Source organism: Gallintestinimicrobium propionicum, from assembly GCF_025567525.1.
In the GTDB taxonomy this organism is placed as follows: Bacteria; Bacillota; Clostridia; order Lachnospirales; family Lachnospiraceae; genus Gallintestinimicrobium; species Gallintestinimicrobium propionicum.
This window is the reverse complement of sequence record NZ_JAOQJY010000004.1, coordinates 115,290-172,960: the sequence shown is the minus strand read 5'-3', so window position 1 is coordinate 172,960 and position 57,671 is coordinate 115,290. Positions and strand designations below refer to the sequence as shown.

The following is a 57,671-nucleotide window of genomic DNA, read 5'->3' as shown; positions in this document are numbered from 1 at the left end:
AAAAAGAGTTCCGACGCTGGTTGTTTTGCAGAAATATGCCTCCGCGTTGGGAAAACATATCGAGTTAAAGCTTTGCGACGGGGCGGAGGAATAAAATGGGGGAAGAGACTCAACCAATCGCCGGTCTGCATAGGGATATTGAGGAACTTCCGCACGCGGAGCTATTGACTGTCCTCCACGAAAACCACGACGAGCAGCATCTCTGGGACTGCATTGTTGCATTTGAGGGATATCCGTTTCAGACGATTTCCGGACTGCCGTTTTCCTATCAACTGAAAACCGGACGAAACGGCGAGCTGACGAAGGAGCTCTGGATTGACCGGCGGGAAAACAGCAAAAGCCTGGCGTGGAGCTCGGTGCGGCTGGCATTTGAAAAGACGGAAGGAAAGCCGGTTGTGACACGGCCGAAAGCACTGGGAGATATCCGCGGCATATCTTATATTTACGGGATTTTTCTGAAATTTGGGCTGATCGAGGCAGCGCAGAAAGATACGAAAAAAAAGGAGTATTGAGAGCCGACAGGAAATTTTTTAAAATCCGCAAAAAGTCTTGCATTGCGCACACTCCTATGATATTATGAATAAGCTGTCCGTAGAATATTACAGGCAGTGGCCGAAAGGCCTCGCGGATGAGAACAAGTACAGATAACCAATCAATATAAGACGAGGTGAAAGGAAATGAAAGCAGGAATCCATCCTAACTACTACCAGGCAACTGTAACCTGTAACTGTGGCAACACATTCGTAACCGGCTCTACCAAGCCCGAACTTCACGTTGAAGTTTGCTCTAAGTGCCATTCTTTCTACACTGGCCAGCAGAAGGCAGCACAGGCTCGCGGACGTATCGATAAGTTCAACCGCAAGTATGGTGTGGCAAGCAAATAAGAAATTGGGTAAGGTTGAGGTTTTTATAAATCTCAACCTTAATTTAATTGTGACAATAGAATGCGCGCTTTGCGAGCATTCTATTCCTTTTTATCGTATAGGAAACTTCGTTTCTATACGATAAAAACGCTCCGCGAGGATCGCACTGCGGCGGAATGGTAGAATGTCGCTTACGCGACCCGCCGCAGTGCGCGAGAATGTGCCAAGGCACATTCTTATTCATGACAATAGAATGCTCGCAGAGCGTGCATTCTATTGTTTAGTGTGCAGAATTCTTTTTAATAAGGACTACAATTATGGGAAAAAAGAGAAAAAAAAGATGCTATTGCGGAATCGGCGGGCAGGCGGTTCTGGAAGGTGTCATGATGAAAAATCAGGACAGCTATGCGGTTGCAGTGCGCAGACCGGATGGCAAAATTGAGCTGAAAAAAGAAGATTATAAAGGAATCTGGGGCGATAAGAAGATCACGAAGATTCCTTTTTTACGCGGTGTATTTAATTTTATAGACTCGCTGGTGCTTGGCATGAGCACACTGACCTGGTCGGCGCAGTTTTTTGAAGAAGACGAGCCGGAGAAGAATATAGCCGACCAGAAGAAAAAGGCCAAAAAGCCGGAGCAGAAGGAAACGGTTTCGGATGCAGTCACAGAAAACGTGGATGGGAAAGCGGATGCGACGGATACGAAAGAGAAAAAATCCGGCGCGGCAGAAAGCATTGCAGTCGGCGGAACGGTTGCGCTGTCGATTCTGATGGCAGTTGCAATTTTTATCGTGCTGCCGTATTTTCTGAGCATGCTGTTTTCCCACTATGTGCTGAATGAGTCGCTGCTGGCGATTGTGGAAGGCGTGCTGCGTATCGTGATTTTCGTTGCATATATAGCAGGAATTTCTGCGATGAAGGATATCCGGCGCGTATATATGTATCACGGCGCGGAGCATAAATGTATCAACTGCATCGAGCGCGGCAGAGAGCTGACGGTGAAAAATGTCCGCAAAAGCTCCAGACTGCACAAGCGCTGCGGAACGAGCTTTTTGTTGTTTGTCATGCTGGTGAGCATCGTGCTGTTTTTGTTTATCCGGGTACAGAACCCGCTGTTGAGACTTGGATTGCGGATTCTTTTGATTCCTGTGATCGCCGGAATTTCCTATGAGCTGATTCGTCTGGCTGGACGCAGCGACAATTTCCTCGTTCGGATCATTTCTGCGCCTGGCATGTGGCTGCAGAGGCTGACAACCAAAGAGCCGGACGATTCGATGATCGAGGTTGCGATCGCCTCTGTGGAAGCGGTATTTGACTGGAAGGCGTATCTGAAAGAGACGTTCGGATACGACGTGGAGGACTGGGAAAAGCAGGATGCGGCGGCAAAAGCGCAGGAAGCAGAGGACGCAGAAGCGGCTGAAGGTATGGAGGCAGGTAAAGCAGCTGCGGAAGAAAGTAGGGAGCAGTGATGGAGTACCGTAGCCTTTATGTTCTTGGAAAAGAAAAGCTGGCGGCAGCAGGCATCCCGGAAGCCGATCTCGATGCGCGGCTGTTGCTGGAATATGTCTGCCATACGAGCCGTAATGATCTGCTGGTGCACGGCGACCGCGAGGTTGCAGAGACAGAGCAGCAGGCGTATGAGCAGCTGCTTGCAAAACGCGCAGAGCATATCCCGCTGCAGCAGCTGACCGGAGAGCAGGAGTTTATGGGACTGACTTTTTCAGTCAATGAACATGTATTGATTCCTCGTCAGGATACGGAAGTTCTGGTGGAAGAAGTGATGAAAAACCTTCATGACGGATTTCGGATTCTGGATCTTTGTACGGGTTCCGGCTGTATTTTACTGAGCCTTTTACACTATTCCAACGATTGCAGCGGCGTCGGCGCCGACCTGTCGGAGGAAGCGTTGGAAGTGGCGCGAAAAAATGCAGAGCAGCTGGGAGAAAACAGTGCGTTGTTTGTGCAGGGCGATCTGTTTGCGCCGGTCGAGGGAAAGTTTGAGATTATTGTATCCAATCCGCCTTATATCTGCTCCGATGTGATTCCGACGCTGATGGAAGAGGTGCGGGAGCATGAGCCGATGCAGGCGCTGGATGGCGGTGCAGACGGACTGGATTTTTACCGGAAAATCATACAGGGCGCAAAGGAGCATCTCTGCGGCGGCGGGCAGCTGTTTTTTGAGATCGGTTATGATCAGGGAGAAGCTGTGCAGCGACTGATGGAGCAGGCAGGCTACCGGGAAGTGGAGTGCGTGCAGGATTTTGCCGGACTGGACAGAGTCGTATTTGGAACGTTGTGGTAAGTTACAGTTCACTCGTGGCTTCGCGTTCACAGATTCCATGCTCGCATGAGAATCTGTGAACACGAAGCTGCGAATGATGCAGTGAACTGTAACTGTTTTGACAGATAGAATGGAGAAAATCAGATGTTTGATAAACTGGAGGATTTGCTGATTCGGTTTGAAGAGATTATGGGCGAATTAAATGAGCCTGATGTCACAGCCAATCAGGAACGCTTCCGTGCCCTGATGAAGGAGCAGAGTGATCTGACTCCGATCGTCGAGGCGTATCGGGAATATAAGAAGTGCAATCAGGATATCGAAGACAGCCTGATGATGCTGGACGAGGAAAATGATCCGGATATGCGCGAAATGTTAAAAGAGGAGTTAAACAGCGCAAAGACCCGTGTTTCGGAGCTGGAGGAGGAGCTGAAAATCCTGCTGCTTCCCAAGGACCCCAACGATGAGAAAAACGTTATCGTGGAAATCCGTGCGGGTGCGGGCGGCGACGAGGCGGCGCTGTTTGCAGCGGAAATTTATCGGATGTATGTGCGCTATGCAGAGCGTCAGCGTTGGCGGGTGGAGACGATGGACGTGGAAGAAATCGGCATCGGAGGCATGAAATATGTCAGCTTCATGATTTCCGGTCAGGGTGCGTATTCGAGGCTCAAATATGAGAGCGGTGTGCATCGCGTGCAGCGTGTGCCGGAGACGGAGAGCGGCGGCAGAATCCACACCTCGACGATCACGGTTGCGATTATGCCGGAGGTAGAGGATTTCGACGTGCAGATCGATATGAACGACTGTAAATTCGATGTATTCCGTGCATCCGGAAACGGTGGTCAGTGCGTCAACACGACGGACTCTGCAGTACGTCTGACCCACATCCCGACCGGAATCGTAATTTCCTGCCAGGATGAAAAGAGCCAGCTGAAAAATAAAGACAAGGCGTTGAAGGTGCTGCGTGCAAAGCTGTATGATTTGGAACAGCAGAAGCGCCACGACGAGGAAGCCGAGCTGCGCCGCAGCCAGGTAGGAACCGGCGACCGTTCTGAGAAAATCCGTACCTACAACTTCCCTCAGGGACGTGTGACGGATCACAGAATCAAGCTGACACTGTACAAAATCGATGCGATCATGGACGGCGACATCCAGGAGCTGATCGATAACCTGACTGCAGCCGATCAGGCAGCAAAACTTGCAAAGATGAATCAAAATGCGATTGCCTGATCGGCATGCGATCCAGGCAGCAAAACTTGCAAAGATGAATCAGAACGTGATTGCCTGATCAGCAGGGTATTTAAATAGAGAATAAAAAAACCGCTCCCGCACCCGGGATTTATTGTCCAAAGGTGCAGAAGCGGGTTTTTTATTCATGACAATAGAATGCTCGCAGAGCGTGCATTCTATTGTTTTATACAGTTTTAACAGTCTTTAACAGCTCGCGGATTTGTTCTACGGACAGCCATTCCGTATTATTGTCGGAGCTGTAGGAGAAGCCTTCGGCTACCTTGTGACCGCTCATGTCAGGCTGCTGTTTGTTGTTCCAGGTCATCTGGGGATATACGATGAAGTGCTTTTCGTATTCGTAGGTCGTAAAAGAATCCTCAGTTGTTACCATGATTTCATGCAGCTTTTCGCCGGGGCGGATACCGATTTCCTTGATTCCGCAGCCGGGAAGCATCGCTTCTGCGAGGTCGGTAATTTTAAAGGAAGGGATTTTGCTGATAAAGGTTTCGCCGCCTTTTGCTTCTTCGAGGGCTTTAATCACCAGTTGCACGCCCTGCTCCAGGCTGATCCAGAAACGGGTCATGCGCAGGTCGGTGATCGGAAGCTCTGTCTGCCCGTCTGCGATGAGCTTGCGGAAAAACGGGATAATCGAACCGCGGCTTCCTGCAACGTTGCCGTAGCGAACGATCGAGAAGTTGATGTCCTTATTGCCGACATAGGCATTCGCTGCGATAAACAGCTTGTCGCTGACGAGCTTTGTGCCGCCGTAAAGGTTGACCGGGTTTACCGCTTTGTCGGTGGAAAGTGCAACGACCTTTTTTACATTGGTGTCCAGGGCTGCCTCGATGATGTTCATCGCGCCGTGAATGTTGGTCTTGATCGCTTCGTTCGGGTTATATTCACAGGCGGGAACCTGCTTTAAGGCTGCTGCATGGATGACATAATCAACACCTTCAAATGCGCGGCGCAGACGCTCCTGATCTCTGACGTCGCCGATGAAGAAGCGAAGCTTGTCTGCATATTCCTTGAATTCATTTTCCATCATCCACTGTTTAAATTCGTCTCTGGAATAAATGATCACCTTTTTGGGGTTGGAGTGCTCCATGACATAACGGGTAAAGCATTTGCCGAAAGAGCCGGTACCACCTGTGATCAGAATTGTTTTACCATCTAATAACATATATACATTCCTCCGCTGAATTGGCAGGATAAGCCAATCATTCAATCCTTATTATCATAACATAAAGTGAGCGCAATTGCATCATCTTTTTTATTACAGCGTCTGCAAAAATCCCATGAGCCGCAGTGCGATCCGCAGTGCACCTGCATCGGAGGGATGCAGTCCGTCGGGCATATAGGTTTCCTTGATGATATCGACCTTGGGCTGTAAACCGCTTGTGGAGAAAAGATCGAGAACCGGAAGTCCGTAAAATTCAGCAACTTCGCGGATGATGGAAACATATCCGGCGAGGTTTGTTTCCTCCGGCAGACCGTTTTCTTTTGACACCTCATCTTCGCTGCAGCGGTGCAGTGGCGTCATGAACAGGATGTCTGCATTTGGAAAGCGGTTGATGAGCTTTTCACACAAAACGTGCATTGCGCCGTAAAAGGTGTAAGGATCGCGGGATTCAAACGTGCCGAGCTTTGCGTCCCCGTGTCCGAAATCGTTGGTTCCGCCGAAAACAACGACAACGTCCGCATCGGAATCCATCGAATCAACGCGGTTGACAAAGGAAAGATCAGGCTCCTTTGTCGTCAGGTTTTCGGTCTGGCAGGCGATTCTGGTTGCGCTGATGCCATAATTTTTTACAATAGCGCCGGAAAGCTTCCCGAATACGGAAATATAACAGTGCTCTGCATCAGAAGCGCCGACCCCCTCTGTGATGCTGTCCCCTAAAAAATAAATCTTTTTACCTTTTAATTCCATGATAAATTGTCTCCCCTTTTTTATGCAGTTTTGTATAGCTACGTTTTTGGAACGCTGTAATCTGTAGCTGACTGCAGCTTCGAAAAATCAGCAGACCGCAGTCGATCTTCCCTGTTATCATAGTCTTTTCTGGGAAGTTCTGCAAGGCATTCGCAAACCGCCGGAAAGTATGATATACTTGACTACAGTTCACTCGTGGCTTTGTGAGCAGCGGAAAGTATCGAAGATGCGCTTTTGCGAATGGCGCGTGTGAACTGTAACTACTTGACTACAACAATCCCAGTCTAATGATGAGAGGAAAAAACGATGTCTCTGCAGTTTATCACCGGTGCGTCCGGCTCCGGAAAAAGCACCTATATCGATCAGCAGATTATCGCCCGTTCCGAAAGAGAACCGGAGGGGCGTTTTTTTATCCTTGTGCCCGACCAGTTTACGATGCAGACGCAGAAGGATCTGGTCAGTCTGCATGACCGGAAAGGAATTATGAATATCGACGTCCTGAGCTTCGGACGTCTGACGCACCGCATTTTTGAGGAGATGGGCGCAAATCGGCTTCCGATGCTGGACGATACGGGAAAAAGCCTGATTATCCGGCGTGTGGCGGCGGGACAGAGGGGGGAGCTTCCGGTGTTGGGCGGCAGGCTTGGACAGACGGGATATATCCATGAGGTGAAGTCTGCGATTTCGGAGTTTATGCAGTACGGAATCGGTCTGCAGGAGCTGGATCAGCTGACAGAATTTTCAAAAAAACGAGGACAATTATACTATAAATTAAAAGATCTGCGGACAATTTACGAGGGCTTTCAGCAGTTCATCCGGGAAAAATATCTGACGACGGAGGAATCGCTGGAGGTGCTGGCGTCGTATGTGCCGCAGTCGAAGCTGTTGAAGGACAGCGTGATTGTATTCGACGGGTTTACGGGCTTTACGCCGGTACAGAACCGGGTCATCGCAGAGCTGATGAAGCAGGCAAAAGAAGTGATCGTCACAGTTACCCTCGGAAGTGGGGAAAATCCATGGGAGGAAATCCGGGAGCAGGAGCTTTTTTCCATGAGCAAAAAGACGATACAGACGCTTGCAAAGCTTGCACGGGATGTAGAAATTCCCATCGCGGACGTCGTTGAAATTGCACCGAAATGTTCGCCGCGGTTTTCGGAAAAAGGAATGCTGCAGCATCTGGAAAAATACCTGTTCCGCTATCCGGTGTGCGTGTGGAAGCCTGCGCCTGCAGAAGTGAGTACGCAGAGCGTTTCTGCCGGAATGGTGGTGCAGGAGTGTGCAGAGACTGGCGGGCAGGAACGGTCCGCGGCGCAGAGCACTGCGATTGGCCTGCCGCCCGTGCAGCTTCGTCTTCTGGAAGCCTCCACACTGCGGGAGGAGGTGCGTCAGATCTGTATCGCAATCCGACGGCTCGTGACGCAGCAGAATTACTGTTATCGGGATATCGCGGTCATCTGCGGGGATTACACCTCATATGCAAGCTGCATCGAGCAGGAGTTTGCGGCATTCGGCATTCCGGTCTATCTGGATCAGACGCGGGGCGTCACCCTGAATCCGTTTATTGAGTATATAAAAAGCGCACTGCAGGTACGGGTAAAGAACTATAGTTATGAATCAGTTTTCCACTATCTGCGCAGCGGTCTGGCGGATTTTGCGCCGGAGGAAACGGATCGGCTGGAGGTTTATGTACGGGCGTTGGGTATCCGTGGGCGGAAAAAATGGGAGACGCTGTTTGTGTATCCGACGGAAAATATGCTGGACGCAAAGGCTGAGCTGGCGCGGCTGAATGCGCTGCGGGAGCGGCTGGTTTTGGGGCTTGCGCCGTTGTATGGAAAATACAAAACGACGAAGGAGTACGCACAGGGGTTGTATGAGTTTATCGCACAGAGTAAAATCCAGCAGAAGCTAAAAAGCTTCGAGCAGCGCTTTGCAGAGGCGGGCGATCCGGTGCGGGAGCGGGAGTATGCGCAGATTTACCGACTGGTGATGGATTTGCTCGATCAGATCGTGAGTCTGGTCGGGGAAGAGGAGACGACGGCAGAGGAATTTGCAAAGCTTCTGGAAGCCGGATTTGAAGAGCTGCAGGTTGGCACGATTCCCCAGAATGTGGACCGCGTGGTGGCGGGGGATATGGAGCGGACGCGTTTAAAACAGGTGAAGGCGCTTTTTTTTGCAGGCGTAAATGACGGCAATATTCCGGGCAACGCGGGAAACGGAGGGATTATTTCCGACCTCGATCGGGAATTTTTAACCGGCTCCGGGCAGGAGCTTGCGCCGTCGCCGCGGCAGCAGATGTACATTCAGCGGTTTTATTTGTATTTGAATATGACAAAGCCATCCGAGCTTTTGGTGCTTTCCTGGGCGCGGATGAATCTGGAAGGAAGGGCGCTGCGAAAGAGCTTTCTGGTGGGTCAGGTGCAGCGGCTGTTTCCGACGATTCCGACAGAAAAGCCGGAGCTGGAGCCCATGCTTTTACAGGTGCAGTCTTTTTCGGATGGACGGGAATATCTTGCGAATGGACTTAGAAGCTATGCGGATGGGCTGTTGGATGAGGCAGCGGAGCGTGAGTTTCTGACGCTGTACCGGGTTTACCAGCGGCAGGATGTGTACCGGCTGTGGAGCGGACAGCTGACGGATACGGCATTTTTTTCCTATCAGGAGCCGTCCCTTGGAAAGGCGGTGGCAGCAGCGCTTTACGGGCAGACGATTTCCGGAAGCGTCAGCCGTCTGGAGCAGTTTGCAGCGTGCGCTTATGCCCATTTTCTGCGCTATGGCATGAAGTTAAAGGAGCAGGAAGAGTTCGCGTTTGAAGCGGTGGACATGGGAAATCTCTACCACGGCGTGCTGGAAATTTTTGCGGAAAAACTAAAGGAGATCGGCAAAAACTGGTTTGATTTTACTGAGGAAGAGGGCGAGCGGCTGGTGGACGAGGCGGTGGACGCGTATGCGGTGACGTATCATCACACGGTGCTGTTTGACAGCGCGAGAAACGCCTATATCGTGCAGCGGATCAAACGGATTTTAAAACGGACGGTAAGCGCCATGCAGTATCAGCTCAAAAAAGGCAGCTTTGTGCCGGAGAAGTTCGAGGTTTCGTTTTCGGTGCTGGAGGAGTTGGATGCGGTCAATATCGCGCTTTCTGAGCAGGAAAAAATGCGGCTGCGCGGCAGGATCGACCGTGTGGATATGAAAGAAGACCGGGAGCATGTTTATGTCAAGGTCGTGGATTATAAGTCCGGCAGCAGGGAGTTTTCGCTGGCAGCGCTGTATTACGGACTGCAGCTGCAGCTTGTTGTATACATGAATGCTGCGATGGAAATTGCCGGAAAAAAGCATCCGGAGAAAGAAATCGTCCCGGCGGCGATGCTGTATTATCGGGTGCAGGATCCGATGATCGAGATGCCGGAGGGCGAGCCTTCGGCGGAGGAGGTCAATGCGCAGGTGCTGCGCGCCCTGCGGACAACCGGCATTGTGAATGCCAGGGAGGACGTTGTCGAGGGGCTGGATCAGGGCTTTTTAGGGCGTTCGGATGTGGTGCCGCTGGAACGGAAAAAGGACGGCAGCTTTTCGGCGCGTTCGAGTGTTTTGGAAGAGACGGATTTTCAGGCGGTATCGGCATTTGTGGAGCAGAAAATCCGGCAGGCGGGACGACAGATTTTGGATGGAAAAATCGCATTGGACCCGTATGAGCAGGGCAACAGAAACGCCTGCGAATACTGCGCGTACCAGAAAGTGTGCGGATTTGACAAAAAGATCGACGGGTTTGTAATGCGCGAGCTGGAAAACCTGAAAGAAGACGAAGCGATGGAGCTTATCAGAAAGGAGGTCGCCGATGGGAATGAAGTTCACGGAGGATCAGCAGCGGGTCATTGATCTGAGAAACTGTAATATTTTGGTGTCGGCGGCGGCAGGCTCCGGCAAAACGGCGGTGCTGGTCGAGCGGATTGTAGAGCTGGTCTCCGGTTCAGGATGCGATTCGGCGCGGGCAGTGGATATTGACCGGTTACTGATCGTAACGTTTACGAATGCGGCGGCAGCACAGATGCGGGAGCGAATTACGAAGGCACTGTCCGACCGCGTAGAGGCAGAGCCGGACAACGAGCATATAAAAAAGCAGCTGATGCTGATCCACAATGCGAAGATCATGACCATCCACAGCTTTTGTTTATATCTGATCAAAAATCATTTCAACGATATCGGTCTCGACCCGGATTTTCGGACGGCGGACGAGGGCGAAATACGCCTGTTGAAGCAGGAGGTTTTGTCAGAGCTCCTGGAAGAGCAGTTCGCGCTGGGACGCCAGGAATTTACCGACTGCGTGGAATATTTTGCCTACGATGGTCGGGAAAAACGGCTGGAAGAGCTGATCGAACGATTATATACCTTTTCCGGAAGCTATCCTTTCCCGGAAAAATGGCTGCGGCAGCACCGCATGGATTATCATGTGGAGACGTTTGAGGAGCTTGTAAAAACAGAGTGGTTTGCAGGCATGATGCAGGAAATTTCAGCCCTGCTTCAGGAATGCAAAGAGCAGGAAAAAGCTGCGCTGAAGGTGTGCGAGGAGCCGGATGGGCCGTATTTTTACGCTGTAGCGCTGGAAAAGGATCAGGAGCTGATCGCAGGGCTGGAACAGGAGCTGGCGAGCGTGGTGCAGACAGCATCAGAACCAGAGCAGTCTGTGGCACCTGCAGAAGTGGAATCGTCCGTTGCGAAGGATGCTTTCGAAGCCCTTGCAGCGCGGGTGCAGGGCATTTCCTACGCCCGCATGGCAGCAAAAAAGGATGACAGCGTGTCGGCAGAAAAGCGGGAGCTGGTCAAGGCGATGCGGGAGCGTGTGAAAAGCCTTTTGGGGACGCTTTCCGAAAAATATTTCGCATCCGGTCCGAAGCAGTGGCTTGCAGAATGCAGACAGGCGGACGCAGCGCTGTGCGAGCTGGTGGATCTGGCGCTTTTGTTCGGAGAAAGACTGACGGAGAAAAAGCGGGAAAAGAACCTGCTGGACTTTGAGGACATGGAGCATCTGGCACTGCAGATTCTGTTAAAGGAAGAGGAAAACGGACAGATGGTGCCGTCGGATACGGCGCTGGAATACCGGGAACAGTTCGTAGAGATTCTGATCGACGAGTATCAGGACAGCAACCTCGTGCAGGAATTTCTCTTACAGAGTATTTCCGGCGAGGACGACGGGCGATTTAACCGGTTTATGGTAGGTGACGTCAAGCAGAGCATTTACAAATTCCGTCTTGCACGGCCGGAGTTGTTTTTGGAAAAATTTGCGACCTATCAAAAAGAAGATGGAAGCTGCGTCCGTGTGGACTTAAAGCAGAACTTTCGAAGCCGCCATGAGGTGACGGACTGCGTCAACGACCTGTTTTTACAGCTGATGCACAGAGAGCTTGGCGGAGTGGAATACGACGCGGATGCGGCGCTGTACCCGGCGGCGCAGTTCCCGGAGGCAGATGGCGAAGCAGCGGACGCGCGGGAAAAGGACGTAGCGCTCGGCGGAGAAGAAAAGCAGGGGAGTGCTGTGCCGGTGAGTACGGCTTGCGAAGCCTCGATCGCCCGCTCCCCTTACGAGCCGGAGCTTTGCATTGCTGCAATATCCGGCGAAAAGGGCGAAGACCCGAAGGAGCTGGAAGCGAAAATGATCGCCGGAAAAATCCGCGAAATCGTTGGAAAGCTCCCGGTGCGGGACAGCGAAAGCGGACAGCTGCGCCCGGCGCGGTATCAGGATATCGTGATTTTACTGCGGACGACATCCGGCTGGGACGAGACGTTTAAAAAGATACTGGAAGAAAACGCCATTCCGGTCTTTGTGACGTCCAAGACGGGGTATTTTGCGGCGACGGAGGTGCAGACGGTTTTGAATTTCCTGCGTGTGCTGAACAATCCGCTGCAGGAAATTCCACTGTTCGGCGTACTCAAATCGGTGCTGTTTGGATTCAGCGATGCGCAGCTGGCGACGCTGCGCGCACTGGATGAGACGGGAAAACGCTGCCTGTACGATTGCGTGAAGCTGGCGGCGGGAGAAGGAGAAAGTGTTGAAGGCAGCGTAGGATATGGCAGCGGAAGCAATGGTGCCGATGCCTCCCTTCGCGAAAAATGCTGCAGCTTTCTTTCCTTTTTAAACCGCTACCGCGAGTACGCGGTCTATCTGCCGATTCACAAGCTGATGGAGCAGTTTTTGGAGGAAACGGGCTATCTGTATACGGTCAGCGCGCTGCCGGGAGGTGTGCAGCGCAGAATCAACGTTGAAATGCTGCTGACGCGGGCAGAAAGCTTTGAAAAGACGAGTTATTCCGGTTTGTTTCATTTTATCCGGTACATGGAACAGCTGGAAAAATATGACATAGATTACGGCGAAACGGGCGCGTCGGACGAAAACGCGGATGTCGTGCGGATCATGAGCATTCACAAGAGCAAGGGGTTGGAATTTCCGGTATGCTTTGTGTCGGGACTGTCGAAACGCTTTAACCGGCAGGACAGCGCAGCTCCGGTGCTGATGGATATGGATTTGGGACTGGCGATCGACTGGGTGGATCCGACAGCACGGATCCGACATACGACGCTGAAAAAAAATGTGCTGGCGCGCAAATTAAATGCCGACAGCATGGGAGAAGAACTGAGAGTTTTATATGTTGCGCTGACGCGTGCGGAGGAAAAGCTGATTCTGACCGGAACCTGTAAAGAAGACAAGCTGCCCCAGGAGGATGCTGCACAGGGTGCGTATGGCTATTCGGCGCTACGGCTGCAGGAAGCGTCTTCCTATTATGATCTGGTGCTTCCGGCATGGCAGTCCGTCGGACGTCGGCTTCAGATCTGTACGCAGGAAGAACTGCTGCAGGCAGAGCTTGTGCGTGCGTCCTTGGGATACAACAGCAGGCAGAAGCTTTTTGAGGAAGCCGGAAAAGAGCCGGAGGCGGCAGAGCTTGCGCTGTGCGAGCGCCTGCAGAAGCCCTATGCACATGAAAACCTGGCGGGACTTTTTGTCAAAACAACCGTTTCCGAACTGAAAAAAGAAGGCATGCAGGAGGAAGCTGCGGAAGGGCTTACGCTGTTCCCGGAGGAAGAGGTCGTGCCGTATCTGCCGCAGTTTGTCAGGGAACAGGAAGAAACCGTGAGCGGGACGACACGGGGAAGTGCGTACCACAGACTGCTGGAGATTTTCCCCTTTGAACGGCAGGAGACCTGGACGGCGGCGAAAATCCGTACGGTCATCGAAGAATGCAAAGCAGACCGAAGGCTGTCGGAGGAATATGCTGCTGCGATCAATGTATACAAGATCCGGGCATTTTTACAGACGCCTCTTGCAGCGCGCATGGCAAAGGCTGCCAAAAGCAACAGACTGCACCGGGAGCAGCCCTTTGTGCTGGGGCTTTCGGCAAACCGTTTAAATACAGACTTTCCGGAGGATGAAACCGTGCTGATCCAGGGAATTATCGATGTTTATCTGGAGGAAGAGGACGGCATCGTGCTGGCAGATTATAAGACCGATCTGGTAAAAGACCCGAAGGAGCTGATTTTGCGCTACCGGGTTCAGCTGGACTATTATGAGGAAGCACTTGTGCGGCTGACCGGAAAATGCGTGAAGGAAAAGCTGATCTATTCGTTCGGGCTGGAACAGGAGATTACACTGTAAGATGGAAGAATTTTATTATCAGAAAATGGACAGGCAGAAGCAGGCAGTGTATCACGGCATGCTGCAGGGCGTCCGGCAGCTGGCGGATCAGATTCAGCTGCCGCGTGTGGATGGAAAAGAGCTGTATGACATTTTTTTCCAGATGCGGCTGGATCACCCGGAAATATTCTGGGTGGTCGGGTTTTCATGGAAATATTACCCAGACTCCCCGAACCTGATTTTCGTGCCGGAATATCTGTTTGAAAAAGGAAAAATCAAAGAGCATCAGATAGCGCTGACATCGCGGGTGGAAAAGCTTGCACGGCAGGCGCAGGGACTTTCGGAGTGGGAAAAAGAAAAATATGTACACGATTTTATATGTGAAAATGTACGATATGACAAGTTAAAGAAGCCGTATTCTCATGAAATCATCGGACCGCTGGGGCAGGGCGTAGGCGTCTGCGAGGGAATTGCAAAGGCGGTCAAGGTGCTCTGCGACGCGCTCGGGCTATGGTGTATGATTGCGATTTGCGGCAACAATCCGGAAAAAGGCATCAAATACCGCCACACCTGGAATATCGTGCGCATTGGCGGGCAGTATTATCATCTGGATGCGACATTTGACAATAGTCTGACCAGAGGGGCGCGGGAGGATGCCGAGTGCCGTTACGATTATTTTAACCTCGACGATAAGGCGATGTTCCGCGACCATGAGCCGCTGATCGCACCGGCGCCGGCGTGCACGGACAATGGACATTTTTATTATAAGGAAAAGAAGCTTTCCTTTACGAAAATGGAGGAGGTCAAAAAGCGCGCGCAGCAGGCGGTAAAAAAAGGAAAAGTCCTGACGTTTCACTGGCGCGGATCGTATCTGACGAGGGACGTGCTGCGGGAAATCCTGAATGTGCTGGAAGACGCCGGAAAAGAGAAATCGAAACTGCCCCATATTTACGCGAATGCAGCGCAGGCGGTATTTCGGGTGTGGTATTCCGATATCGACACTCTTGCGTCGGAAATTGTACTGGAAGACGCAAACGAGGGAGAAAAGACAGAAAAGGGATTGAAAAATCCGGAGTGATTCGTTATAGTAAGAACGTGGTTTTCCACAAATAAATACTTATGAGGAGGATTTACTCATGGATAAGAAGTTTGGCATCAAGCATGTCGTAGCGATGGGTATCGGAACCGCGCTGTTCGTTGTTTTAACCAACGTGCAGATCCCGGTTGGTTTCATCCCGAACACAGCTCTGCAGACCCGCGCAGCGGTACTTGCATTTTTCTCCGCTATTTTTGGTCCTGTTGTAGGCGGTGCCATCGGTCTGATCGGTCATGCACTGGGTGATGCAGTATTTTACGGAAGCGTATGGTGGAGCTGGGTATTCCCGGACGCTGTATTCGGCATCATCGTTGGTCTGTTTGCTGCGAAGTATAAAGTAAAAGAAGGCAGCTTCGGCGGCAAGGAAATCGGCCTGTTCAATATCGTACAGGTTGTTGCAAACGCACTGGCATGGATTCTGGTTGCTCCGGTTTTGGACATCGTAATTTATGCAGAGCCTGTAAATAAGGTATTCACACAGGGCGTGACCGCTTTTGTTGCAAATGTAATTATCATCGGCATTCTGGGAACTCTGCTGTTAATTGCCTACTCCAAGGTCGGCGCAAAGTCCGGAAGCCTTTCCAAAGAGGACTGATACATGACTCCGATCATCGAGTTTAAAAACTATACTTTTAAATATCGATCACAGTCAGAGCCTACACTCCGGGAGATTGACCTGACGGTCAATCCCGGAGAGAAGGTTTTAATCGTGGGACCGTCCGGGTCGGGAAAATCGACTCTGGTGCACTGCATCAACGGGATGGTTCCTTTTTCATACCCTGGCGAAAGCAGCGGAACTTTGACTGTGGGCGGTAAAGATCCTGCGAAAACCGGTATTTTTGGAATGTCCAAAATCGTCGGTACGGTGCTGCAGGATACAGACGGCCAGTTTATCGGCCTGACGGTTGCAGAAGATGTTGCTTTTGCACTGGAAAACGACTGCGTAGAGCAGGAAGAGATGTTCCGCGCAGTAGACGAAGTGGCAGAGGTTGTTGATATCAAAGCCCTTCTCGGCAATGCACCGACGGAGCTTTCCGGCGGACAGAAACAGAGAGTTTCCATGGCAGGCGTGCTGGTAGATGATGTGGATATCCTGCTGTTTGATGAGCCGCTGGCAAACCTTGACCCGGCGACCGGCAAGCGGGCTATCGACCTGATCGACCGGATCTGCCGGGAGCGCGACAAGACGGTTATCATTATCGAACACCGGTTAGAGGATGCCCTTTACCGGGATGTAGACAGAATTGTGGTGATCGGGGACGGAAGGGTTGTAGCGGATATGACGCCGGACGAGCTGCTTGCCTCCGATATTCTGATTCAGGAGGGCATCCGTGAGCCGCTGTATGTGACGGCACTCAAACATGCGGGATGTCAGGTTGCGGCAAAGGATCATCCTCAACATATCGAGACGATGAATCTGGAGCCTTATCAGGAAAAGGTAAGGGACTGGTTCGAGAAGGTTTCCCTGCCGGAGATTCAAGGAGAGGAAAAGCCGGCCCTCGAAGTGTTGGATCTGGACTTTTCCTATATTACAGGCAAACCGATCCTGTCGGATATTCATTTCCGTATTAACAAAGGGGAAATGCTCGCAATTGTCGGAAAAAACGGCGCGGGAAAGAGTACGTTGTCAAATCTGATCTGCGGCTTTATCCATCCGGATCACGGTAAGATCCTGTTAAATGGCAGTGATATTGCGGACAAATCCATCAAGGAGCGTGGCGAGGCCATCGGGCTTGTCATGCAGAACCCGAATCAGATGATTTCCAAGCCGATGATTTTTGATGAAGTGGCGCTGGGACTGCGGGTCCGTGGCGTGCCGGAGGAAGAGGTAAAGGAACGGGTTTACGATAAGTTAAAGATCTGCGGTTTGTATCCCTTCCGGAACTGGCCGGTTTCTGCTCTGAGCTTTGGTCAGAAAAAGCGTGTGACTATCGCTTCGATCCTCGTCATGAATCCGGAGATCCTGATTCTGGATGAGCCGACGGCAGGACAGGATTACCGTCATTATACGGAAATTATGGAATTTTTAAAGCACTTAAATGAGACCCTTGGCATTACGATCATCATGATCACACATGATATGCATCTGATGCTGGAATATACCGACCGTGCGATCGTTATCGCGGACGGCGAGCTGATTGCGGACGACAAGCCGGCAAAGGTGCTGACGGATGAAGCGGTTGCAGACCGTGCTTATCTGAAAAAGACGTCGCTGTACGATCTGGCGGTGCGCTGCGGCATCGGGGATGCGTCCGGCTTTGCAGAGCGGTTTATTTATTATGAAAGGCAGGTGAGAGCGGATGGCGGGCAGAATTCTGACGTACAGTGAAAAAGATACCTGGATCCATCGGCTTTCCGGCGTTTCGAAAATGATCTTTTTCCTGCTCTGGTCGCTGACCGGTATGCTGACCTATGACACGAGAGTGCTGCTGGTCATGCTGGTCTGCAGTCTGGTGATCTTTAAGGTTTCCCATACGGAATGGAAACAGGTCGGGACGGTATTTCAGTTTATTTTGCTGTTTTTGTGTATTAACATGCTTGCGGTGTGGCTGTTTTCCCCGAATCAGGGAACTGTGATCTACGGCACAAAAACAGAGCTTTTACACCTGTTTGGCAATCATAATATCACAAAGGAACAGCTGTTTTACCAGTTTAATATTATGCTGAAGTATCTGACAGTAACGCCGGTGGTATTGATGTTTATCGTGACGACCAACCCGAGCGAGTTTGCGGCAAGCTTAAATCGCATGGGTGTCAGCTACAACGTGGGCTACGCCATTGCCATCGCGCTGCGCTACATCCCGGACGTACAGTCTGATTTTACCAAGATCAAGCATGCGCAGGAGGCGCGGGGCATCGAGATGAGCAGCAAGACATCCCTCTGGACGAGAATCAAGCGGATGAGCACGATTATTTTCCCGCTGCTGTTTTCCAGCATGGATCGTATCGATGTGGTCAGCAATGCCATGGAGCTTAGGGGCTTCGGTAAAAATAAAAAACGTACCTGGTACATGGGAAAGAAGCTGGTACGAAACGACTATCTGACGATTGGATTTGCGGTAGTATTTATGGCGGTCGCTCTGACCATTACGTTTGCAGACGGCAGCCGTTTCTGGAATCCATTCCAGTAAAAAAACGCGGGGCTGTGGGACACGGGTATCGCGTTTTAAAAAAAAATCCGGGGTGCGGGCAAATTGGATGCTGCGCTCCGGGAAAATGGAATCAGGGGATGCAGCGGATTTTTTCATCGGCTGCGGAAAGGGGAATGTATGATTTACACACTGGAAAATGACAGCCTGAAAGTTCAGGTAAACTCCCACGGCGGCGAGCTGTGGTCGATTCAGACAAAGGACGGGGCAGAATATCTCTGGCAGGGCGATGAGACTTACTGGAAAGACCGCGCATTGAATCTGTTTCCGTATATCGCACGTCTGACTGAGGGCAAATATATGCTGGATGGCAAGACCTACGAAATGCCGATCCACGGCTTTGTCAATTCTTCCGATCTGGAAGCGGAAGAGCATACGGCACAGAGACTGGTGCTGAAGCTGACAGACAGCGAGAATACGAGAGAAATGTATCCCTTTGCGTTTGTTTACTGGCTGACCTATGAGCTTGTCGGCAACAAATTAAATGTTACTTTTGCGGTAGAAAATAACGACAAAAAGGTGATGTATTTCGGCGTCGGCGGTCATCCGGGCTTTGCCGTTCCGCTGGAAAAAGGTCTTGCATTTGAGGATTACTGCTTACAGTTTGAAGCTCCCGGGAATCCGATCCGCGTTGGCTTTTCTGAGGACTGCTTCGTAAATGGCGAGGACAGCGAGTTTATTTTATCTGACGGCGGTAAGCTGCCCCTTGCACACAACCTGTTCGATCAGGATGCGATCGTGCTGACTGATATGGCGAAAGCAGTGACCCTGTGCAGTGAAAAAGGAACAAGAAGCGTGCGCGTATCCTATCCGCAGATGAATTTCCTGGGGATCTGGCATATGCCGTTTACCGATGCGCCCTATGTCTGCATCGAGCCCTGGTCTGCGCTTCCTTCCCGCAAGGGCAGGATCGAAGACCTTTCCGAGCAGCCCAACCTGGTTCATCTGCCTGCAGGCAAGCGGTATGAAAATACCTGGAGTATTGAGATTTTCTGAATTTTGCAGAACTGTGAAAAGGAATGTGCCTTGGCACATTCTTGCGCCGAGTGCGCATCCTCGCGGAGTGTTTCTTATCGCATGGAAACGAAGTTTTCCATACGATAAAAAAGAATCCGGCGTCAGACAGCGATAGGACTGTGCGCCGGATTCTTTTTTTATAAATCTGAAATGCTCGCAGAGCGTACGTTTTATCTCTGTGTCGCCATGGTTTTTAACTGTCCCATGACCTTTTTGACCGGAGGCAGGTAGAGGATGATCAGCGTCAGCACCGCTTCCACGGACAGATAGATGCCGTTGTAAACCAGGGAATAGACCGGTGCGGACATGCCGTAGTCTGCAGCGTAAGCGCCGAAGAAGATCATACCGGATAAAAATGCGAAGAAATAACGACCGAGTACACCTGCGATATAGCCCTTCACCAGACCGTTTTTCGATTTGGAAAACAGGCCGGATAAGCCGAGCGCACCGAATGCGAAGATGTAATCAACGAGCATCTGCGGTATGCTGATGATATACGGATCGCTGACCAGCTGTAAAAAGCCGTAGGCGATGGCAGTCATCAGTCCGGCACGCAGACCGTACCAATAGCCGATCAGGACTAAGAACAGCATGGAAAATAAAGTGATGGAGCCGCCGAAGGGCAGATGGAACAGCTTGATTTCGGAAGTGACAAAGGCAGCAGCTATCGCCATTGCGGAAAATGCCAGCTGACGTGCGGAAAATTTAGGCTGCTTCACAGAATTGCCGATAAAGCAGGCCAGCAGCAAAAGCGCCAGCATGAGGACAACCAGTGCGGTATAACCGGCAGTGGTCAGCTGATAAGTCGTTCCCCATTCATCCGTGATGGGGATTGCAAAAAAATTGGACATAAAAAAACCTCCTTGTGTGCACAGGAGGGGACGAAAAACAGGACAGATAAAAATCTGTCGCATGTGCCTCCCTACGCCGGTATTATCCGGTTCAGGTGATGAGGGTCAGAAATCCGGGCGGATATTCAGTCTCAGCAATCGCTCCCCTGGCAATGATATAAAATTTTGGTTACAGTTCACAGCTTATGATAGTCAGGTTGAGGGAGCGTGTCAAGCCTTTTTCGAAGCTGCGGCAGTAAGGGGCAAGGGAACTGGGAATAAAATTAGGGCTTGTAACCGCTTCGGATTGGGAATATACTAATATACTGAATTGACAAAAAAGATAAAACGATAAAAGGACTGCGAATAAATTGAATAACGATAATTATAAAAAATGGTTCATTGGACTGGCAGGCGGCTTTGTAGTCATTGCAGGAGTGCTGACCAGTTCGTTTTATGTGTCTTATGAAAAGGTAAAAGGAGAACTGGCGCAGACCAGCGGCGAGCTGTTAAACGCACAGAGTCAGGTGGAGGATCTGACAAAGGAGCTGGAAGAAAGCAGCAATGCAGTGGAAGAAACGCGGGAAGGCTATGTGACCGTCATGCTGCAGGACGGCGAGAAAGAGGATCTGCCGGAAATTCCATTTTCTGTAGATCTGGAGGACTGGAACTATGTGCTGGTCAATGAAAAAAATCCGCTGCAGCAGGATTTTGAGGTAGATCTGGCCAAGACGGACAATGGGAAGTATGTGGACAGGCGGATTCAGAAAGCCCTTGAGATGATGCTGGCGGACGGCAAAAAAGAAGGGCTGCCCCTGATGGTTTGTTCCGCTTACCGCGATTATCAAAAGCAGGATCAGCTGATGGACAACTCCATCGCAAAATTCGTAAGGGGCGGCATGAGCTATAAGGACGCTTTTTTCAAGACGAAGGAAGAAATCGCCCTCACCGGTGCGAGCGAGCATCACACCGGTCTCGCCGTGGATATCGTAGGAAAAAATCATCAGGGCCTGGATAAATCGCAGGCTTCGACCAAAGAGGCGATCTGGTTAAACGAGCACGCTGCGGAGTATGGTTTTATTCTCCGTTTCCCGCAGGACAAGGTGGCGATCACCGGGATTTCCTATGAATCCTGGCATTTCCGCTACGTTGGGGAAGAGGCGGCGAAGTTTATGAAGGAAAATAACCTGTGCCTGGAAGAGTTTGTAGAGCTTGCAAAGGCGCAGCAGGAGCAGGAAGCGTTAAAAGAAGCGGAGATGGAGTAGCGATACTACATCAGAAAGAGAGGAACTGTCATGGCAGACTGGGAAGCAAATGTACGCAGGGTTGTCCCCTACACACCGGGAGAGCAGCCCAAACGAAATGACATCATCAAGTTAAACACCAACGAATGCCCGTATCCGCCTGCACCGGGTGTGACAAAAGCACTGCAGGAGTTTGAAGCGGATAAGCTGCGGCTGTATCCCGATCCGGCGGCGCTTGAGCTGCGGGAAGCGATTGCAGCGGCGGTTTCTGTTTCGGAGCATCCGGTTGCGGCAGACCAGGTGTTTGTGGGCGTTGGCTCCGACGATGTGCTGGCGCTGGCATTTCTGACCTTTTTTAACAGCAAAAAACCGATTCTGTTCCCGGACATCACCTATTCCTTCTACGACGTCTGGGCGGATTTGTACGGCATTCCCTATCGGACGCCTGGGCTGGATGAAAGGTTCCGCCTGAAAAAAGAGGACTACCTGAACGAAAACGGCGGCATCATTTTCCCGAACCCCAACGCACCGACCGGTCTGATGGAGAATCTGGATACGATCGAGGAGATCGTGGCAAAAAATCCCGATTCCGTTGTGATTGTAGACGAGGCCTATGTGGATTTCGGGGGTGTGAGTGCCCTGCCTCTTGTGGATAAGTATGAAAATCTGCTCGTCGTGCAGACGTTTTCGAAATCGCGCGCACTTGCGGGTATGAGAATCGGCTTTGCAATCGGCCAAAAGAAGCTGATTTCCTATTTAAATGATGTCAAATTTTCCTTCAACTCCTATACAATGAACCGCCTGACGATTGCCTGCGGAAAGGCATGCGTAGAGGACCGTGCGTATTTTCAGGAGATTACGGGGAAAATCGTGGCGACGCGGGAATGGACGAAGCAGAAGCTGACAGAGCTTGGCTTTACGTTCCCGGATTCGAAGGCGAACTTTATTTTTGCAACGCACAAAACCGTCCCGGCGCAGGAGTTATTCGAGAACCTGAAAACAGCCGGAATTTATGTGCGATATTTCAAAAAGCCCAGAATCGACAACTATCTGCGGATTACAGTCGGCACGCAGGCGGAGATGGAGCGGCTGGTCGAAGTGCTGGTAGAGCTGGTGAAATAGGGCGCGGCATGTTCGAAAACGCGCGGGCAGCAGCGGAAAATACGTTCGCATGCAGACACAGGAACGCACGCGGACAGATGCAGAAAAACGCCGCTGCGCGGCAGAAGGAGCGTGGATAACGAATGGAAATGTATGAGGATTTTGCGTTAGTTTATGATCGGTTCATGGATGAAACGCCCTATGAAGAATGGTGTCAGTTTGTAGTCGGACGCCTGAAACAGGATCAGATCACGGACGGAATCCTGCTGGATCTCGGCTGTGGCACGGGCTCCATGACGGAGCTTCTGGCAAAGCAGGGCTACGACATGATCGGTGTTGATCTGTCAGACAGCATGCTGGACATTGCAATGGAGAAGCGTGCGCAGTCCGGTCATAATATTTTGTATTTGCAGCAGGATATGCGGGAGTTTGAGCTTTACGGAACGGTCCGGGCGGTGATCTGTCTGTGCGACTCGTTAAATTATCTACTGGAAGAAGATGACTTACTGACAACTTTTAAACTGGTAAACAACTATCTTGACCCGAATGGGCTTTTTATCTTCGATTTTAATACGGTCTATAAATACGAAACAGTCATCGGTGACAGCACGATTGCGGAAAACCGGGAGGATTGCAGCTTTATCTGGGAAAATTATTATACGGCGGAGGATCAGATCAACGAATACGATCTGACGATTTTTGTGAAACAGCAAAAAGACCTGTTCCGCAAATTTACGGAGACCCATCTGCAGCGCGGCTATACGCTGGAAACGATGAAACGGCTCGTGGAACAGTCCGGGCTGATTTTTGTCGAGGCACTGGATGCAGACACGCATGGAAGCGTAACGGAGACGAGCGAGCGGATCTATGTGATCGCGCGCGAGCACGGGAAGAATCTGGGATAAGAAATGAAAATATTTGCGCAACGCAGAAAAGCTATGCGGTGAAAAGCGCAGCGTGGAAATGGCAGGGGCTTGCCGTAAAGTAAGCCTGAGGAATGGAGGAGCTATGGGAGATTATATGGTACGCGCGACGGCGGCGAATGCACAGGTGCGCGCGTTTGCAGTGACAACAAAGGAGCTTGTGGAGACAGCGAGACAGGCACATAACACCAGCCCGGTAGTAACGGCGGCGTTGGGACGTCTGCTGACAGCCGGCGTGATGATGGGCAGCATGTTAAAGGGCGACGACGATCTTTTAACCCTGCAGGTTCGCGGCGATGGTCCGGTTCGCGGTCTGACCGTGACGGCAAACGCCAAGGGCGAGGTCAAGGGCTATGCGACGGTGCCGGACGTCATCCTGCCTGCGAATGCGAAGGGCAAGCTCGACGTCGGAGGGGCGGTCGGCAGGGGAACGCTCTCTGTCATCCGTGACCTCGGCTTAAAGGAACCCTATGTGGGACAGACAGCCCTGGTGACCGGAGAGATCGGGGATGACCTGACCTCGTATTTTGCAACCTCCGAGCAGACGCCTTCTTCGGTGGGTCTGGGCGTTTTGATGGAAAAGACGAATACCGTGCGCTGTGCAGGCGGCTTTATCATTCAGCTGATGCCCTTTGCAGAGGAAGAGACGATTTCGAAGCTGGAGCACAACCTGTCGCTGATCAATTCTGTGACGGCGCTGCTCGACCAGGGAATGACACCGGAGCAGCTGTTAGAGCGGGTGCTGGACGGCTTGGATGTGGAGATTACCGACCGGATGCCCTGCAGCTTTACCTGCAACTGCAGCAAGGAACGGGTGGAAAAAGCGCTGATTTCCATCGGCAAAAAAGAACTGCAGGAGATGATCGACGAGGACAAGCCGATCGAGGTAAACTGTCATTTCTGCGGCAAAACCTATAAGTTTGACGTGGATGAGTTGAAAAAAATGGAGAAAAAATCCCGATGAAAGACGGTTTTTTAAAAGCTGCGGCGGCTGCACCGAAAATCCGTGTTGCAGACCCTGCCTGGAACGCACTGGAAATCTGTAAGGCGCTGGACTCCTGTTATGCACAGCGTGCAAAGTTGATCGTTTTGCCGGAGCTGTGTCTGACCGGATATACCTGTCAGGATCTGTTTTTGCAGGAACGCCTGCTGGAAGAAAGCCTGGAAGGGCTGCAGACGGTGCTGGAGCATACAAAAGGGCACGATGCGCTGACCTTTGTGGGGCTTCCCTTTGAAAAAGACGGAAAGCTTTACAATGTGGCAGCAGCAGTACAGGATGGCAGGATCCTGGGGCTTGTCCCGAAGCAGAATATTCCAAACTATGGCGAATTTTATGAGGTGCGGCATTTTGCGGCAGGCAGCAGGGAAGTGTCCGAGGTGGATGTGCTGGGACAGACCGTACCCTTTGGCGGAAATCTGTTGTTTTCCTGCAGGAATCTGAAAGGGCTTGTCGTGGGCTGTGAGCTGTGCGAGGACGTCTGGGTGATGGACCCGCCCTCGACGGCGCTGGCAAAGGCGGGCGCGACGGTGATTGTCAACCTGTCCGCCTCCAACGAGACGGTCGGAAAGGACACCTACCGTAAGAGCCTGATTGCTGCCACGAGCGCGCGGCTTCTGTGTGGCTATGTCTACGCGAGCGCGGGGGATGGAGAATCCACTCAGGATCTCGTTTTTTCCGGGCATCATATGATTGCAGAGAACGGAAGCGTGCTGGCGGAGGCTGCACGCTTTGAAAACGAGACGATTTTTTCGGAGCTGGATATTCATAAAATCTGCCACGAGCGGCGCAGAATGAGCACATTTGTGCCCGAAAACACAGAAACCTGTGTACGGATTGGTTTTGCCTTGGAAAAAGAAGAAACAAAGCTGACGCGCACGTTTGCCCAGATGCCGTTTGTCCCGTCGGATGAAACCTTGAAAAAGGAGCGCTGTGAGCAGATTCTATCGATTCAGGCGCAGGGACTGAAAAAACGTTACGAGCATACGGGGGCGAAAACGGCGGTGATCGGCGTTTCCGGCGGTCTGGATTCGACCCTTGCCCTTTTGGTGACGGCGCGGGCATTTGATTTGCTCGGGAAAGACAGAAACGATATTTTAGCGGTGACGATGCCGTGCTTTGGTACGACGAACCGCACCTATGAAAATGCCTGCAGGCTGGCGCAGACCCTTGGCGCGAAGTTAATCGAGGTGAACATCCGAGAGGCGGTGCAGGTGCATTTTCGGGATATCGGTCAGGATATGGACAAGCACGATGTAACCTACGAAAACGGGCAGGCGCGGGAACGCACTCAGGTATTGATGGATCTCGCCAACCAGAGCAACGGACTTGTCATCGGAACCGGGGATATGTCGGAGCTTGCACTGGGCTGGGCGACCTATAACGGCGATCATATGTCGATGTATGGCGTAAACGTCGGCGTGCCCAAGACGCTGGTGCGCCATCTGGTGGCATATTGTGCGAATACCTGCAGCGAAAGCGAAAAAGTGCTGCAGGAGGTGCTGCTGGATGTCCTCGACACGCCGGTAAGCCCCGAGCTTTTGCCGCCGGAGGACGGAAAGATCAGCCAGAAAACAGAGGATCTGGTCGGCCCCTACGAGCTCCATGATTTCTTTTTATATCAGCTGCTGCGCTGTGGCTTTGGCCCGGCGAAGATCTACCGGCTTGCCTGCAGGGCATTTGAAGGCATTTACAGCAAAGAAACGATCGGCAAGTGGCTAAAGACCTTTTGCCGCCGCTTCTTTGCACAGCAGTTTAAGCGTTCGTGCCTGCCGGACGGACCGAAAGTCGGAAGTGTCGCGGTATCGCCGAGGGGAGACCTTCGGATGCCTTCGGATGCGAGCCGCATGGCATGGCAGAAGGAACTGGATCAGCTGCCGGGATAAATAAGCCTTCCTTTGCGAATGCGCTGGGCTGGTCAGGTTTGGGGATATGTCGCCTTTTGCAGCGCAGCGTCGATCGCCTGCAGCAGAAGCTGTGACGTGTAGCGGTTTTCGTCCGGGTAGGTGATGCCTTCGAGGGATTGTTTTTCACAGATCTGTTTCGCCAGTGTATCCATGCAGGGTTCGACCAGCGGATACATGGCTGTGACAGTCTGACTTAAATTGACGAGACGGATGGAAAGAATATCGGAGCTGTCCACGACGACCTCTACATCCGCGTGGTCGTTTCCGAGCTGAACCGTGGAGGTGTATTTTCCGGGCAGGTACAGGGAGGTTTCTGCGTCATAGTCCGGTTTTGGAACTGCCTTTTTGGGCAGAAAGATCTGCAGCAGCAAAAAAAGCAGTCCAACGCCTAAAACGAGCAGGATTCCGGTATAGATCAGTTCTTTTAAATGAAGTACGATAATTTTTGTTTTGGAACGCATTGCGATACCCCCGGATATTTTGTTATTCCAGTGTACGCAGGGGTTTTACAGATTATGTCTGTATGGAGGATTTATGAAGATCAGATTTACAAAAATGCAGGGCTGTGGGAATGATTACGTTTATGTCAATGGATTTACGGAGCATATACCGCAGGAAAAGAAGCCGGAATTTGTCCGCTTTGCCAGCGACCGTCATTTCGGGGTCGGCGGCGATGGCGTTATTTTTATCAATCCTTCTGACGAAGCAGATTTTGAGATGGAGATGTATAACGCAGACGGCACAAGGGCGGAAATGTGCGGAAACGGCATCCGCTGCGTGGCAAAATATGCCCATGACAAAGGATTGACCGATCGGGCAAGGTTTTCCATTATCAGCGGCGGAAAAGTGAAATATATGGATCTGACGGTGGAAAACGGCGTGACAAAAGCGATCCGTGTGGATATGGGCGAGCCGATCCTGACGGCGGCAGAGGTTCCGGTTGTTTCTAAAAACCGACAGTCCATCGATGAAGAGATCACTGTGGAGAATCAAACATACCGCATGACCTGCGTGTCTATGGGAAATCCCCATGCCGTTGTTTTTGTGGACAGCACGGCAGATTTGCCACTGGAGCAGATCGGACCGCATTTTGAGCATCACGAGAGATTTCCGAGACGCACCAATACCGAGTTTGTGGAAATCGTATCCCCGGAATATGTAAAAATGCGGGTCTGGGAGCGCGGAACCGGTGAAACCCTTGCCTGTGGAACAGGCTGCTGTGCGACGGCGGTTGCCTGCGTTTTAAACGGCAAAACGGGGCGGAAAGTGACCGTAGAGGTGCTGGGCGGTGCGTTGACGATCCAATGGGACGAAAAGACGAACCATATCTTTATGACAGGTCCGGCGGAGTTTGTCTTTGACGGAGAACTGGAATATGAGGTTTAACACGACAGATGATTCTGAAAAAGAAGATACCGAGAGATTTTTATAAGCTGTTCCGCACCCAGAACATGGAGTATTACATGCAGCTTCTGACCGCTTTGTACGAGGCGGATCAGGAAGCCTATGCCCTGACGCAGCTGACGGATTCGGAATGCAGGAGCATTCTGGCGGAAACGATCGCCAGGGTCAACCTGGTCTGGTGGGAGGATGAAACAGAAAAAACGGAGGACGAAGGCTTTCCCGGGCTTTCGCCCTCCGCTGTTTTGGACAGGTTTGTGAAGTGGGGCTGGCTTTCGAAGGATTTTGATGAAAAATTAAACTGCTATATCATTGGCTTTCCGGAGTACAGCAGGCTGTATGTGGAGCTGTTTGACCGTCTTGAAAAAGAGGACGACAGCATGGAGCGGGAAAGTATTCTGTCTGTATACAGCGCCCTTTACACCTATGATTCGGATCCGGAAAAAAATAACAGCATTTTAAAAAGTGCCCTGCGCACATCCAAAAGCCTCGGACAGATGCTGTCCAATATGCAGGACAGCATGCGGCTGTGGTTCGATGAACTTTCCAAACGAAAGGACTTTATCGGAATTCAGGAGGTTCTGGTCAACGAGATCAACAATCGCGAGAGTGTAAAATATGCAATTTTAACAACGACAGACAGTTTTTACCGCTATAAGGAGGCGGTCAAGGAGCTGATTGCGAAAATCCTGGAGGAAAATGAAAACCGTCGCGAGGGGTTGACGGCGCAGAAGCGGATGCTAATGGCTGCACAGGGCAGCGACAGCAGCGCGCCCGAACTGTCAGAAAGCGCAGGAGGCAGCTATGCAGCGTCCATGCAGGCGAAAGCACTGGCATCCGGCGCGTCTGCGCCCGCCCTTTTAAGGCTGGAGCGCGGCATTCAATTCTGCGAAGAGGCGGCGCAGCTGGTTCTTTTGGTGGAGCGCGAATTTGATTTAATCGAGAAAAAGTATAACCGCCTGATCGAATTGAAAACTGTCTTTGCGCGGCGGGCGCTGGCGAGAATCCACTACCTTTTGCAGGAGGGTGCAGGCGTAGAGGACAGCACACTGGAGCTGATCGGTTTGCTCAACCATAGCGACAAAAAAGAAGCGCTTTTGGAAGAGCTGCGGGACAGCATGTATGTGACGGCACCGTTTTCCATTGTCGGGGACGCGAGCCTTTACAACCGTCGGCCAAGGCTGGAAAATCAGTTCGTACCGCTGGCTCTGCAGGAGGAGGCATCCTCGGAAATCGCAGATTTCGTCCCGAAGCCGCTCTATACCGGCAGACAGCTGGAGGAGTTCAGACGGCGGCATACGAAGAACGGAGTTTTTCAGGTTTTGGAGGATACGGTGCAGTCGGCAGAGGATCTGGAAAAGCTTCTGTTTATCTGGCAGGAGGCGACCCAGAGCAGACAGGAGGAAGACCGGATTTTGCTGCAGGAGGAAATCCATCAGAAGGACGGCTTTTCCTACACCGGTTTTAGTATAGACGAAACGGAGAATTGATACATGTTTTCATATCTGGAGGAACGCACCCCCGCCGAGGTGGAGGCGATTCGAAGAACCATACAGGAGCTGCTTCGTCAGACCTGTATTTTACAGGTAAAATACGATCCGGTGACGCTGACGGCCCGGGATAATGGGCGCTATCAGGTCTGTTTAAAGCACCGGGAATTTATTGCGGACTATCTTTCTGTGATGGGCTGTGAGCTGGTGCACGACCCGCAGGATCATCTGTTCCGGATCACAGGCGACGGTGCAGCGATGGAAAAAATGAGCCTGACGACGACAAAGCTTTTGCTTTTGTTAAAGCTGATTTACCGGGATAAAATCATGGGCGAGGGACTGCATGCAACGGTGACGACCCTGGCGGAAATCCGGGAATATGGCAGAAATACCGGACTGCTTCCGGGAAAATTGAACGCACAGGACTGGCAGGCTGCGCTAAATCTGATGAAAACCCACCAGATGATCGAGCTGCCGGGGGCGATTTTGAACGTAGAGGATCAGACGCCGATCTATATTTACGGTACGGTGAATATTTTCTGCTCGTCCTTGGCAATCAACGAGCTGGTACAGCGTTATCGGGATGACGCAGAAGAAAAAACGACGGAAGGAGAAGAGGAACGTGAAACAGGCGAAGAAGATCTTTACCCGGATGTGTCTGAATAACTGGGGCGGAATCAACCATAAAATTCTGGAATTTCACGAATATGTGAACCTGTTTTCCGGCAAGAGCGGCTCGGGAAAATCCACGGTTATGGATGCGATCCAGGTGATTTTATACGGCAGCTTTTCTCCGAGTTTTTTAAATAAAGCGGCGGACGACGCCAAAAACAGACGAAGCGTGTTGAGCTATCTGCGCGGTGAACAAAAGGACGGCACGGCAAACCGCGAAGGACAGGATTTCTGCGCCCAGATCGTCCTGGAGCTGCAGGATACCGGGACAAAGCAGTATGTCTGCATGGGAATTGCTTTTGAAGTACGGAAAAACGATTCTGAAATACGAAAGTTCGTTTATTTCAGCCATCTCGGAAAAATGCCGGAGGGCGGGTATCTGACGGCAGAGGGCTATCCTTATTCGAACCAGGAGATCCGGGCACTGACAGAGATGCGGATGAAGGAGACGGCAAAAGGCGGCAGGGCAGAGTTAAACCGCATTTATCCGTCCCGGGAGGCGTATATCAGCACGCTGTATGACCAGATCCTCGGCTACATTGACGGGAATCGTTTTATGACCATGGAAAAAAGTGCGATCGCGCTGAAAATGTCCAACGGGACGGGACAGTTTATCCGGGATTACATGTTCCCAAAAAGCGAGGGAGACACCATTGAAACGATCAGCGAACAGCTGGGCGCTTACCGGGACATCAAAGAAAAGATCGACGTGCTGGAAAACAAGATCGGAATGCTTAAAAAAGTGCGGGAAGCCGGACAAAAGCTGACGATGACGCGTGCGGATATCGTAAAGCAGCAGGCGGTGATCCGCTGTATCGACATTGAGGATTTGAAGAACCGGATCGACGCCCTTTTACAGGATCAGGATCGGACACAGGAGCGTTTGCGGGAGCTTCGGCAGCAGGAAGAAGAGCTGGAAGCCCTGTCTGCCCAGCTGGAAAACGAGCTGATCCTTGTCAGTGCGGACTTAAAGAGCAGCGACCTTGGCAACCGTCAGGAGCGTCTGGAAGAGCTGGAAAAAAGAAGCCGGATGCTGGCGGATAACGCGGCACAGTGGCGCAAAATCCTGCAGGGACTGCGGCGATGGGAGAGCGACGAGATCGTTGCGGACTATATCAGCAATCGGCTGCTGAATTTGATTGGCGCATTTTGCACCGGACCGGTGACACAGGCGCAGTGTCTGGAGCTGCGCAGCCGTCTGGAAGAGGAACGCCAGAATATCGAGGAAGAGTACGAAACCTATCACGAGCAGGAGCGGCAGCTGTCCAAAGACCTGAAGGAAAAGCAAAAGCTTCTGGACGATATGAAAAACAACCGCAAATCCTATCCGGAGGTGCTGACAAAGGCCCGGGCTGCCCTGGAGCAGAAGCTTTCTGCACTGTATGGAAGAACAATCAAGGTGTGGATTTTTGCAGACCTGTTCGATGTTGAGGATGAGGAATGGAAAAATGCGGTAGAAGGACGTCTGGGACGTCTGAAGCTGAGCCTGATTACAGAGCCGAAGGTCGCGGCGGATGCAGCAAAAGCCTTCCGGGAGATGGGGCAGTTTGAGGAAATCGATCTGATTCATTCTGAGGCGGTCACAAAGAGCAATCCGAGGGTGGAGGAGGGTTCGTTATACGAGGCTGTGCGGGCGGTCGAGCCCTTTGCAGACAGCTGCTTAAAACGCTATCTGGGACGGATTATGAAATGCCGCACGGTGGAGGAGCTGCGAAGCGCCAAAGACGGTGTGACGCCGGACTGTTATTCCTACAGTAATTTTATTTTCCGGCATCTGAAAAAACGGGATTATACCGTCGGCGCGTGCATCGGAAGCAAGGTTTCCCGCGCACGGCAGCAGGACTATGAAGTAGATGCGCAGCGTCTGAAAAAAGAGCTGGAAGAGGCAAAGCGCATGGCGGACGGTCTGAAGGCGGTCCGGGAGATGGAGAGCCTGAAAGAAGAGCCGGCGTATCTGGAAAGCCTTTCTCGGGCAGCGCAGGAGCTGGAAGCCGTGCTTTTGGAAACACAGGAGACGAAAGCAACCATCGAAAGTCTGCGGATGGGTGCATATAAGGAGCTGGAAGAAAAAGAAGCAGAGCTTCGCAAAAAACGCAGCGAGCTGAAAAAGAGAATATCCGGTATGCAGAATGAAATTGCACAGCAGACCGGTAATCAGGAGCGCATCCGCACGGAGCTGCAGTCTAAAAACGCAGCATTAAAGGAGGCGTCTGTCGGTTATACACAGCAGCCGGAGATCACCGCAATGGTGCAGGAGGCGCTGTCCAAACGATCCTCCGGCGCGGTCAGGGCCCAGAAAAATGCGGAGATAGAAGTACTTTGTGAAAAGGAGCAGGAGCAGACAGAAGAGCTGTCCCGGGCAAGAAACGCCTATATCCTGCAGTATCCCTCCAGCGGATTTTCCGGCTCGGAGAAATCCAATGAGGGTTATGAGCAGCTGCTTTCCCAGTATGAGACAGATTTTGAGCCCCAGTATCGGACAGAGTTTGAAAAACAATGCGATTTCATTTACCGCAGCCTGCGGGAGAATGTGATCGCAACGATTCACGGCGACATTAAGGCGGCAAAGCGGCACGCTGCGGAGATCAACCGCCTGTTGAAAAAGACGAACTTCTCTGATAGTATTTACCAGATTAAAATCGAGCCTGCCTACAATGAAAACGGTCAGTTTTACGACATGCTCATGGCACCGGAGTTAGACAGCAAGAACCTGGACAATGACGGCTTCGAGGGGCAGCTGTCCCTTGGAGAGGACAGCTTTTATCAGAAATACGAAGCAAAGATCAGGCTGCTGACAGACAAGTTCATGCCGGTAAAGGACGACGATGAGCGGGTGCTGGAGCAGCACCGTCGGGAAATGGAGCAGTATGCGGATTACCGCAATTATTTGTCCTTTTCCATGTATGAGCAGGTTACGGATGCAGATGGAAACGTGATCCGTGAAAATTTCGTGGATGACATGGCAGGCCGTGATTCCGGCGGTGAGGGACAGAATCCGAAATACGTCGCACTGCTTGCCGGTTTTGCGATGCTTTACATGCAGCAGACCAACCGCGACAGTCGAATTAAGCTGGTGCTTCTGGACGAGGCCTTTTCCAAAATGGATCAGGAGAGAAGCGCGGTCTGCTTAAAATATGCCCGGCAGATGGATCTTCAGCTGATTGTCTGCGTGCCTGACGAACGCTTACAGTCCCTGATCCGCAACGTGGACTGTGTGTATGGCTTCCGCCGCCACAAAAACCAGATCTCAATGATGCATATCGACAAGGGAAATTATCTGGAGCTGTTGGAAGGCGTAGAATAGAGTACAGGATTGCCCCGGGCAGCGGTGACACGATCGCCAGCCCGGGGCATTTTTTCCACGCAGCTGCAGACTGCGAGTTTCACTGTTTATTCTACCGCACTGAAGAAGATCCACGTTCCGGGAGCAACTTCATGTTTCTGCCCGGCAATCGTGATGACTGCATCAACCGGCGTTTCAATTTCGTATCTCCATTGATCGCCCTGCAGTTTCCAGTCGGAACGGATCAGACCATGGCGGGAGCGATAGGAGCAGGAAAGCCAGCCGAGGCGTTTGTCGGGAAGCGGAGAGACAGAAATCTTTTCATAGGCGGGATAGCCGTCAAGCGGACGGATTCCGGCGGCGTTTCCATATACCCAGTCAGCGACTGCGCCGTAAGCGTAATGATTATAGGAATTCATGTCGCGGGTCCAGAAATCGCCGTTTTCCATAATACCGTCCCAGTGCTCCCAGATAGTCGTTGCGCCTTTTGTGATCGGATAAAGCCAGGAAGGATAGTTTTCCCGCAGCAAAAGTGACCAGGCGAGGGAGACATAGCCGTAGTCCGAAAGTACATGGAGCAGGTAAGGCGTTCCGACAAAGCCGGTTTTTAACTGCACACCGGCGTCTGTAACGAGCTTTGCAAGCTGATCTGCTGCAGCCTGACAGTCTTTTGCCAGGTGGAAATGGGCGGCGAGGATGCATTCGGTCTGCGTGTGGTAAACCGGCCAGGTTTCCTGGAAAGCGGCAACGATATTTTTATAGAGCGTCTCATATTCCGAAACATCTTCGCCAAGCACGTTACCGGCTTTCATGACCAGCTCCGTGGAATGCGCATAAAAAGCAGAAGCGATTAAGTCTTCGTCAGAAGAACCTTTGTAGCTGCCGGACGGTGCATCCAGACCGAGCCAGTCGCCGTAGTGTTCTCCTCCGGTCCAGAGGTTTTTGGTCGTGGTGGAGGAGGTGATATAGCCCACCCATTTTTTCATACTGTTAAACTGGCTGCGCAGAATGTTTGCATCGCCGAATGCCAGATAAAGTTCCCACGGGCAGACACAGGCTGCGTCGCCCCAGGCTGCGCTGCTCTTTTGATTTTCGAGTATGGCAGGAATGACGTGGTCTACATGACCGTCCGGATACTGGTCTGCGGCAAGATCCGAAAGCCATTTGCGGTAAAATGCTTCCGTATCGAAATTGTAGCAGGCGGTACGGATAAATACCTGCGCATCGCCTGTCCAGCCGAGACGTTCATCGCGCTGCGGGCAGTCGGTCGGGACATCGACAAAGTTGCCTTTCTGTCCCCAGATGATATTGTCGAACAGCTTATTTAACAGCGGATTTGAACTGGAAAGAAAACCGGTGCGTTGCAGGTCGGAGCAGACGACAACTGCGGTAAAAATGTCCGGACGTACTGCATCCGCTCCGCCGGGAAAGTGATCGACACGGATATAGCGGAAGCCAAAGAAGGTCAGCTTCGGATGCCAGGTCTGGAATCCTTCTTTACAGAAATATAAAAATTTCGCTTTGGCAGCGCGATAGTTTTCTGTATAAAAGTTTCCGTGTTTGTCAAGAACTTCCGCATGGGAAAGCTCAACACAGTCGCCTGCGTGGGCGTCTAAAGAAACTTCGACATAACCGGTAATTTCCTGACCGAAATCGATGACAGTTTCCCCGGCGGGCGTAGTGAAGATCCGCGCAGGCACGATACGCTCCTGTTCGGTAATTTTTTCGCCCTGTTGGGCAATCAGCGTATCGGACGGACCGTCAAATTCCTCGATTGCAATTGGAGCAGAGGACGGATCAAATGCCGCGTCGTAGGTCTCGCCATCATAAATTTCACTGAAACGGACATTGCTTTCATATGCCGACCAGTCTGCTCCGGTCGGGAGAAGCTGCGTGTTGCCGTCTGTATAGGTAATCGTCAAAAGTGCGATCAGTCCGGCTGAAATCTGTGCTTTTTGCTGACGGTGCGCTTCATCGGGCCAGGCAAGCGGACTGCGGTACCAACCTTTTCCGACGATGATGGAAAGTTCGTTTTCCGAAGAAAGGAGCTCGGTAACATCATAGGTCTGCACCTGCAGGCGGTGGCGATAGGATGTCCAGCCGGGAGCAAGGACGAAATCGCCGATGCGTTTTCCATTTAAAGATGCTTCATAAACTCCCATTGCTGTAACAGAAAGTGTTGCGTGCGCAACAGAAGATAACGACTGATTGGGAGAAGAAAAAAGAGAAAACTGTTTGGAATAGACCGGGCAGACGTCCCCTGTTGTCTGTGCCGGACGAATCCATTTTGCGTTTGGAATCATAAACATACCCTCCTTGTTTTGGTTCGTATTGACTTTTATGATAACAGATAGTAGCCTAAAGAAAAGCACCTGATTTTGACTGAAAATGGGGGTGAACTTGTCTTTATGTTCCGAGGGGAGATTACAGAATTCCAGTTCTATCAGAACAGGAAAGCGGAAAAACTCATTATGATGCCGTTTTGTCAGGAGGATCTTGAAATGCACGGCCATAATTTTTTTGAGCTGGCATACATCACGGGTGGGACAGCGGAGCATACGCTGGAAAACGAAGGGAAAACCATTTCTGCAGGCGATTATTTTTTTGTGGATTACGGCTGTCTCCATGGATTTCAGAACTGTAAAAATCTGACGCTGATCAACTGTCTGTTTTTGCCGGAGACGGTGGATGAAACACTGCAGGGCTGCCGGAGTTTTTCCCAGCTGTTGCAGGGCTGTCTGTTAAAATATTACCGGATGTCACTTGGGCAGGCGAAGTTTGCCAGAGTGTTTCACGACCGGGATGGACAGGTAGGGCAGCTGATGCAGGAAATGCTTCTGGAATATCAGGAGCAAAAAGTCGGATGCTATCCGCTGCTTCGGTTCAAGCTTCTGGAAATCCTGCTTCTGACGTTGCGCGGGCTGATCGAACCGGAAAACGAGCGCCCCTACAGTACGTCTGTGCAGGAGGTGCTGGAATATGTAAACGGGAACTATCAGGACAGCCTGACGCTGGGAACATTCTGTGAGCAGAAGCATTACAGCGTTGCCTATATCAGCAGGCGGTTTAAGCAGGAAACCGGGGTGACGCTGCGCGAATATGTCCAGAATGTCCGCATCGAAAAAAGCTGCGAACTGTTGGAAGACAGTGATCTGAGGGTGGTGGAGATCGCCCGCAGAGTCGGCTATGAAGACATAAAATTTTTTAATCAGATTTTTAAGCGGCGGATGCAGATATCCCCGCGGGAATACCGGAAAATCTGCATGAACCGTGCAGCAGACGGATAAAAGATATGGAGCAGAAATATCTGAAAACAGAGGAAACCAATTCAAAACAGGAGGAAGTATGGAACCGAAGGTAAGCATTATTGTTCCTGTATACAATGCACAGGAATATTTGAAACGCTGTGTGGACAGCATTTTAAGTCAGGATTACCGCGACTTTGAGCTGCTTTTGATGGATGACGGCAGTAAGGATGCATCCGGCGAAATCTGCGATGCATATGCACAGCAGGATGGCCGGGTACGTGTGGTCCATAAAGAAAATACCGGCGTGTCGGATACGAGAAATCAGGCACTGGAGCTGGCGCGGGGAACGTTTCTTCAGTTTTTGGACAGCGACGACTGGATCGTGCCGGAGGCGACAAGGCTTCTGGTGCGTTCGATGGAGGAATATAACTGCGACATGGTCATTTCCGACTTTTACCGGGTTTCCGGGGAAAGGCTGGCGCAGAAGGGCGACATCGAAGAGGACAAGGTGATGAGCCGTCAGGAGTTTGCTTCCTATATGATTGAAAATCCGGCGGATTTTTATTACGGCGTACTCTGGAACAAAATGTACCGCAGGAGCATCATCGAAGAATATCATATCCGGATGGATACCTCCATCAGCTGGTGTGAGGACTTTTTGTTTAATCTGGAATATATCCGCCATGCGGAGAGCTTTTTTGCCCTGCAGGTGCCGATTTATTATTATCTGAAGCGTCGCGGCAGCCTGGTCAGCCAGGGAGCGAGCATCACGAATACGGTGCGGATGAAGAGCAACATTTTCGAGTATTATAACGAGTTTTATAAAGACGTTTACGAGGATAAAGATTATGCCGATATCCGGCTGCAGGTCTACAGCTTTTTATGGGCTGCGGCAAAGGACGGCGGCGTGCTTCCGGGAAGCAAGAAGCTGGGGGAAGAGCGCAGGCGGATTACCCGGGAAGAAGTGGAAGGAAACGGCGCAGTGATCGGGCAGTACCGGTTCCGCAGGCTGTATGAATATGAGCTGGATCTGGCGGCGCAGAAAAATATGCTGACGTTGGATGAGGCGCTTTTGCTGTGTGCCCTCGCCCAGTGCAGCGCCTGCTACAGTGCACGCAGGCTCGGGGAAATCGCCGGAGTCGGACAGCCGAGGCTGTTTCTTGCGATGCAGAAGCTGGAACGCAAAAAGCTGATCGCGCCGGAAAAGCCGGTTAAGGAAAAGAGTGCAAAGGAAAAGCCCGCCGACAGGATAGAAAGCACAGCGGAGAAAAAAGAGCGCACGGCGGACAAAAAGGAAAAAAGCAGCGAAAAGAAAGAAAAGAACCGCTTGCTCCTGACAGAGGAAGGCAGGAAGCTTTCCGGAGAGCTGCTGCGCGTGGAAAAAGACCTCTACAGCGTCTGCATGGAAGGTATTTCGGACGAGGAACAGAAGCGGATGGAAAAGCTGATGGGCAAAATTCAGGAAAACATGATTCGATTCATGGTGAAAGAAGTGCCGGAGGACGAACCGGGTTTGGAGACAGAGGAAGCGGGTGAACGGAAACAATAATCTTGCGCAGTTTACGCGCCTGGTTTATGATAAGGATAAATCATGAATTAAAGTGAGGAATATTATGAATCTGCCGTCCGCGTTTTTGACGCGCATGCAGGAAATGCTGGGAGAGGAATACGAAGCATTTCTGCAAAGCTATGAATCCGGTCATTATCAGTCGCTGCGGCTCAACCCGCGCAAAACGGACCGGGAGGAATTTACAGAAAAATCGCCGTTTCATCTGACGCCGGTTGCATGGGAGAAAAACGGTTTTTATTACAGCGAAGAGGATACACCGGGCAAGCACCCGTATCACGAGGCTGGTGTTTATTATATTCAGGAAGCGAGCGCGATGGCGCCTGTCGGATATCTGGACGTACAGCCGGGGGATTATGTGCTGGATCTGTGCGCTGCCCCCGGCGGGAAAAGCACCCAGATCGGTGCTGCGATGCAGGGAAAAGGTATTTTAGTCTGCAATGAGATCCATCCGGCGCGGGCAAAAATTCTTTCGGAAAATGTGGAGCGGATGGGACTGACCAATGCAGTTGTGACGAACGAAAGCCCGGAGCGACTGTCCGCTTATTTCCCGGAATATTTCGATAAAATTTTGGTGGACGCCCCCTGCTCCGGTGAGGGGATGTTCCGAAAGCACGAGGAAGCCTGCAGCGAATGGAGTCCCGAAAACGTGGAGCTGTGTGCAAAGCGGCAGGACAGCGTGCTGGACGAAGCTGCCGCAATGCTGAAAAAAGGCGGCAGGCTGGTATATTCGACCTGTACGTTTGCGATGCAGGAGGATGAAGGCAGTGTTGCACGATTCCTTTTGCGGCATCCGGAATTTTCCATAAAAGAGACGCACCGTTATGACGGTATGGAGCCGGGCAGACCGGACTGGGCGGGAACCGAGCCCGTCCCGGACGGAATGGAAAAGACCATTCGTCTCTGGCCCCATAAGCTGCATGGAGAAGGACATTTTCTGGCGGTGCTTGAAAAAACAGGGGAAGTGCCGGAGGGATACCGGGCGCGCAGCCTGTATGGAATCCAGAAAGGAATTGCGCCCAAGGATTTTGCTGCATGGAAAGAATTTGAACGAGAAAGCCTGAAGAAGCAGTTTGATGGAATCTTTTTATTGTTCGGCGACCAGCTTTATCTTGCGCCAAAGGACATGCCGGCTTTAAAAGGCTTAAAGGTGCTGCGTCCGGGACTGCATCTGGGCACGATGAAAAAAGGGCGGTTTGAACCGGCACATGCGCTGGCACTTTCGCTTTCGCCTAAAGAGGCAGTGCATTGCTGCAACCTTTCCGGTGACAGCCAGGAGGCAAGGCAGTGGATCAACGGTATGACGCTTTCCAAAGACGGGGAAAAGGGCTGGCAGCTGGTCTGCGTAGATGGATACAGCCTCGGCTGGGGAAAGCTGGCAGGCGGGATTTTAAAAAATCATTATCCCAAAGGGCTGCGAAAAACAATGTGACAGATGTGCTGTCTGTGCAACCCGCCGCAGGCGGAGCAGGACTCTGTTTTACATATGCAGGAACCAAAAAAAGGAGGAAAACATTATGAGATTTACACTGGATTACGATCAGTACGCTGCCCTGGCAAGACAGACGGCAGCAGAGGGATGTGTTCTTTTAAAAAATGAGAAAGAGGCACTTCCGATCCGAAAAGGAGAGACAGTTTCCGTGTTTGGACGGATTGCTTTTACCTATTATAAGAGCGGAACCGGATCGGGCGGTATGGTAAATGCACCGTATAGGACAAATATTCTCGACAGTCTGAAAGAATGTGAGGATATTTCGGTCAACGAAGAGCTGGAAGCGGTTTATCAGGACTGGATCCGGGAAAATCCCTTTGATATGGGAGAAGGCTGGGCGCAGGAGCCATGGAGCCAGAAGGAAATGCCGGTCAGCGAGGCGCTTGCACAGAAAGCGGCAGCATCCTCTGATCTTGCTGTTGTTGTGCTGGGCAGAACAGCAGGCGAGGACATGGACAACAGTGCAGAGCCGGGAAGCTATCTGCTGACAGCAGAGGAGGAGGCGCTGATCAAAACCGTCTGTAGCGCATTCAAACGGACTGCCGTTGTGTTAAACGTCGGCAATATCATCGATATGAAATGGGTGGACCGCTACCAGCCCCAGGCAGTTTTGTATGTATGGCAGGGCGGTCAGGAGGGCGGACATGCGGCGGCAGATATTCTGACCGGCGCAGTGAACCCCTGTGGTAAGCTGAGCGATACGATCGCAGCAGATATTTCGGATTATCCGTCTACGGATAATTTTGGAGATGCTGTATGCAATGTGTATGCAGAGGATATTTACGTTGGCTACCGTTATTTTGAAACCTTTGCAAAGGAAAAAGTAAGCTATCCCTTCGGCTTTGGTCTGTCTTATACGGATTTTTCCGTGGAGGTTTTGAATACAAGAACGGATGGTACGAAAGCAGAACTTACCGTTTTGGTTAAAAACATCGGAAAGACTGCCGGAAAAGAAGTCGTGCAGGTGTATGTCTGCCCGCCTCAGGGAAAGCTTGGCAAGCCTGTCCGGAATCTAAACAGCTTTTACAAGACGCAGCTGCTTACGCCAGGAGAGGGGGAGGAGGTAAATCTCGTCGTTTCCCTGGAAAAGAGTGCATCCTATGATGACAGCGGTGTAACCGGGGAGAAATCCTGTTGGGTGCTGGAAGCTGGCGCCTATGGCATCTATGTCGGAACAGATGTCCGCAGCGCGAAAAAGGTTTGCGAGGTGCAGTTAGACGAGCTGTGCGTCATTTCCAGACTGGAAGAGGCACTTGCACCGGTACAGCCATATGAGCGTCTGGTTCCGGTCGAAACGGGTAAAAAGGGCATAGACGGAGAGCCGGTTCTGGAAATCGGAAAACAGGCAGCGCCTCTGCGGAGTGTCGATCTGGCAGAAAGAATCCGGACAGAACGCCCGGAGGCAGAGGCCTGCATCGGCGATCAGGGCTGGAAGTTAGCGGATGTTTGTGATAAAAAGGTGACGCTGGAACAGTTTTTATCACAGTTATCGGACGAAGATCTGGCATGCCTGGTCCGGGGAGAGGGCATGTGCTCTCCGAAGGCAACACCTGGCATTGCGTCTGCATTCGGCGGTGTGACGGATTCCTTAAAGGCATTTGGAATCCCGGTTGCGGGCTGCTCGGATGGACCCTCCGGAATCCGTATGGACTGCGGAACCATCGCCTTTTCCCTGCCAAACGGCACACTGCTTGCCTGCACCTTTAATCCGGAGCTGGTGGAACAGCTTTATGAGATGGAAGGAATGGAGCTGCGCAAGAATCAGATTGACACGCTGCTGGGGCCCGGCATGAACATTCATCGCAATCCGTTAAACGGCAGAAACTTTGAATATTTTTCGGAAGACCCCTGTGTGGCAGGTACGATGGCTGCAGCTCAGTTAAAGGGCATGGGAAAATACGGTGTGACCGGAACGATTAAACACTTTGCGGGAAATAACCAGGAATTTAAGCGGCACGATGCAAACGGCGTTGTTTCCGAACGTGCGCTGCGCGAGATCTATTTAAAAGGCTTTGAAATCGCAGTAAAAGAAGGACATGCCTACAGCATTATGTCTACCTACGGACCGATCAACGGAATCTGGACAGCAGGCAACTACGACCTGCTGACGACGATTTTGCGGAAAGACTGGGGCTACCAGGGCGTGGTAATGACCGACTGGTGGGCGAAGATGAACGAGGAAGGCGAGGAAGGCTCCCAGAGCAATACGATTCCGATGGTGCGCGCTCAGAACGACGTTTACATGGTTGTTTCGGATTCTGCTTCGAACTCTGCAAATGACAACACGATGGAGGGCCTGGCAGATGGACGACTCACAAGAGGACAGCTGGTCAGAAATGCAAAGAATATCTGTCATTTTCTGATGCGTTCTCCGGTGATGAACCGTTTCTGTGATCGGGAATTTGATGTATGTGAAGAAATTAACAATCCGGCAAAGGATGCGATGGCAGGAAATGTGATCGCAAGCCAGAAAGTAGAAAAAGAGACAAAGCTCGATCTGACAAAGCTGAGCACCCAGAAGGGCGTGCGCGCCGGGTATCTGCTGGACGTCTCCAAAGCAGGCAGCTATCAGATGATTTTTAAAATGCATTCCGGAGAAAATCCGTTTGCGCAGCTGCCGGTTTCCATTTTTGTCAACGGCGTCCTGCAGCAGACGACGACCTTTAACGGAACCGACAACAAGATCATAGAGCGTGCGGTAACGATAAGCTTCCCGGAAAGCGGGGAAAACCAGCTGACGCTGTTCTTTGGCGAGAGCGGGGTCCGCATGGATGAAATCCTTCTGGTGCAGGAATAAAACGGCATACAAGGGCTTTGCGTACGGACTGGAGGAAACGTGAAGAAAGAGAAACAAAAAGACAGAGAGGATAGACAGATCTGCATTGTGTTTGCGACGGCGCTTCTGGCGTGCGCGCTCCTTACCGGCTGCGGTGCTGCGAAGGAGGATAATCTTTCGCAGGGAATTGCGCTGGTGGAGCAGATGGACTATGAGGGCGCGCTGACCTGCTTCGAGGCGGCAGCCCTGAATAAAGAGGATATGCGTCAGGTTTACAGAGGGCAGGGGCTGGCTTACATGGGCATGACGGATTATGAGAATGCAGCGGCGAGCTTTGAAAAGGCGCTGGGGCAGAGCAGCCCGCGTCCGGATGCGATGGATTATGACATCAACTATTATCTGGCGACCGCCTATTATCGGAACGGACAGGTCGACAAAGCGATCCATGTTTATCAGGCAATCACGGATCTGAAGCCCGGGGAAAAGACCGCCTGGTACTTAAAAGGAACCATGGAGCTGGAGCAGGGCAGTACGGACGCTGCGAAAGCCGATTTTGATAAGGCGGTTGAGGCTGCGCCGAACGATTACGACATCCGGATTGATATTTTCTGCAGCTGCAGCAAATACGGACAGGACGATCTTGGAAAATCCTATCTGGAAAATGTTCTGGACGGCGACAGGAAGCGGATTTCGGATTTCGATCTCGGCAGAATCAGCTACTACCTGGGCGATTATGAGCAGGCCCGTACCTCTTTGGAAAAGGCGCAGGAAAACGGCGGTGCGGAAGCAGCGTCCCTGCTCGGTCAGACCTATGAGGCACTCGGTGACTACAATTATGCGGCGAGTGTCTATAACACCTACCTGCAGAACAAAACGCCGGACGCGTCTTTGTACAATCAGCTCGGGCTTTGCAAATTAAAGGGCGGCGATTATGAAGCGGCGCTTGCAGCGTTCCAGGCGGGGCTGGAAGTAGAGGGCAATACGGCGACGCAGTCGCTGATGTTCAACGAACTGGTAGCGTATGAATACCTTGGGCAGTACGATAAAGCGAAGCTTGCGATGGATCAGTACCTTGCTTTGTATCCGGACGATGAAAAGGCACAGCGGGAAGCGGTATTTCTGCAGACGCGGTAGTCCCACACACGGACAGGACAGTATAGTCGCATGGCTGCTTAGAAAGAAATGTAGGGAATGACTATGGAGAAACGTGTAAAAATCAGAAAAACGGTTTTTGGCGGCGCGATCGCCCGTATCTGCTGTCTGGCGTTGTGCCTTTGTCTCGGATTGTCGATATCGATGACGGCACAGGCAGCATCCGGGAAAAAAGTGACGCCGGTTACGATGGCAGCAGTCGTCGGGGAAGAAAAAACGGTGACGCAGCAGGCGGATAAAACCTCTGCAGCACTTGGTATTTTACCGGTCGGCACGACGGTCAACGTATGCGGGCAGACCGGCAGCGGGAAAAGTGGCATGTACCAGATTGTCTATGGAAATGCGATCGGCTATATCACACAGACAGCCTGCCAGCCGGTCTGCGTGGATGCGGCGATGACGGCAGCGCTTGCTGCACAGGCGGAAGCGGTGAAACAGCAGGTGGCACAGGCCCAAGCAGCAGCGGCGGCACTGGCAGCGCAGCAGGCGGCACTGGCGCAGCAGGCAGCAATGCAGCAGGCAGCAGTACAGCAGGCAACAGTACAGCAGGCGGCACTGGCTCAGGCGCAGGCTGCGCAGAAAACCCCCATTCCGGCGGGCAGCGGCAACGTCATCTTCGTCGGGGACTCCCGCACGGGACAGATGGCGAATGCAGTCGGTGGAACGGCAGCATGGCCTGGTACGGCCTTTGTGGCATGCTTTGGAGGTGGCGTGGACTGGCTTTCCACCGCCCAGGCGAAAAAGGACGTCGACCAGTATATGACGCCCGGCTCAGTGATTATTCTCAATTACGGCGTCAATGATTTATCACGACACAACGATTATATTACGACGATTAACCGATATGCACAGGATTGGATTTCGAAAGGTGCGACGGTGTACTTCGCCTCGGTCGGTCCGGTCGGGGAAAACGAATACGGAAAACGCAACTGGGCGGTAGAATATTTTAACAACCAGTTAAACAACCGGCTGGATGCCAGAATCGGACGACTGAATCTGTATGTGTTTCTGGCGGGCAGCGGATATACCACGCAGGCAGACGGACTGCATTATGATGGTGCAACCTACGCAGCAATGTTCCGGTTTTTGATGCAGAGCATTGGAAGAATATGAAACAAAAATACGAACACATTCAGCTTCTGAGGGCGCTTGCCTGTATCGGAGTGTTTATCACCCACCTTGCACCGAGGCTGGGAGCGACGGGAAAAGCCGCGTGGCTTGCCAATCAGGGAGCGGCGGGCGTGTATCTATTTTTTGTCCTCAGCGGCTATCTCGCCTGCTGTGACAAAAAGCTCCCGACGGCTGGAAAAAAAGAGCTGCTGACCTATTATAAAAAACGTCTGGTGCGGATTCTTCCGCTGTATTATGGGGTGATCCTTTATAACATCCTGCTGCACGGGCTGATTTTAAAGGATATTCCGGCAGACCCGCAGGGCCTGTACTGGCTTCGGTATTTTTTCCTGACAAACAGCGTGATCCCTGCACCGAATGATTTCTGGGGAAACCTGAGCGCAACCTGGACGATCAGCCTGTTTATGGCGTTTTATCTGCTTGTGCCGGTCTTTGTGCGCCTGATCCGCGGCTGTACGAGCGCGTTTTTCTGCTATGTACTGGCATTGATTCTGCGGTATTTGTGGGTAAAAACCGGATACGGTGATTACATGATGATTTTTTATTACCTGCATTATTTTCTGCTCGGTATGTTGGTCTGGGAGATCCATCAGGCGGGAAGGCGTATCGGCGCGCAGTTGCTTGTCTATATCGGCATGCTTGCGGCAGCAGGTGCGGGTTTGGCCCTTGGCAGGGCGCAGACGGATTCGTTTATTTGGTGGTCGTGGTGCTTTGGCATGTTACTGCTTGCAGGCAGCGGCTTTCGGTTCTGCAGGAAAGGAATCGGAGGTCGGATTTCGGATGCTGTGCTGTGGACGGATCGGTATTCGTATGAGATTTATCTGGTGCATGCTGTAATTTTAGAAGGGCTCGGCATGGTGCGGGTACAGATCGGACTGCCGAACGCAGCGTTTCTGATTCTGGCGCTGCTTCTGACCGGCGCAGGTGCGGTATTTTCCAAAAAACTGATCGAAGACCCCGTCGCCGGACTTGTTGCCCGAAGCAGAATGTGATACCATAGCAGAAGCTTGGAAAACTGACGCAAGCCAGGAAAACAAAAAGGAGAAAAAGATATGATTGACCAGTTAATTGCAAATATCAAAAAGACAAATGCTCCAATCGTTGTCGGACTGGACCCGATGATGAAATTTATTCCGGAGCAGATTCAGAAAGCTGCTTTTGCGGAATACGGCGAGACGTTAAAGGGCGCTGCAGAAGCGATCTGGCAGTACAATAAGGGCATCGTGGATGCAGTAGCGGATCTGATTCCGGCAGTAAAGCCGCAGATCGCCATGTATGAGCAGTTCGGCGTAGCAGGTCTGATCGCATTTCAGAAGACCGTCGCATACTGCAAAGAGAAAGGTCTGGTTGTCATCGGCGATGTAAAACGCGGCGATATCGGTTCCACTTCTGAGGCTTATGCGGTTGCCCATCTCGGAAAAGTAGTAGTGGGAGAAAAGAGCTATGCACCCTTTGACGAGGATTTTGCAACGGTGAATCCGTATCTGGGTTCCGACGGCATCAATCCGTTCATAAAGGTCTGCAAAGAAGAAAATAAGGGCATTTTTGTGCTGGTAAAAACTTCCAACCCCAGCAGTGGTGAGTTCCAGGATCGTCTGGTGGACGGCAGACCGTTGTATGAAATCGTCGGTGAAAAGGTTGCCGAATGGGGCAGCGAGTGCATGGGCAGCGAATATAGCAATGTTGGTGCGGTTGTTGGCGCAACCTATCCTGAAATGGGCAAGGCGCTGCGCAAGGTGATGCCGAAGTCCTACATTCTCGTGCCCGGCTACGGCGCACAGGGCGGCAAGGGCGCTGATCTGGTGCACTTTTTCAATGAAGACGGACTTGGCGCGATTGTCAACTCTTCCCGCGGCATCATTGCAGCATATCAGCAGGAAAAATATGCACAGTTTGGTGCGGCTAACTATGCGGACGCATCCAGACAGGCGGTTATCGATATGAGAGAAGATATCGCACAGGCGCTGCAGGGACGCAAATAAATGAAAACGTCAATCAGAATATAGAAAAAAATCGGGTGGAAGCTGTCAGGTATCTGGCGCTTCCGCCTTTTTCGTGTAGGAAACAGCGTCTCTATATAAAAAAGAATGTGCCAAGGCACGAGGGGATGGACAAGGCAAAAAAACGTAATATATGGACAAGTCAAAAAAAACGCAATATAATAAATGAAATGTAATATATTGCAGCGAGGAAAAAAGAATGAATCAGGAAGTCAGCATAACAAAAGAACAGGTTCAGAAAGAAATGAAATATTTCCGCAGGCTTTTTCCGATTGTGAGGCTCCTGGACGGGGAAAGGCTGCTGCGAAGAAACGATGGCATGGAAGCAGAACCGGTGGAGATCGATGCACCAGAAATTTGCCATTGTTATGATCTGTGGAAATACTCGGCTCCCTGTAAGCATTGCATTGCACTGGAGGCAGTCAGAAGCAGAAAAGAAAAGTGCAAGCTGGAGATTGTGGGGAATGACATCTATCAGGTGATCGCAAGATATCTGGAAATGAATGGAAAGCCTTACGTGATGGAGCTGGTACACCGTCTGGATGAGGATGCACTGACGGATCTGGAGGAAAAACAATATCTGATTGAACAGCTGACGGGCTATAACGAGAAGCTCTATCAAGATGTGCTGACAGGTGTATTCAACCGCCGTTATTATGAAGAAAAGGTCAAAAATATGTGGGGACCTGTGGGCATTGCGATGATGGATCTGGATAATTTTAAATATTATAACGATTCCTACGGACACAATGTGGGGGATCTTGCACTCAATAGTGCTGCAAAAGTGATCTTATCCAATATCCGAAAATCAGATTTTCTGATCCGCTATGGCGGGGACGAATTTTTGCTGGTACTGCCCGGGATCCGGAAGGACGCCTTTGACAAAAAACTCAACCAGATCCAAAAACAGCTTCATCAGACCACTTTGGACGGCTATCCGGGTATCTCCCTTTCTGTGAGCATCGGAGGAGTAACGACGGTGGAAGAGACTGTGGGGACCGCTTTGGAGCGTGCGGATCGGCTGATGTATCAGGCAAAGAAGCATAGAAATCAGGTTGTGACAGAAAGCAGTACGGAGGGAATCCGTCAGGAGGTCGGAGAAAGGCTGGAACGCGACTCCGGCAGAGAACTTGTCCTCATTGTGGATGATGCCAAGATCAACCGGGAGATTCTCTTCGAAATGCTGAAGGATAGGTTTGACATTATAGAAGCATCCAGCGGCGAGGAGTGTCTGGAGCTGCTGCATCAATACGGGACAGAAATATCTATCGTTTTACTGGATTTCATCATGTCGGGAATGGACGGACTCGGTGTTTTGAAGGTGATGAATAAAGAACATCTCATCGAAGATATTCCGGTCATCATGATTTCCAGCGAAGACTCGGAGCTACATATCCGTCAGGCATACGAAATGGGCGTATCAGACTATATCGGCAGACCCTTTGATACAAGTGTTGTTCGCCAACGTGTATATAATACCATCAAGCTGTATGCAAAGCAGCGCAAGCTGATCGACCTGGTTGCAGGCCAGATGCAGGAAAAAGAGAAAAACAACCAAATTATGGTCAATATCCTGAGTCATATCGTAGAATGCCGAAACGGAGAGAGCGGACAGCATGTCCGGAATATCGGAATACTGACGAAGATTCTTTTGAAAAAGCTGATGCAGAAAACGGATCGATACCAGATGACATGGGGAGACTTAAACCGGATCGCACTGGCGTCGGCACTTCATGATATCGGCAAAATCGGCATTGAGGAAGCCATCTTAAATAAGCCCGAAAAGCTGACGCAGGAAGAATATGAAAAAATGAAAAAGCATACCGTGATCGGGTGGTCGATGCTGCAAGATCTGAAACAGTATCAGGAGGAACCGCTGGTACGTATTGCAGAACAGATCTGTCGCTGGCATCACGAGCGCTATGACGGAAAAGGTTATCCGGACGGCTTAAAGGGGGACGAGATCCCGATTTCAGCACAGGTGGTTTCCCTTGCAGATGTATATGATGCATTGACCAACGAGCGTGTATACAAAAAGGCGATTCCACATGAAAAGGCGATTGAAATGATCGTCGCAGGAGAGTGCGGACAGTTCAATCCGTTGCTGATAGAATGTCTGCTGGAGATAAAAGAAGATATCCCGATTCAGCTGATGAATGCTGAGCACAGAAATAGCTGGACACCTCTGGGGGGGGGTAACACCCTCGTGGCGGGTTTGAAGACAGAAGGATAGAGGATAAGGGAAAAGGAGAGGAAAAGATGACAGTCAGAGAATGCTATGAAAAAATCGGATCTGATTTTGACAAAGTGCTGGGACGTATGGGCAGCGAAGCGCTGGTAAAACGGTTTGCAGTTAAATTTCTGGAAGACAAGAGCTTTGAGGAGCTGACGGAATCCCTGAAAGAAAAGGACGGAGAGGACGCATTCCGCGCCGCACACACCTTAAAGGGTATCTGCGCCAATCTTGGGCTGGACAGATTATACGAAATAGACTGCGAGCTGACCGAAAAGCTGCGCGGACGTCAGACCGAGGGCAGCGAGGAGTTATATCAGAAGGTGGCAGAAGCGTACGAAGCCACAGTAACCGTGCTAAAGGAGCTGGAAAATTTCTGAAAATCTTTACAGATAGTGAAGCTTGATCTAAACTGATAGGGAAAAATCTAAAAGAGCGGGGAACAGAGGAAGAAATATGCGTCTCAGGGGAAAAGGCGCAGCAGAATCAGACGATACACTGCAGTTGGGCACTGCGTGTTAAGATTCTGTTAAGAAAGAGTGAGAACGATATCACAAAGGAGACATTCTTCTTCAGAAAAATACAAATGAAAGGGAAGACACAGATGAAAATAGCGATGATAGGACATAAAGATTTCCCTTCTCGTTCCGGAGGCGTAGAGGTGGTAGTTTATGAGCTTTCGACCAGACTTGCTGCCAGAGGACATGAGGTAACCGTGTACAACAGAGGCAGGCAAAAGGGGCATAATGCTTATCTGGAACAGAACGTCAGGGTCAAGCGGATTTTTACATTTAAAAAGCAGATTTTGAATGCGATGGTCTATTCTTTTCTGGCGACATTTGATACAATATTCCATGATTTTGATGTCATTCATTATCATGCGATCGGACCCTCCGTTCCATTGTTTCTTGCAAAGCTGTTTGGCAAGCATACGGTATGCACGGTGCATGGACTGAACTGGAGAAGTGATAAGTGGGGTGGTTTCGCTTCCTTCTATCTCCGTCTGGGAGAAAAAGTTGCCGCCCGTTTTGCTGATGAAGTAATCGTTCTTTCCGAAGAGGAGAAACAATATTTTCTGCAGAAGTATAATCGGGACTCTATTCTGATCCATAATGCAGTGGAACGGATCACACCGGTTTCCTGTAATGTCATCCGGGAAAAATATGGCCTGGAAAAAGACAGCTATATTCTGTATGTCGGACGGATTTCTCCGGAAAAGGGTCCGCAGGATTTGCTGGAGGCGTATCAGAAGCTCCGGCTGCAGGAACGCCTGGTATTGGCTGGCCCGATCCCGGAAACGGAATTTGGAAAAGAAATGCTCCACAAAATCGATGCAGACCCGAGGGTGATCCGTACCGGCCTGGTGCAGGGACAAGAGCTCGCTGAGCTGTTTTCCAACTGCAGGCTATTTGTCCTTCCGAGTCATACCGAGGGACTTTCCCTTGCCCTTCTGGAGGCAATGTCCTGTGGCGGAAGATGTTTGGTCAGTGATATTCCGGCAAATACGGTGATTACCAAACAATACGGGGCAGAGTTTGAGGCAGAGAATATTGATTCGCTGGCGGCTGCGCTTTCGAAAGAATTGACAACTCCAAAGGACGAAGTACTGCTAAAGCAGGAAATAGAATATGTCAAAGAAAATTTTGATTATGATGCAGTGATCGAATGGCATGAAGATGTTTACAAATGTGCTCTGAACAGAAAAAATGAGAAGCGTTGGGAGCAAAATTGCTGATGAAGAAACAAGATGTGCAAATTTCAATAATTGTACCAATTTATAAGGTGGAAAAGTATCTTGTCCGGTGTGTAGAGTCACTGATTGCGCAGGATTTTTTGTCGTTGGAAATTATTCTTATAGATGACGGCAGCCCTGACCGGTGCGGAGAAATTTGTGACAATTATGCAAAAAAAGATGCACGGATTATCGCTTACCATAAACCGAACGGCGGCTTGTCGGATGCGCGCAACTACGGACTGGAGCGGGCGCATGGGGAATATGTCTTATTTGTAGACAGCGATGACTATCTGGAGCCCCAGGCCTGTGCCAACCTATGGAAGGAAGCAAGGGCAGGCTTTGCAGATATAATTATCTCCAAAATGGCACTGGAGAAGCCCTCTGAAGGGATGGCACGGTTTGAAAAGGTGGCGGAGGATCGTTTTCAGTATCATCGTATCTATAGCGGCCCGGCATATCTGATGGGATGTCTGGAGGGTGGTGCACTTCGGGTAGAGGTTATCCGAACCATGTTTCGGCGAGATTTTCTTGTTAGAAATGACCTGTATTTTGAGTACGGTATTTTACATGAAGATGAAGAATTTACACCGAGAGCATTGTTAAAAGCGGAACGGGTTGTGTTGACAGATTATGTCTATTATCATTATGATAATTCCAGAAGTGATTCTATTATGAATTCCACGGCCTTAAACGCAAAAAAAATTGCAGACAGGGTGAAGATCTACGATGGACTGAGGAAGCTTTATAAAACAGTAAAGCCCCGGAAGCTGCGCAGGCTTCTGGAAGATGATCTGTCCTGGAAATATATTGATTGCTATTGTGCCAGTGAACCAAAAAGCAGAAAAAAGCTTGGTGTAAAGAGACTTGTCGTTTTAAAATGTGCCTATAAAGCCAGACGCAGAGCAAAGGCTCTTGTCTTTGCACTTGCGCCGAATCACTATGCAAACCGGATGCGGGAACAGGCGCTGGTACGCAAGGTACATCAGAGAAGAAGCAGCAGTAAAGCTTTGCCCATAGAGAGAGAACCTGCAAAAAACATAAAACATACGGAAAAGAAAGCTGGAAAAAGCAGATTAAAAAAAAGAATGAAGTTTCTGGCGAAGTTTCTGTTTTTGATCCTGCTTTTGGCAGGCGGACTTGCCAAAAATATTTACGATAACCGGACGAATTATACGGCGGAATTTTATCAGGTCAGCTCCCGAAAGCTGACACATAGTATTCGGGTAGTTTTTCTGACAGATGTGCATTTGCGGGAATACGGAATGGATAACGGCGATCTTGTAGAGGATATAGAAAATCTTTCACCGGACCTGATTCTGCTTGGCGGAGACCTTGTAAATGATACTGTGGATTCTTATGACAATATGATCTCCCTCTGCAGCCAGCTGACAGAGATCGCACCGGTATGCGGTGTGCTGGGCAACCATGAGGACGTGAAGATTTATCATCAGGGAGATGAGGAACTGGTAAAACGCTTCGAAGATGCAGGCGTGAAAATCCTGCGGAACGAGGAAACGTCCTATTCCCTGTATGACAATACGGTCAGTGTGATCGGTATAGAAGGAAAACCGGAAGATTTTGCAAGCTATGGAGCGAAAGAGTGTATGGAGGCGCAGGAAGCAGAGGATCAATATGATCTGCGCATCTGTATTGCGCATGTGCCTACTTATTTCCCGGAGAAGCTGGAAAATTACAGCTTTGACCTTGGACTTGCAGGACATACCCACGGCGGAATTGTCCGTTTGCCGAAGCTGGGCGCTCTTTATTCTGCGGAAGAGGGACTGTTCCCGGAGTATGGAGGAGGTGTCTATACCCTTGACAACAAGGCGACGCTGATTGTCAGCCGTGGACTGGGAGATTCCGACAAATGGCCGAGGATCAATAATGTTCCGGAGCTTTCAGTGATCGATATTAACTAAACCTTCCAATGCCGTAAGTAGGATAGTGCAATGAAAGAAATTAAAGGAAAAGTGAAAAGAGCAGTTCAGATACTGTGGGAAAACAAATATCGGATGACATATTATATGCTGATCTTGTGCATTTTGTTTGGATGCATTCATTATGCGGAAAGCGGCATTTGGTCCAGCGCGAATATTTCATTTAATTATTCAGAGGCATCCCTGGGCTTAAGCCCGAATAAAACCCGTTTTAACGCCTATGAAATCGTTTCAGAGGAGGTTATGCAGCGTGCCATCGAAAAAGTTGGTTTGCAGGGAAGCATTTCCGCATCGGAGCTTGCCAGCCATGTCTTCATCACTCCGGAAGGAACGGGACATGTGGGCGGAAGTGACGATTACATCAGCACATCCTATAATATCAATCTCAATGCAGACGGATTGGAACTGAAAAATCGGACAACCATCAGTCTGCTGAAAAGTATCTGTGAAGCATACCGTGAGTTTTTTCAGAAAAACTACTGCGATAATCAGGACATGTTAAAGGAAAAACTCGAAGTTACAACAGATTGTGAGCCCTACCTGCGTCTGAATGAGCTGGAGCTGCGGGCAGAATGTATCATGCAGTATTTAAATGCGCGTCTGAGCGAAAACAAGAGCTATGTCGATACCGAAAATCCGGATTCGTCTACCAATAACTTCACGACGCTGAGCAAGCAGATCAACAATATTGTGGATTATGATATTCCGAATGTGAAGGCCTACGTGATCGAAGGAGGGATTGCAAAGGATGCTTCCCTGCTGATCAGCATTCTGGAGTACAAAAACAAAATCGACGATATTGCCGCACAGAAGGAAATGGCATATTATGATGCCAACAAAAACGGAATTTCCGTATATGAAAAGTCCATGACATCCGTTGTCATGATCCCGACGACAGATGAGATGGAAGAATATTACATGTCCCGGACAAAGACTGCAATGGACAATATGGCGCGTTCTGCGGACAGCTCGCTGCAGGCAGCGACGGATTATCAGTCGGAAATCGTGGATACCAGTTATGTAGTGGAGAAGATGCAGACGGTTACCGATGATGCAGGGCGTCTGAAGGAAGCACAGGATATGATCAACAAGCTGGAAAGCGGAATCAATGAGATTTCGGATCAGCTGTTTATATTGGATAAGGCATATATCAGATACAAGTCACAGAACTATGTCTCTTTTACTTATAATAATGCGTCCTTTACTCAACGAATTAACGTAAAAAAGACAGGAATGAAAGCTGCAGCAGTTCTGGCGTTTATGGTGGGCTTGAATTCTCTGAGGAAAGTCAGGAAGAACAGAAAGGGCATAAAGAAAAGTGAAAAAGTTTGAGATTTTGCGATATCTGAAACGTTTTAGTATGCTGATTTTTTTGCTGACGATGGCAGGGGCGGCAATGATTTACCTGTATGCGCAGGGAAAGCAGCAATATACAGCATCTGTTGTTTTGAAGTACACAAATGACGGCATAAAGGACGGCTATGCCCCGGACGGTTCTGATCTGGATGTGAATGAAATCTATTCCTCTACCGTAATTGCACAGGCGATGGATTCTCTTGGAGCATCCGGAAGACTGACGACAGTACGATCGAACTGCAGCGTTACACCGATTATTTCAGAGGAACAGGAGAAGATCAACGATGCACTGATCGAAAAGGGAGAAGAAGTCACCTATTTTCCGGATACTTATAAGGTGAGTCTGGTGGTGGATGGAAAGCTGGGCGGCAGCTATGCACGCAATATGCTGGATGCGATCATGCAGAGCTACTGTACCTATTATACGGAAAAATATGTGGAGCAGAAGCTGTCCCTGAATCCGTCCAGGAATCTTCTGGATAACGGTTATGATTATTATGAATGTGTCCGTATCCTCGAAAACGATACCAACGATATGCATGATTTTCTGCTGGCAAAGCGGGAAAGCTACCCGAACTTCAGATCCTCCCAGACAGGCTATACGTACAAAGATCTCTGTGCGATTTATTCTGAACTGAAAAAATATGAGATTCCGAAGCTGTATGCATATGTTCTGGATGGACCGCAGATACGGGATGGTAAGATCCTGCAGGAATTTATTGCAAACAGCATTGCAGATTCCCAGAACAGTGAAGAGGTTGGAGCACAGCAGCGCAGTGAGATCGAAAGGCTGATCGCTTCCTATGTGGAAAAGAATGCCGGAATTCTGGAGAGCTATTTTACAGAGGGCGGAGACAATGTCTCCTCTAATTATATTCTGGGAACCATCGAGGATGCAGGAGCCGGTGCAAAGGCGATCACAACCTACGATAACCTGATCCTTGAGCTGGTCGGAATTGATAAGACCATTGCGGCAGACAAGATCGATCGTCAGTTTCAGGAAGAGACCCTGACGGCATTTCAGAACGTGACCTTTGGTGGAACAGAGGAAGAGCATGCAAAGATGGAGCAGATGATCACTGATTATGAGAACGAGCTCCAGGAATATTATGAAATCGTCAATACCAGCAGTAAGGAGTTGAATCTGTATATCAGTGCGGATTATCTGAAAATGGTCAGCTCTGTCCGCGTAGCACCTTCGATCAATATCAAGCTCTATATTATGCTCGCGCTGGTATTGTTTTTCGTGATCGGCTGTTGCGGAGCAGTCCTTTTGGGACGACTGTCGGATATCGTGGACTATCTGTTGTATGTCGACAAGAAGACAGGGCTGCCGAACCGGGAAAAGTTAAATATTTATATTGGAGAAATGGCGGGAAAGGTTCTGCCGGAAGCTTTCACCTGCTTTACTTTGAGTCTGGATAATCTGTCCGAACTGACAAAGCGGTTCGGATATACCGTAGGCGATGGCGTGTTAAAGGATTTCGCCGGACTGGTACAGCTGATGGGAGATACGGAAGGCATGAGAGGATATAATGGAATTGGCCGCTTTGTTGTATTTTTTGAAGAGTGCAGCAGCAAAAAGGCAGCAGCCATGATCCGGATCCTGGACAATCAGGTAGAGGAATATAACAGCTTAAATCCGGAATATCCGATCCGCTATACGGCGACGTGGGCAACGACAGAAGAAACAGATACTTATGAAATCCGAGAGCTGCTGCGCCTTTCACAGAAAAAATGGAAGCAGATGGAGAAAGCAAAAGAGCAGTCTTCCTGTAATTGAGGAGGAGAGCTGAAAGGAAAACAATGACGGAAATCGAATCCACAACAAGCAGTGAGAAGAATAGACGGGTGATCCGGAATATTGTAACAGCGATTGGATATCAGGTTGTCATTGCAGTATTTGGACTGGTACTTCCCAGATTGTATCTGGTTAATTTTGGCTCAGAGGTAAATGGTCTCAACAGCACCATAAAAAATATTTTTGCATATCTGTCCCTTCTGGAGGCGGGGGTTGGACTCTCGGCACAATATTCCCTGTATGGACCTGTAGCAAAGGGCGATACCGGGAGCATCAATGGGATTTTGTCTGCAACACGCAGGTTTTACCTGAAGACGAGCGTGGCATATACTGCGATTACAGTTGGATTTGCGCTGTTATATCCGCTGATTATAAAAACGGAGCTGGATTATTTTACGGTCTGCTGCATCATCCTGCTGTATGGCGTGCCGGGAATTGTGCTGTTTTCACTGCGTGGAAAGTACAATGCATTTCTTGAGGTAGAGGGAAAGAAATATGTTGTGACTTCCCTGGCCATGGTTACGATGGTTCTCTCAAACCTGTTAAAGCTGATTTTTCTGATGCTTTCTGACAATCTGCTTTTGATCCAGGCCACCTACTGTGTACCTTCGATCCTTCAGGTTGTTTTTATCATCTTTTATGTGCGGAAGCATTATCGGTGGATTGACTGGAAGGCAGAGCCGGATCACAGTGCGCTGGCCCAGAAAAACTCCGTTCTGATCCATCAAATTTCTTCCTGTTTATTTTCCAATACAGATACGGTTATTATTTCTTTTATGTGTGGAATGAATTATGCCAGCGTATATGCGGTATTTTCGCTGTTTTTTGCAAATTTCCAACAGCTGATTACGGCATTTTCCAATGGAGTGACGTTTCGGTTCGGACAGCTTTATCACAGTGATCGGAAACAGTTTGAGAAAGCCTTTGAATGGTACGAATCCTTGTATTACATGTTTGTATTCTGGGCGTATACGGTGATCACGGCATTCCTGATGCCCATTATCCGTCTGTATACCAGCGGAATAGCGGATGCAGCGATCTATGACAGCAAGAAGATGCTGCTTTTGTTTGCGGCATGGTCGATCCTGTCCTGTGTGGAAATGCCGTTGATTCAGCTGCAATCCATCGCCGGAAAATTTGATGACACGAAAGGACAGGCTGTCTGGGAAATGGTCATCAATATCTTGGTCTCACTGATCTTAACCTGGCGGATCGGAATTGCAGGCTGTCTGGTAGGAACCCTGGCTGCACTTTCTTATCGGATCATAGCGCTTTTTCGGTACATGTTTGGCAATGTTCGACAGGGAAGTGCAAAACACAGCATCAAAAAGGTTGCAGTCAATGGGATGACAGCAGTAGTTATATTGTCTGTGCTCGGGCTGGACGGCTGCAGGGCAGTCAATTATTTTTATGTTGCGGGAATTGCAGTGTTAAATTCCCTGTGGATTGCGGCACTCTATCTCCTGGTGAATGTTTTAACAAATTTAGAGGAATATAAAGGCCTATGGAAAGAATGGAACAGGTGGCTGAAAATGCGATCCATGAGGTGACAGACTGATAAGGAGTTTGCGGTTGCGTACTTTATCTGAAATTATTGTAAAAAAAGACTACACAGTGAAACAAAAGGCGCGCCCCTTTTTGGATCAGAACAATCCGGTTATCCAGAAGGGGCTGCGGTTCTTTTTTGTTTTTCTGCTGACAGCTGCAGGTCTTGGAGATTGGAAAACCCTCAACAATATGATTGGCGGTCTGCCAAAGGCGATCGCAGTAGGGGTCCTTTGTATAACAGTGGCATATGCGATCATTTTTCCGGATCTGAAACGCTTAAAGCGGATGAAAGGACCTGCGCTGTTTTACATGTCCCTGGTCGCAGCGCTGCTTTTGTGGTCCATGGTGATCTGGATTTTGAATTTTATGAATTTGTCCTCCATGATCCGGGGCTGTTCCAAGGTGATCTTCCAGAGCATTGCAATTTTGACGGCGCTTTCCGGTGCGTATTTGTTTGGTGCAGAAGCAGTGGATCTGTTTGCGGTCAGCATGTGTCTGGCAAACGGGGCGATCATGGTATTGGAGATTCCATCCTTTGGTATTGCAGCGAGCGTACAGTCTCTGATTACCTGTCTGGTGACCTTCGGCGAAGCAGAAGGCTACGCAAGAAATCTGGAGATTCATGATATTACCTTTGTTTTTGGACAGCTGCTGCTCTATTATGTGGCG

The 57,671-nt window shown here is 50.4% G+C and carries 42 protein-coding genes, 1 pseudogene and 1 riboswitch (2 of these 44 cut by a window edge); of the genes and pseudogenes, 38 read left to right on the top strand and 5 right to left on the bottom strand.

Annotation, left to right across the window (positions count from 1 at the left end; all coding sequences use genetic code 11):
* From OCV62_RS04800 to prfA, 6 genes are all read left to right on the top strand, one after another.
* Positions 1 to 94, top strand: the end of a protein-coding gene (locus OCV62_RS04800; RefSeq protein WP_021914322.1) for a helix-turn-helix domain-containing protein. It extends 227 nt beyond the left edge of the window; only the last 94 of its 321 coding nucleotides appear in the window; the start codon falls outside the window, past its left edge; the stop codon is at positions 92 to 94.
* Between the two features lies 1 nt (position 95).
* The gene (locus OCV62_RS04795; protein ID WP_262585404.1) at positions 96 to 512 is read left to right on the top strand and encodes a hypothetical protein; all 417 of its coding nucleotides are present in this window, start codon (positions 96 to 98) and stop codon (positions 510 to 512) included.
* A 165-nt stretch (positions 513 to 677) separates the two neighbouring features.
* Positions 678 to 884 carry a 50S ribosomal protein L31 gene (gene rpmE, locus OCV62_RS04790; protein WP_021914324.1) on the top strand — a complete coding sequence of 69 codons (207 nt, stop codon included), beginning with the start codon at positions 678 to 680 and terminating at the stop codon, positions 882 to 884.
* 296 nt (positions 885 to 1,180) lie between these two features.
* Positions 1,181 to 2,332 carry a DUF1385 domain-containing protein gene (locus OCV62_RS04785; RefSeq protein WP_262585403.1) on the top strand — a complete coding sequence of 384 codons (1,152 nt, stop codon included), beginning with the start codon at positions 1,181 to 1,183 and terminating at the stop codon, positions 2,330 to 2,332.
* Entirely contained in the window at positions 2,332 to 3,165 is an 834-nt protein-coding gene (prmC, locus tag OCV62_RS04780; RefSeq protein ID WP_262585402.1) for a peptide chain release factor N(5)-glutamine methyltransferase, read from the top strand. The genes OCV62_RS04785 and prmC overlap by 1 nt, the downstream gene beginning before the upstream one ends.
* A gap of 123 nt (positions 3,166 to 3,288) precedes the next feature.
* On the top strand, positions 3,289 to 4,371 hold the full coding sequence (gene prfA / locus OCV62_RS04775; protein WP_117960700.1) for a peptide chain release factor 1: 1,083 nt from the start codon (positions 3,289 to 3,291) through the stop codon (positions 4,369 to 4,371).
* A gap of 184 nt (positions 4,372 to 4,555) precedes the next feature.
* On the opposite strand, the gene pseB is transcribed toward prfA, so the two are convergent.
* Together pseB and OCV62_RS04765 are read right to left on the bottom strand one after the other, a co-directional pair.
* Complete coding sequence (pseB, locus tag OCV62_RS04770; RefSeq protein WP_021915876.1) at positions 4,556 to 5,551, bottom strand: UDP-N-acetylglucosamine 4,6-dehydratase (inverting); 996 nt, start codon at positions 5,549 to 5,551, stop codon at positions 4,556 to 4,558.
* A gap of 93 nt (positions 5,552 to 5,644) precedes the next feature.
* Positions 5,645 to 6,298 (bottom strand): SGNH/GDSL hydrolase family protein, encoded by a 654-nt coding sequence (locus OCV62_RS04765; protein WP_262585401.1) that lies wholly within the window; start codon positions 6,296 to 6,298, stop codon positions 5,645 to 5,647.
* Between the two features lie 306 nt (positions 6,299 to 6,604).
* On the opposite strand from OCV62_RS04765, the gene OCV62_RS04760 reads away from it, so the two are divergent.
* The 7 genes from OCV62_RS04760 to OCV62_RS04730 all read left to right on the top strand — a co-directional run bounded on the left by OCV62_RS04760 (position 6,605) and on the right by OCV62_RS04730 (position 19,157).
* A complete protein-coding gene (locus OCV62_RS04760; RefSeq protein WP_262585400.1) occupies positions 6,605 to 10,171 on the top strand; it encodes a PD-(D/E)XK nuclease family protein in 3,567 nt (1,188 codons plus the stop codon).
* Positions 10,131 to 13,937 (top strand): helicase-exonuclease AddAB subunit AddA, encoded by a 3,807-nt coding sequence (gene addA, locus OCV62_RS04755; protein WP_262585399.1) that lies wholly within the window; start codon positions 10,131 to 10,133, stop codon positions 13,935 to 13,937. The genes OCV62_RS04760 and addA overlap by 41 nt, the downstream gene beginning before the upstream one ends.
* Before the next feature lies 1 nt (position 13,938).
* Positions 13,939 to 14,994 carry a transglutaminase domain-containing protein gene (locus OCV62_RS04750; RefSeq protein WP_262585398.1) on the top strand — a complete coding sequence of 352 codons (1,056 nt, stop codon included), beginning with the start codon at positions 13,939 to 13,941 and terminating at the stop codon, positions 14,992 to 14,994.
* Between the two features lie 58 nt (positions 14,995 to 15,052).
* Positions 15,053 to 15,607 (top strand): ECF-type riboflavin transporter substrate-binding protein, encoded by a 555-nt coding sequence (locus tag OCV62_RS04745; protein ID WP_262585397.1) that lies wholly within the window; start codon positions 15,053 to 15,055, stop codon positions 15,605 to 15,607.
* Positions 15,608 to 15,610: 3 nt separating this feature from the next.
* Positions 15,611 to 17,341, top strand: a complete 1,731-nt coding sequence (locus tag OCV62_RS04740; RefSeq protein WP_262585396.1) for an ABC transporter ATP-binding protein — start codon at positions 15,611 to 15,613, stop codon at positions 17,339 to 17,341.
* Positions 17,313 to 18,143 (top strand): energy-coupling factor transporter transmembrane component T family protein, encoded by an 831-nt coding sequence (locus tag OCV62_RS04735; RefSeq protein ID WP_021915883.1) that lies wholly within the window; start codon positions 17,313 to 17,315, stop codon positions 18,141 to 18,143. The genes OCV62_RS04740 and OCV62_RS04735 overlap by 29 nt, the downstream gene beginning before the upstream one ends.
* A 138-nt stretch (positions 18,144 to 18,281) precedes the next feature.
* Positions 18,282 to 19,157: an aldose 1-epimerase family protein gene (locus OCV62_RS04730; protein WP_262585395.1), complete on the top strand. Its 876-nt coding sequence runs from the start codon at positions 18,282 to 18,284 to the stop codon at positions 19,155 to 19,157.
* Between the two features lie 191 nt (positions 19,158 to 19,348).
* Here the strand turns inward: OCV62_RS04730 and OCV62_RS04725 are convergent, their stop codons facing one another.
* Positions 19,349 to 20,029 (bottom strand): energy-coupled thiamine transporter ThiT, encoded by a 681-nt coding sequence (locus tag OCV62_RS04725; RefSeq protein ID WP_117960685.1) that lies wholly within the window; start codon positions 20,027 to 20,029, stop codon positions 19,349 to 19,351.
* A 51-nt stretch (positions 20,030 to 20,080) separates the two neighbouring features.
* A riboswitch (TPP riboswitch) is annotated at positions 20,081 to 20,187 on the bottom strand.
* Between the two features lie 423 nt (positions 20,188 to 20,610).
* Between OCV62_RS04725 and OCV62_RS18645 the strand changes: the two are divergent.
* The 5 genes and pseudogenes from OCV62_RS18645 to OCV62_RS04700 form a co-directional block, all read left to right on the top strand.
* A pseudogene (locus OCV62_RS18645) lies at positions 20,611 to 21,166 on the top strand (M15 family metallopeptidase); the annotation flags it as partial.
* 137 nt (positions 21,167 to 21,303) lie between these two features.
* Positions 21,304 to 22,374: a histidinol-phosphate transaminase gene (gene hisC / locus OCV62_RS04715; protein WP_262585393.1), complete on the top strand. Its 1,071-nt coding sequence runs from the start codon at positions 21,304 to 21,306 to the stop codon at positions 22,372 to 22,374.
* Between the two features lie 122 nt (positions 22,375 to 22,496).
* Complete coding sequence (locus tag OCV62_RS04710; RefSeq protein WP_262585392.1) at positions 22,497 to 23,258, top strand: class I SAM-dependent DNA methyltransferase; 762 nt, start codon at positions 22,497 to 22,499, stop codon at positions 23,256 to 23,258.
* 103 nt (positions 23,259 to 23,361) lie between these two features.
* Positions 23,362 to 24,240 (top strand): Hsp33 family molecular chaperone HslO, encoded by an 879-nt coding sequence (gene hslO, locus OCV62_RS04705; RefSeq protein WP_262585391.1) that lies wholly within the window; start codon positions 23,362 to 23,364, stop codon positions 24,238 to 24,240.
* Positions 24,237 to 26,159 carry an NAD(+) synthase gene (locus tag OCV62_RS04700; protein WP_262585390.1) on the top strand — a complete coding sequence of 641 codons (1,923 nt, stop codon included), beginning with the start codon at positions 24,237 to 24,239 and terminating at the stop codon, positions 26,157 to 26,159. The genes hslO and OCV62_RS04700 overlap by 4 nt, the downstream gene beginning before the upstream one ends.
* A 32-nt stretch (positions 26,160 to 26,191) precedes the next feature.
* On the opposite strand, the gene OCV62_RS04695 is transcribed toward OCV62_RS04700, so the two are convergent.
* Complete coding sequence (locus OCV62_RS04695) at positions 26,192 to 26,641, bottom strand: hypothetical protein (protein ID WP_262585389.1); 450 nt, start codon at positions 26,639 to 26,641, stop codon at positions 26,192 to 26,194.
* Between the two features lie 79 nt (positions 26,642 to 26,720).
* Here OCV62_RS04695 and dapF point away from each other — a divergent pair, with 79 nt between their 5' ends.
* Genes dapF through OCV62_RS04675 form a run of 4 tightly spaced genes read left to right on the top strand, consistent with a single transcriptional unit; the run spans position 26,721 to position 33,047 of the window.
* Positions 26,721 to 27,566 carry a diaminopimelate epimerase gene (gene dapF, locus OCV62_RS04690; protein ID WP_118496540.1) on the top strand — a complete coding sequence of 282 codons (846 nt, stop codon included), beginning with the start codon at positions 26,721 to 26,723 and terminating at the stop codon, positions 27,564 to 27,566.
* 8 nt (positions 27,567 to 27,574) lie between these two features.
* Complete coding sequence (locus OCV62_RS04685; RefSeq protein ID WP_262585388.1) at positions 27,575 to 29,071, top strand: Wadjet anti-phage system protein JetA family protein; 1,497 nt, start codon at positions 27,575 to 27,577, stop codon at positions 29,069 to 29,071.
* Positions 29,072 to 29,074: 3 nt separating this feature from the next.
* A complete protein-coding gene (locus OCV62_RS04680) occupies positions 29,075 to 29,737 on the top strand; it encodes a DUF4194 domain-containing protein (RefSeq protein ID WP_262585387.1) in 663 nt (220 codons plus the stop codon).
* Positions 29,694 to 33,047, top strand: coding sequence for an SbcC/MukB-like Walker B domain-containing protein (locus OCV62_RS04675; protein WP_262585386.1), 3,354 nt, complete (start codon positions 29,694 to 29,696; stop codon positions 33,045 to 33,047). Before OCV62_RS04680 ends, OCV62_RS04675 begins: the two co-directional genes overlap by 44 nt.
* An 86-nt stretch (positions 33,048 to 33,133) precedes the next feature.
* Here the strand turns inward: OCV62_RS04675 and OCV62_RS04670 are convergent, their stop codons facing one another.
* A complete protein-coding gene (locus OCV62_RS04670) occupies positions 33,134 to 35,329 on the bottom strand; it encodes an alpha-L-rhamnosidase (RefSeq protein ID WP_262585385.1) in 2,196 nt (731 codons plus the stop codon).
* Between the two features lie 75 nt (positions 35,330 to 35,404).
* Between OCV62_RS04670 and OCV62_RS04665 the strand changes: the two genes are divergently transcribed.
* From OCV62_RS04665 to OCV62_RS04590, 16 genes are all read left to right on the top strand, one after another.
* The gene (locus OCV62_RS04665; protein ID WP_262585384.1) at positions 35,405 to 36,313 is read left to right on the top strand and encodes an AraC family transcriptional regulator; all 909 of its coding nucleotides are present in this window, start codon (positions 35,405 to 35,407) and stop codon (positions 36,311 to 36,313) included.
* Between the two features lie 58 nt (positions 36,314 to 36,371).
* Positions 36,372 to 37,823 (top strand): glycosyltransferase family 2 protein, encoded by a 1,452-nt coding sequence (locus OCV62_RS04660; RefSeq protein WP_262585383.1) that lies wholly within the window; start codon positions 36,372 to 36,374, stop codon positions 37,821 to 37,823.
* 64 nt (positions 37,824 to 37,887) lie between these two features.
* Positions 37,888 to 39,273 (top strand): RsmF rRNA methyltransferase first C-terminal domain-containing protein, encoded by a 1,386-nt coding sequence (locus OCV62_RS04655; RefSeq protein WP_262585424.1) that lies wholly within the window; start codon positions 37,888 to 37,890, stop codon positions 39,271 to 39,273.
* A gap of 85 nt (positions 39,274 to 39,358) precedes the next feature.
* Positions 39,359 to 42,130, top strand: a complete 2,772-nt coding sequence (locus OCV62_RS04650; protein ID WP_262585382.1) for a glycoside hydrolase family 3 protein — start codon at positions 39,359 to 39,361, stop codon at positions 42,128 to 42,130.
* A 39-nt stretch (positions 42,131 to 42,169) separates the two neighbouring features.
* A complete protein-coding gene (locus OCV62_RS04645; RefSeq protein ID WP_262585381.1) occupies positions 42,170 to 43,243 on the top strand; it encodes a tetratricopeptide repeat protein in 1,074 nt (357 codons plus the stop codon).
* Between the two features lie 63 nt (positions 43,244 to 43,306).
* Entirely contained in the window at positions 43,307 to 44,374 is a 1,068-nt protein-coding gene (locus OCV62_RS04640) for an SGNH/GDSL hydrolase family protein (protein WP_262585380.1), read from the top strand.
* Positions 44,371 to 45,384 (top strand): acyltransferase family protein, encoded by a 1,014-nt coding sequence (locus tag OCV62_RS04635; protein WP_262585379.1) that lies wholly within the window; start codon positions 44,371 to 44,373, stop codon positions 45,382 to 45,384. The genes OCV62_RS04640 and OCV62_RS04635 overlap by 4 nt, the downstream gene beginning before the upstream one ends.
* A gap of 60 nt (positions 45,385 to 45,444) precedes the next feature.
* Positions 45,445 to 46,374 carry an orotidine-5'-phosphate decarboxylase gene (gene pyrF, locus OCV62_RS04630; protein WP_118762770.1) on the top strand — a complete coding sequence of 310 codons (930 nt, stop codon included), beginning with the start codon at positions 45,445 to 45,447 and terminating at the stop codon, positions 46,372 to 46,374.
* Positions 46,375 to 46,591: 217 nt separating this feature from the next.
* On the top strand, positions 46,592 to 48,625 hold the full coding sequence (locus OCV62_RS04625) for a diguanylate cyclase (protein ID WP_262585378.1): 2,034 nt from the start codon (positions 46,592 to 46,594) through the stop codon (positions 48,623 to 48,625).
* 26 nt (positions 48,626 to 48,651) lie between these two features.
* Entirely contained in the window at positions 48,652 to 49,005 is a 354-nt protein-coding gene (locus OCV62_RS04620) for an Hpt domain-containing protein (protein ID WP_262585377.1), read from the top strand.
* A 224-nt stretch (positions 49,006 to 49,229) separates the two neighbouring features.
* The gene (locus OCV62_RS04615) at positions 49,230 to 50,360 is read left to right on the top strand and encodes a glycosyltransferase family 4 protein (RefSeq protein WP_262585376.1); all 1,131 of its coding nucleotides are present in this window, start codon (positions 49,230 to 49,232) and stop codon (positions 50,358 to 50,360) included.
* The gene (locus OCV62_RS04610; protein ID WP_262585375.1) at positions 50,360 to 52,279 is read left to right on the top strand and encodes a glycosyltransferase; all 1,920 of its coding nucleotides are present in this window, start codon (positions 50,360 to 50,362) and stop codon (positions 52,277 to 52,279) included. The genes OCV62_RS04615 and OCV62_RS04610 overlap by 1 nt, the downstream gene beginning before the upstream one ends.
* 30 nt (positions 52,280 to 52,309) lie before the next feature.
* On the top strand, positions 52,310 to 53,629 hold the full coding sequence (locus OCV62_RS04605) for a hypothetical protein (protein ID WP_262585374.1): 1,320 nt from the start codon (positions 52,310 to 52,312) through the stop codon (positions 53,627 to 53,629).
* Positions 53,616 to 55,436 carry a GGDEF domain-containing protein gene (locus OCV62_RS04600; RefSeq protein WP_262585373.1) on the top strand — a complete coding sequence of 607 codons (1,821 nt, stop codon included), beginning with the start codon at positions 53,616 to 53,618 and terminating at the stop codon, positions 55,434 to 55,436. The genes OCV62_RS04605 and OCV62_RS04600 overlap by 14 nt, the downstream gene beginning before the upstream one ends.
* Positions 55,437 to 55,459: 23 nt before the next feature.
* Positions 55,460 to 57,004: a lipopolysaccharide biosynthesis protein gene (locus tag OCV62_RS04595; protein WP_262585372.1), complete on the top strand. Its 1,545-nt coding sequence runs from the start codon at positions 55,460 to 55,462 to the stop codon at positions 57,002 to 57,004.
* A gap of 64 nt (positions 57,005 to 57,068) precedes the next feature.
* Positions 57,069 to 57,671, top strand: the 5' end (the start) of a protein-coding gene (locus tag OCV62_RS04590) for an O-antigen ligase family protein (protein WP_262585371.1). Its footprint extends 738 nt past the window's final position; 603 of the gene's 1,341 nt are visible here — the first part of the coding sequence; its start codon is at positions 57,069 to 57,071; its stop codon lies off the right edge, out of view.

Coding starts and splice junctions, on each gene's coding strand:
- OCV62_RS04725 (WP_117960685.1), bottom strand. CDS start 20,029: ATGTCCAATTTTTTTGCAATCCCCATCACGGATGAATGGGGAACGACT.
- OCV62_RS04795 (WP_262585404.1), top strand. CDS start 96: ATGGGGGAAGAGACTCAACCAATCGCCGGTCTGCATAGGGATATTGAG.
- OCV62_RS04595 (WP_262585372.1), top strand. CDS start 55,460: ATGACGGAAATCGAATCCACAACAAGCAGTGAGAAGAATAGACGGGTG.
- OCV62_RS04635 (WP_262585379.1), top strand. CDS start 44,371: ATGAAACAAAAATACGAACACATTCAGCTTCTGAGGGCGCTTGCCTGT.
- OCV62_RS04605 (WP_262585374.1), top strand. CDS start 52,310: ATGAAAGAAATTAAAGGAAAAGTGAAAAGAGCAGTTCAGATACTGTGG.
- OCV62_RS04760 (WP_262585400.1), top strand. CDS start 6,605: ATGTCTCTGCAGTTTATCACCGGTGCGTCCGGCTCCGGAAAAAGCACC.
- OCV62_RS04650 (WP_262585382.1), top strand. CDS start 39,359: ATGAGATTTACACTGGATTACGATCAGTACGCTGCCCTGGCAAGACAG.
- rpmE (WP_021914324.1), top strand. CDS start 678: ATGAAAGCAGGAATCCATCCTAACTACTACCAGGCAACTGTAACCTGT.
- addA (WP_262585399.1), top strand. CDS start 10,131: ATGGGAATGAAGTTCACGGAGGATCAGCAGCGGGTCATTGATCTGAGA.
- hisC (WP_262585393.1), top strand. CDS start 21,304: ATGGCAGACTGGGAAGCAAATGTACGCAGGGTTGTCCCCTACACACCG.
- OCV62_RS04620 (WP_262585377.1), top strand. CDS start 48,652: ATGACAGTCAGAGAATGCTATGAAAAAATCGGATCTGATTTTGACAAA.
- OCV62_RS04740 (WP_262585396.1), top strand. CDS start 15,611: ATGACTCCGATCATCGAGTTTAAAAACTATACTTTTAAATATCGATCA.
- OCV62_RS04655 (WP_262585424.1), top strand. CDS start 37,888: ATGAATCTGCCGTCCGCGTTTTTGACGCGCATGCAGGAAATGCTGGGA.
- OCV62_RS04735 (WP_021915883.1), top strand. CDS start 17,313: ATGGCGGGCAGAATTCTGACGTACAGTGAAAAAGATACCTGGATCCAT.
- OCV62_RS04640 (WP_262585380.1), top strand. CDS start 43,307: ATGGAGAAACGTGTAAAAATCAGAAAAACGGTTTTTGGCGGCGCGATC.
- pyrF (WP_118762770.1), top strand. CDS start 45,445: ATGATTGACCAGTTAATTGCAAATATCAAAAAGACAAATGCTCCAATC.
- pseB (WP_021915876.1), bottom strand. CDS start 5,551: ATGTTATTAGATGGTAAAACAATTCTGATCACAGGTGGTACCGGCTCT.
- OCV62_RS04625 (WP_262585378.1), top strand. CDS start 46,592: ATGAATCAGGAAGTCAGCATAACAAAAGAACAGGTTCAGAAAGAAATG.
- prfA (WP_117960700.1), top strand. CDS start 3,289: ATGTTTGATAAACTGGAGGATTTGCTGATTCGGTTTGAAGAGATTATG.
- prmC (WP_262585402.1), top strand. CDS start 2,332: ATGGAGTACCGTAGCCTTTATGTTCTTGGAAAAGAAAAGCTGGCGGCA.
- OCV62_RS04750 (WP_262585398.1), top strand. CDS start 13,939: ATGGAAGAATTTTATTATCAGAAAATGGACAGGCAGAAGCAGGCAGTG.
- hslO (WP_262585391.1), top strand. CDS start 23,362: ATGGGAGATTATATGGTACGCGCGACGGCGGCGAATGCACAGGTGCGC.
- OCV62_RS04695 (WP_262585389.1), bottom strand. CDS start 26,641: ATGCGTTCCAAAACAAAAATTATCGTACTTCATTTAAAAGAACTGATC.
- OCV62_RS04660 (WP_262585383.1), top strand. CDS start 36,372: ATGGAACCGAAGGTAAGCATTATTGTTCCTGTATACAATGCACAGGAA.
- OCV62_RS04710 (WP_262585392.1), top strand. CDS start 22,497: ATGGAAATGTATGAGGATTTTGCGTTAGTTTATGATCGGTTCATGGAT.
- OCV62_RS04615 (WP_262585376.1), top strand. CDS start 49,230: ATGAAAATAGCGATGATAGGACATAAAGATTTCCCTTCTCGTTCCGGA.
- OCV62_RS04685 (WP_262585388.1), top strand. CDS start 27,575: ATGATTCTGAAAAAGAAGATACCGAGAGATTTTTATAAGCTGTTCCGC.
- OCV62_RS04765 (WP_262585401.1), bottom strand. CDS start 6,298: ATGGAATTAAAAGGTAAAAAGATTTATTTTTTAGGGGACAGCATCACA.
- OCV62_RS04745 (WP_262585397.1), top strand. CDS start 15,053: ATGGATAAGAAGTTTGGCATCAAGCATGTCGTAGCGATGGGTATCGGA.
- OCV62_RS04680 (WP_262585387.1), top strand. CDS start 29,075: ATGTTTTCATATCTGGAGGAACGCACCCCCGCCGAGGTGGAGGCGATT.
- OCV62_RS04730 (WP_262585395.1), top strand. CDS start 18,282: ATGATTTACACACTGGAAAATGACAGCCTGAAAGTTCAGGTAAACTCC.
- OCV62_RS04670 (WP_262585385.1), bottom strand. CDS start 35,329: ATGATTCCAAACGCAAAATGGATTCGTCCGGCACAGACAACAGGGGAC.
- OCV62_RS04610 (WP_262585375.1), top strand. CDS start 50,360: ATGAAGAAACAAGATGTGCAAATTTCAATAATTGTACCAATTTATAAG.
- OCV62_RS04785 (WP_262585403.1), top strand. CDS start 1,181: ATGGGAAAAAAGAGAAAAAAAAGATGCTATTGCGGAATCGGCGGGCAG.
- OCV62_RS04700 (WP_262585390.1), top strand. CDS start 24,237: ATGAAAGACGGTTTTTTAAAAGCTGCGGCGGCTGCACCGAAAATCCGT.